Genomic DNA, 57,671 nt, shown 5'->3' on the forward strand with positions numbered 1-57,671 from the left:
AAGCTCGTCGTCCCCATTTCATTTACGCGCAACTTTGGAAAAGAACCAGCAATTTTTGCAGGCCTTGAGCGTTCCTCTGGTGAAGCAGTTATTCCGATCGATGTTGACCTACAGGATCCAATCGAAATAATTCCATTGATGGTCGATAAGTGGCTTGCGGGCGCAGATATTGTGCTGGCTAAGCGTGCAGACCGCTCCACGGATGGAAAACTGAAGCGTAAAACCGCTGAGTGGTTCTATAAATTACACAATAAAATAAGCGATCCGAAGATCGAAGAAAACGTTGGTGACTTTAGACTTATGTCCCGCGATGTAGTTGATAACATCAAACTTATGCCGGAACGTAATCTCTTTATGAAAGGTGTGCTTAGCTGGGTCGGTGGCAGTATTGATGTTGTTGAGTACACACGAGCAGGACGCATTGCTGGTAAATCAAAATTTAATGGCTGGAAATTGTGGAATCTTGCCCTGGAGGGTATTACCAGTTTTTCAACGTTTCCATTGCGGATATGGACCTACATTGGTTTTTTTGTAGCCGCCGTATCCTTCTTGTTCGGTGCATGGATGATTATAGACAAGATTTTTTGGGGAAATCCGGTTGCGGGATACCCATCTATTATTGTTTCAATCCTTTTCCTGGGTGGGATTCAGTTAATTGGTATCGGTGTGCTCGGTGAGTACATAGGTAGAATCTACATCGAAACCAAACAACGGCCACGCTATATAGTTAAAAAACAAGACAGGATTTAAAATGTTCTCCAGATACGATAAAAAAGCATTGTTTATTTACTCAGGATTAGCCCTGTTGTTTATCTATCCCTTAATCCAGGCAGGCATATATTATAGAGATGACTTAGATAGATCTATAACTGGATATTACGGCTGGCGTGGTTTAGGTCGACCTTTTGCAGATATTTTAACAAGGTTTTTTTCTGCCAGTGGGCACTATAACCTTGACCTGTTTCCTTATACAATGCTCGCATCATGTATTTTCTTAGGTGCATCTTCGCTTGCGCTCAGTAAGCACCTGTTTAAATCAGACATTTCGAACGCAAACATGGTGGCAGCACTTTTAATATTCAATCCATTCATTTTGCAGAATATTGCGTACAGATATGATAGTCTCGGAATGTCGATTGCCTTTTTCCTTGCGGTGATTGCATATACCTATAAAAATAAAAACCAGAGGATAGAGATTGCAACAAAATTAGTAACTGGCGTATTATCTTTAACCTTATATCAACCATGTGCCAATATTTTTATTGGCTTGCTTGCAATTGATGTAATCATCATCGCAACAAAAAAAGATATAAAGATCAAGGAATCGATATTTTTCTTATGCAAGAAAACAATTTTATTCATATCATTTTTTCTTATCTATATGCTTTTCTTTTCGCCCAAAAATAACTCTCGAGCAGAATTAATACATCCAGACCAGAGTGGATTGGAGCATCTAGCCAAAACATTAATTGCCTTAAAAGAAATGGTTCTTTCTTATCTCTATCACCCGGTTTACATTTACTTCGCAATCCCAATACTTATCAGTTGCGTGTTTATGCTCATTGCTTACCGTACTAATATTAAGCAAATAGCAACATTTATTTTGTATGGCGCTATCTCCTTTTTAATATTCATTATTTCACTTATGGGACCAACATTATTACTTCAGGACGCACCAGTACTTCCCCGTACTTTAGTCTCGTTTTCAGTTATACTGGTTATAATTGCTATACCGATTATGCGTTTCGCTCCTCGTTTTAAATACGCTGCACTGATCCCAGTCATTGCTTCGCTTGCTTTTAGCGCTCAATTAAGCAACGCTATGAAGTCACAACAAGAATATGAAGATTTTGTTTTTAACATGATTGCGCAAGACATTGCCACTCATAAAGACATCGCTTCCATTGGTACTGTAGGCCAATTGAATAAAAATGAAAGAGCAAAATTATTAATAGATAATAAACCACTTATAGGCTATTTCGTTTTTCCCGCCACTGAGTTTTTAGCGTCATATCAATTGGTCAACAAAGGGTTCACGCAAACCCTTCATGGTTATGGGGATGAGCAAGAAAACAAAAATAGACTATCTGATATGATAAAAAAAGGTATTAAGCCGGTATCATCAAATGAATATTATACATTATTCATTTCGGACAATAACGCCATCGTGTTTTTAGGAAAATATAACAATTAATTATTACCAGCCCTCACACTTAATGTTGAGGGCTTTATTTTCGAAGAGTCAGCAGCAATCATATCCAGCGAAAAAGAAGTTACCCAGAGCTCGCCTGGGCTGAAGTGGTAAGTATGATGGTTACTCGGTTAGGCCCTTCAGTTACCAATTCCAGGCGACGTAACATTACCAACTCTCACAGTAACAGTTTTCGCATTTCCCTTATAAGCAAAAAGGGGTTACCTTTCGGTAACCCCTTTTCATGTTTGGCGGAAGCGTAGAGATTCGAACTCTAGAACCCTTTCGGGTCGCCGGTTTTCAAGACCGGTGCCTTCAACCGCTCGGCCACGCTTCCAATGAGGCGCACTATAAACATCCCGAACGGACCTGTAAAGTACCAATGTGTTCGTTTGCCTGAAAAACAGCCAAAATAGTGTTAATCGACTGAAATAAAAACAAATTGGCCATTTATTCAGCACAAATAGCGGCTACCACGCTTAATGTTTTTTGATGTACATATCTTTGGTGTAGTAATTTCCGCGGTTATCCGGCGCAAATCCTCCTACCCACGGCTTCACCAGATGAGTGCGAACATAGTGATAAATCGGAATAGCAGGTACATCCTCACCTAACAGATCTTCAGCCTGCTGGTAGTCTTTACCTCGCTCTTCCAGTGAACTTGCTTTCGCTGCATTATGCATCGCTTCATCAAAGGCGGGGCTACTGTACCCGGTGGTATTCTCACTGTCCCCGGTGCGGAAAATATTGAGGAAACTAGAGGCATCGTCATAGTCGGCTATCCACGCATAGCGCACAATGTCAAAATTACCGGTGTGCATAGTATCCAGCATGGTTTTCCATTCCTGATTTTGCAGCTTCACCTCAACGCCAAGATTTTTCTTCCACATTGACGATGCGGCAATCGCAATACGCTGGTGCGTTTCGAAGGTGTTGTAGAGCAGATTTAAGCTCAGCGGATGGTCAGGACCATACCCGGCCTCCGTGAGCAGTTTTTTAGCTTCAGCAATGCGTTTGTCGAGTGGCCACGACGCATACTCTGGCGCATGCAGTTGTACCCCACCTATTTCAGGCTGGCTGATAACCCACGCCGCACGTTGCCCCTGGCCCATCACCTTTTGCGCAATGATGTCTTTATCCAACGCCATATTCAGCGCCCGACGCACGCGCGGGTCATTAAAGGGCGCTCTGGTCGTATTGAACTGATAGTAATAGGTTGAAAGCTGAGGCGAGACATGGAGTTCATCGCCCATGGTCTTTTTCAACTGTGCAAACTGATTGACCGGTACGCTATACACAATGTCAATCTCACCCGCCTTATAGCGGTTCACGTCAGCAGACTCTGAACTAATAGGCAGGTAAGTGACTTTATTAATGACCGTGTGCCGATCGTCCCAGTAATGCGGGTTACGCTCGGCAACGATGCGCTCATTGACCACCCACTGCGATAATTTGTACGCTCCGCTGCTGACAATATGCTCTGGGCGGGTCCACTTATCGCCAAAACGGCCAATCAGCACTTTATCGAGCGGGACCAACGACGGGTGCGCCAGCATCGCCAAAAATGCCGCTGTCGGTTGCGTTAAGGTAATTTCCAGCGTGGTATCATCCAGGGCCTTGACCCCTAGCGTAGCGGGATCTTTGTTACCCTGAGCAATATCGACCGCGTTCGCCACGTGCATATTGCCCAGATACGAGGCATATGGTGAAGCCGTTTGCGGCGAGACCAGGCGCTGCCAGCTCCAGACGACATCCTGTGCGGTGATAGCCGATCCATCCGACCAGGTTATGCCCGGACGTAAATGAAAGGTCCAGACGGTGTTACCTTTATTCTCCCAGGAGGCGGCAAGACGGGGTTCAATAGACCCATCCGGCTTAACCGCTACCAGTCCGTCGAACATATCGCTGATTAAATTAAACTCCACGTTGCTTTCGACTTTATGCGGATCCAACGACGCCGGTTCGCTGCCGTTGTTTCTGACCAGTTCCTGTTTTTCTGCAAGTACTGTTCCTGCCGGAACATTTGCCGCCCTCGCCGCGCCGTTTACCGACATCAAACAGACAGCCAACAGCGTAAATGTAAATCTCTTCGTTTTATCTTGAGTCATTCCCTTTACCTTATTGCTCTGTTTATGATGACACCGCTGTCACTGTCAGAGAGAAACGGGAATTACGCAATATTTTTCAGTAACCTGGCCGATATCTAACAGGCATTTTTACACATACAGTGCTAACATCTGATTCGGGAGCTTTTGCTGAAATAATATGCTTAAGCCTGGCGGGTTAAACTGCGTAAAGATGGGTAAAACCGCTGTGTCATTCCCCTTGATTTCATTATCCTTCATCATTAATTACATCTGTCATAAGAGAGTGACTCATGGATCGTATTATTAGTTCTTCGCGCGATCGTACATCGCTACTCAGCACACATAAGGTGCTGCGCAACACCTATTTCCTGCTCAGCCTGACGCTGGCGTTTTCGGCGATCACCGCGACCGCCAGTACGGTGCTGATGCTGCCTTCTCCGGGACTGATCCTGACGCTGGTGGGTATGTATGGTCTGATGTTCCTGACCTACAAAACGGCGGATAAACCCGTTGGTATTCTGTCAGCTTTCGCTTTTACCGGCTTCCTGGGCTACATTCTGGGGCCAATTCTGAATACCTACCTGTCTGCAGGGATGGGTGACGTTATCGGCATGGCGCTGGGTGGTACGGCGCTGGTCTTCTTCAGTTGCTCTGCGTATGTGCTGACCACACGGAAAGATATGTCCTTCCTCGGCGGGATGCTGATGGCAGGTATCGTGGTTGTGCTGATCGGTATGGTTGCGAATATCTTCCTGCAACTGCCGGCACTGCATCTGGCGATCAGCGCGGTGTTTATTCTGATTTCTTCAGGCGCAATCCTGTTTGAAACCAGCAATATCATCCGTGGCGGTGAAACCAACTACATCCGCGCCACTGTTAGCCTGTACGTTTCGCTGTACAATATCTTCGTCAGCCTGCTGAGCATTCTGGGCTTCGCCAGCCGCGATTAAGCAGCATCACTGATACGAAAAAAGAGAATGCCATTGGCATTCTCTTTTTTTATACCTTATTCACTCCGGCAGATATAGGTAGGATAACGCCGGTCCTGAATCAGCCACACGGCGGGTGAAAGTTCAGAAATCGTCAGGTAGTAGCGAGCGGTCGGCCAGGCAAAGCTTCCCCACTGGGCATCGGGGGTGTTGTCATTGTGTCGACGCCAGGTTTTGGTGTAACTCAATACAATGACGTTGTCATCGTCCCGCCGCTCCCACGTAAAGTCTACATCCCTGTCAATAATCAAATTTTGCCCCCCAGCTCTTGCTGCACCTTTGTAGGTGGTCAAGCCTGTACCGTCCCGATGAAAATAGAACTGGGCAATGGTATTGACCTTCACTTCACTTGTTTTTCCCTCATTGCGCGTAAAGTTAAATTCAGTGCTGCAGGCCAGCACATCGCTTTTGCCGACCGCGCCGCAATAGTAAAACAGCGCCAGCGCGCCGCCAACCACAGCACCGCCCAATCCAAAAAGAAGCCTTATTTTCATTTTTCGGCCCCACTTTTATAGCGAATAGTCTTGCACAGGCTGGTTTTACTGACCGGGCAGGCACCGATGAACATTTCATCGGCGGTGGCGAGCGAAAAACGAGCGCTGAAATAATAAATATCGTACTCCTCGCGCTCACAAGCCACGTTATTGGCCTCCAGTCGCTCAGCTAATTTCGAGAGCACTAACGGTCGTCCATGATCGTTGATAATCCAGACACTACAACGTGCGATTTTTTCCTCGACCTGCTTTAATTTCGCCGGAACGGTTATCTCCTGCGGACGGCTAAGGTAAATGCCCGCCCCCAACGCTGCGACGATCAATGTCGCTATAATCAACCACCTTTTCAGATAAGTGCGCCGGGGCTGTATGTCTGGTTGCATGGAAGGGGATTGCGGCTCAGCGGCTTGAATGTTCTCACCAGGCTGAAAAATCACATCGGCATCAAAACGGAATCCATAGCGCGGGACAGTGACGATAAATTCGTGCCCCTCTCCCAGAGACTGGAAGCTTTTACGCAGTTCGCTTACCGCTTTATTAAGATTATTTCCGGATGGCGTAAAGCCAAACTCTTCCCATACGCGAGTGATCAATTCCTCCCGGCTCAGGTCGCGTCCTCGGTGTTTAATAAATTCCTGTAAAAGACGAACGGCTGGCGCCGAAAGTGTTAATACAGTCTCAGGTTGTCCAACAAGGCTTATTGCATGTGCTTCAGGATCAAATAACAACGAATTATTGCATATAAAAAACATCTTTTATTCTCGGCTGTAACCGCATGCTTTTTATTCCCTGGTACATCGACATGAAAACCACCTCCTGATCTGCTTGTTTTTTCATCAGAAGGAATTTTCTTCCCATCCTTGGCCGCGGTATTTTCGCTTAACTATACAACCTTAAAGCCAAAAAAGCAGGATAAAAAACTGTATATAACGAGTTAACTAATACAAATTTTCACAAACCGCTGTTCTGGTTAAAGTTTCCCTGCCCTGAAGCGATACGAAAGCAGACGGTGTCCTGGTGTTAACGCGCCGCCTTTAAACTCAGAGCAGGCAGACTGATTGTGAAACAGAAAAAAAGAGTGAGCATGACAACCGCCTTTTATGTCGCCGCGCTGTCATTGCCATTTTTCTCAGAAATGACAATGGCCAATATGAGCGTGTATCCCATGGAACTGAATGTAGACAGTTCCGGTGCGGCGCAAATTAAGGTGGCTTCAAAAACGGATGATATTCAGTTCATTCGGGTGAGGCAAAAGAAAATTCTTAATCCCGGCACGGCTCAGGAAAAAGAAATTGATGTGGCGTCATGGAAAGAAGATGGCGTGGTGGTTACGCCCGAAAAATTTGCCCTCGCGGCCGGCGCGATGCGCGTAGTTCGTCTGGTATCGCTTATGCCTCCGAAAAAAGAGACCACCTGGCGCGTCTATTTTGAAGGGGTAAAACAACCTGACAGCATTATTCCGGGCAAGGCTGAAAGCCCTGCCGCGATGGCAACATTGGGCGTCAACGTGATTTGGGGCGCACTGGTCCATATTGCTCCAGAAGAAAACGTAATTTCACTGTCGTTCGACCCTCGCCGCGGGACGTTAAAAAACAATGGCACGCTGCGTGTACCGCTCAGAGAGATTGGTATTTGTGATGCAAATTCATCGTGTAAATGGATAAAAGAAGACGCGACGATTTATCCGGACACTGAACGGAAATTAAAAACACTCACAATGAGCCATGGCCAGAAATATAAATTCCGCTACTTCAACTGGGTAAATAAAACCGCTGAAGAAGCTGACTTACCCGTCGTGCAATAACACGACATCACAGTAAAAACCCACGTAGTTCGTTGAAAGAGCCAAGGTGCTCATTTGTAAATATGGAGATATCAATGCGTAAGTATATTAAACCTCTGATGATCGTTGCCGCGATGACCTCGTCCTTTAGCGCGCTGGCAATTCAAAAAGATATTACCGTTAACGCCAGCGTTGACTCACAGTTGGATATGACCCAGGCCGATAACACGCCGCTGCCGGCCAGCATCGACATGCAGTACCTGCCTGGTCGTGGTCTGGAAAGCTACCGTCTTAACACCAAGGTGTGGTCTAACTCCGCCACCAGCAACGTCAAAGTGCGCCTCGTTAGTGCGGCAAAACTCACCAACACGGATGGTGACCAGATTGTACCGATGACGGTCATTCTGGGTGATAAAACACTGTCTACCACCGATGCTGAATTTACCGGAACTGAACTGTTCCCTGGCAGCATTGAAAACGGTTCCGCAGTACTGCCGCTGACCATTTCGCAAACCACTAAAGGCATTCTGAAAACCGGTCAGTACAGCGGCGTTGTCAGCCTGATGCTGACGCAGGCGACAACCACGGAAGGCGGTGCGTAACACCACAGTACCTAAGGAATAACGTCAGAGGGTGCCCACCCTCTGACGTCAGGATGATGTCGAGGCTCGGTCATGGCGTTTCACAGAAATACTCTCCTCTTAGTTGCTTTGTTACCCGCATCCATCCAACTCGCCTGCGCAGAGATGGCCGTCCCGGCAGGTTTTGAAGATCTGGCGAAAACACAGCGCCTGTGGACAGAAGTCAATCTCTATGGCGAGTCGCTTGGCCTTTTTGAAACGGATATCACGCTTGAAACAGTAAGTTTTGTCGCGCCTGAAACCGTGGTCACGGCCATCAAACGGCAGTTTAATGACGATCCTGCCCTCGTTGCCACCGTGTCTGCAGCCCTGGCCGTTCCACTGGCCCGTAACGGCAATCTGGCATGCAGCAGCAATGGCTCCGCAACGGGATGCGATTACCTTGATACCCAGCGCGCGGCCATTATCTATGATGAAAATAACGCCCGTATTAATCTTTTTTTCGACAAGAAATTTCTGCCTAAACAAACCACTGAAAGCCAGTGGTATCAGCCCACGCAGGACACCGAGAATGCGTTAATCCATCAGCAGAATATCAATTTTGTTGCCGACAGGGATTACCAGTCAGCCACCGTTCAGGGCAATGGCGCGCTGGCACTCACCCAGGACGGCTACTTTAACCTCGACTGGACCTGGATGGGGCAACGTTCGAAGCACCAGCAGCAACAGGAGATAACCGTCAACAATGCCTGGTTTCGTCAGGATATCTGGCGCCAATACTATGTTCAGTTGGGCGAGATGGACACTCGCGATCTGTTCAGCAATGCCGGCGGGAATATCAATCTCAGCCAACTGCCGCTGGGTAAAATTCGCGGCTTGCGCACAGGCTCAACAAGGGCATGGATCAATCCGGTTCAGCAGTCAAAGGGTACGCCTATCACCGTATTGCTTTCTCATGATGCGCGTATCGACGCCCGCCGGGGTAATCAACTGCTGGCCAGTTTTTATCTGAATGCCGGGGCGCAAACCCTGGACACCCGTTCGTTCCCGGACGGGAGCTATACCGTGACGTTGTCCGTCTATGAAAATAACCGGCTGACGCGCACCGAGCAGGTACCGTTTACCCGAACCGGCATTACACCTTTCGATCGCGTCGAGTGGTTCCTGCAGGCAGGCGAAACTGACAATAACGATCAAAACGACGAACGCAGCGCGGTCGCGCAAGCGGGCATCCGCCTGCCTGTCACTCCGACGCTGGCGCTGACCAGCGGCGCAACAATAAAAAAAAACCAGCGTTTTCTGGAAAATGCGCTCGACTGGAGCCGTGGTTTCAACACCGGCCCGATCGATGGCGTGCTAAGTACCCGCTTTAGCTACCTATACGGCAGCGAAGGTCAACGCGGAAATATTCAGCAAATCAGCTATAACGACGGTTTTTCACTGAGCTTCTATCGCAACGCGTTATCAGCAGAAAACTGCAATACCCGAAGCGCAGGGTTTGACGCCGTGAATGGCTGTTACCGAAGCCTGTCGGTCATGTTCTCCGTCCCTGTCGGCACCTGGTACGCGAGTCTGGGGTATTCAGATAACCGCAACGAAGGACGTTACGTTGCTCGTCGGGAACTCCCGGACAGTGACGATCGCCACGATGCGGGCTTGCCATGGGAGTCGGTTTATATGACCCGCTCGCGCACGCGGGCCTGGCAGGGCGGCTTAAGTACAGCTTTCAACGCTCGCGGCCTGAACATCAACAGCAGCATTAACCTTTTCATGCGAAACGATGACTCCCGCGCAGGTAGGGATAAAGGCGGCTACCTGAGCGTAAGCCTGTCAATGGCGCATAACCGTCAGGGCGATGCGACGAGTTATACCTCGCTGGGCGCGACGTGGCAGCACCAGCAGCATGAAAAAAACCAGCTGAGCTACAACGTGGCGCACAACTGGTATGCCGATGCACGTGGTGAAAATGAGTATGGACTGAGCGCGTCAGGCATTAACAGCGATTCGCTCAATACCTCTGCCTATACGCGCCAGGGCGGACGCTATGGCAACGGTAGTCTGACCGTCAGCGACGCCTGGGATCGTCAGGATGGGCGTCATACGTTGAGCAGCAGCGGCAATTACAGTTCAACGCTCGCGCTATCTCGCTCTGGCCTGTGGCTGGGCCGTTGGAGCGACGGACGCCCTGCTTCAGCCATCGCGGTTAACGTTGCCACGCCGGAAGATTCCCAGGATCCGCGCGTCGCTGTGTCGCTGGATAACGGCGGCAGCGCAGATATCCCAGGCAATAGCCGCGCCCTCTTCGCCGTGCCTGGCTATCAGCAGACGACGTTGACGATTAACGAATCGCTGGATGTCTCCCGAGGTGCCAGCAGTGAAATCACACAAGGTTCCGGCAGCAGAACATTGTTTATGGTGCCAGGCAAACTGCTCCGTCGGCACGTGCAAACCACCGCAAGCTACACATGGCTCGGCCAGTTAACCGACGAACAACATTCGCCGTTTATTGGCGGCGTGCCCCTGAACGTAAACGGCTGGAGCGACCTTGGCAACGGCGGGTTTAGCGCCCAAAGCAACGCTCTGCTGCATAACCTCTACCTGGTGCGTCAGCAGCAGTTTTATCAGTGCGCGCTAAACGTGAAGAGTATGCGCGACGTCGTGCGTTATGTCGGGTCGATCCCTTGCCGGGAATTAACCTTCTCTGCCCTGCCGGATACGGTCCAGCAACAGGCGCAGCTAATGCTCGCCGGACGTAGCGTGCCGACCGGCCCGACTGCCATGAACGCAGACAACCTCACTAAAGGGAAGTGATGTGAACAAAAGCCTTATTATTTTACTTTTCCTGCTCCTGTGGGCTGGCCAGACGCTGGCCGGCGCCCCGGCCGGAAGAAACTCCAGCGTCGGTATAAGCTACGATCGCATGGCACCACCCGCGCGTTTCGATATCTGGCTTCATGAATCAGGCGGCTATGATGCCGCCGATCCGCAAAAGTGGGGACGCAATACCTTGACCTGCTTATCCCGTACCGATACCACCTATGGCGCCTGTATGACCGCCCCGGTGTGGTTCTCGGCGAACCCGGCCGCGCCTTATGCCATCAATTTACGTTTTACACATGCCCTTACCCGCAAAACAGTAGATATCCAGGTGTATGGCGATCACTACCTGTTTATCAGTAACAAAGTCTTTACCTTTGCCAGTTTTGTCGCGGGGGGGACAACTACTATTGCAGCCTGGAACAGAGAACCCTACTTCGATTTCTATATTGTGAAAAGCGAACTGGATAAGCTCACCCTACCGGGCATCTGGACCGCCACCCTGAAGCAGAACCTGCGTCAATGGGAGAGCGCCGACTGTAGCGGGAACTTCAATGACGTGAATGTCGGATGTCCTGGCTATCTCACCATCGCCAACTGGCAGGCAAATATTCGCATTGAGGTGGTCGATCCGGGTAATCAGCAGATTTATCTGCCCGCATTTCCACACTCAACGCCTATCGTTAACCTCAACCTGACCAACTTCCCGGGGCGGCCCGGCGGCAGCGAGATCCAGGGGGAAAACACGCTGGATATGTGCTTGTACGACGGAAAAAACAGTACCAGCACTCGCACTTATCTGCGGTTTGAGGACAACGAGCTCAACGCTTCAGGCCGTGCCGAAGGCGCGTTTTCAATCCGGCGACGTGGCGGAAGTCAGACCGATGCGCGGGATCGTCTCGACTATCAGGTCTTTGTCACCAATCCCATCACTGGCGCAACCGAAACTGTCGCTAACGGTAAAACCGTGGTCTGGCAAGGCACCAACGATCCACAGTATCTGCGTCAGGTCGTGCTGCCCGGCGGGCGCGAGGGCGTACTGTGCGTACCCGCCCCTATTATCCTGAAAACGCCTGCCTTTGCCGCCAGCAGCAAAAATGCCGGGGATTACACCGGTACGCTACGCATTATTTACACGCCCAGTACGTTATAAAGAGGCCGCCGTGAATTACGTCATTCTTGATAATAATCGTTTTTATGCCGAAGGGTTGCGCTATGCCCTTCTGCGTCGTAACGCGCCGACTCAGGTGAAGTGCGGCACGGTAAAGTGGCGTCGTTCGCTGCTGGCCTGCGACACCCTCGTTGTACGTTGCCGCTTTTCCGTCACGAGAACGCATCTGGCGCTGGTCGACATTCTGCTGCAACTGGAGGCCAGGTGCTGGGAGGGAACCGTTTATCTGGTGTGCAATGAAAAAGGCTGGGCACTGGCAACGCATTTGCGAAAGCGTTTTACCACGCTGACCTTGTATATCATTGATGACCGAATTGCCGTCGTGGATGCGGCGTATATGTTCGCAAAAGAGCCCCGTCGGGTACGCAGCCTGAACTGTTGTCTGACAGGCATGGAGTTCAATGTTCTCGACAGGCTGGTTAACGGACAATCGGTAAAACATGTTGCACATATGACGCAGATTAGCGAAAAGCAGGTATCGACGTATAAATGTAACGCGCTGAAGAAGCTTAATGCCAACAATCTGCTACAGCTTCTTCTGTAGGGCAAGGTTTCTCACGCCGCCCCTTATTTGCTAGACTAGGGGCGGTTTTTACTTTATCGACAGAGCACTATGTTCATTTTTGCAGGCCAGGAAATTGAGACCGATAGCGAAGGCTATCTGAAAGATACCACGCTGTGGAGCGAGCCGCTGGCGGAGAAAATCGCCGAAAACGAAGGTATCGACCTCTCCCCTGAACACTGGGAAGTGGTGCGTTTCGTACGCGAGTTTTATCTGGAGTTTAATACTTCCCCCGCTATCCGCATGCTGGTAAAAGCGATGGCCAACAAGTTTGGCGAAGAGAAAGGCAACAGCCGTTATCTTTACCGTCTGTTCCCAAAAGGTCCGGCCAAGCAGGCGACTAAAATTGCCGGCCTGCCGAAACCGGTCAAATGTATTTAATAGCGGATACTAAATCCCTTTAGCTCGTCGCCAGGGCGGTGTGGTTCACTGAGAACCCGTTCTACCCTGGCGCTGCTCGGCCCTCCGGCTTTTAACCACTTCATTAGCTGTTCAACCCGTTCGCTTTCGCCGCAGGCGACAACCTCTACGCTGCCATCATCCATATTTTTAGCGTATCCGGTCAATCCCAGTCGTTGCGCTTCATGTTGCGTGGTGTAGCGAAATCCTACCCCCTGAACCCGACCATAGACCCAGGCGATTATGCAGACTTTCGACATTGCGGTTCTCCTAATCAACATAAATGAAGGAACAGTTACAAGGCCTTAGCGCACCTGTTTCGGCAGGCATCCGTAATGCTGGCGGAATCTTGCGGTAAATCGTGAGCCTGACAGATAGCCACAGCGTAACGCAATTTCGCCAATCGGCAGCGTGGTCGATTGTAGTTGAGAGAGCGCGCAGGACATGCGCACCTCTTCGACTATCTGCCGGTAACTCTGCGATTCCATCTGTAATCGTCGGCGTAATGTTGAAGTACCGATGGACAAGTGACCGGCAATCTCCTGAGCTGTCCATAGCTTAGCAGGGGATAACATAATAAGTTGTCGCACCTGTTCAGTCAGATTAAACCGTCGCTCGATAAGCAGCGGCCCCGCCACACCATCATGCAGTAGCGCCAGCAATAATCCCATCGCCTGATGCTCCTGCAATTTTGCAGGTAAGTCCTGGCGTACAGCGTCCAGCAGGCTTTCCCACATAAATGCCAGTCCGTTACTCATGGGCGTGCATAGCGACGTCAATTTTGCCGGAGGGAAATCCTTGACCCAGTTATTTTTAAACGTGCTAATGATGCTCGCCGACAGCAACAGCAAATCCGAACGAAATGCTCCCTGCTCCGGCTGATTAATAATCTCCAGAGGCGTATTCGCCGGGATGATAATCAGCTCACCCGGCCCTGCAACCAGACGATTGTCATCCTGAATAATGACCTTACTTCCCTGCGTAATATGGCAAATAGCAGCAGAAAACAGTTTAACCTGGTGCAGGCGGTGCAGATGGCCGGAACGCACCTCGGCGGTGGTAAGGTTGTTATGGCGAAAATGGACATCCTGCACCAGTTTATCCTCTTTATTTTCTTGCGTAAGTGGCGGTTAATTCCGCTTTGGCAATCACGTGGCTGTTCAGCATAAAACCGACCAGCGCACCGCTGGCGTTACTGTCAATTGGCAACGCGTCGGTATTTAACGCCCACACGGTAAACTGATAGCGATGAGGTTTATCGCCCGGTGGTGGACAGGCGCCGCCAAATCCAGCATAACCGAAATCATTGCGTCCCTGAACTGCTCCAGCGGGTAACTTATCCATGCTGGCTCCGCCAGGAAGCGTATGGACCTGAGCCGGAATATTTACGATGGTCCAGTGCCACCAGCCGCTTCCCGTTGGCGCATCAGGATCAAACAGCGTAATGGCAAAACTTTTGGCATCAGTTGGCGGATTTTGCCAGCTCAGCTGCGGGGAAATATTGTCGCCACTGCAGCCAAACCCCTTAAACACTTGTTTTTGCGTTAATTGCAGGTTAGCGGGTATATCGGCGCTGCTGAGGCGAAATGTCGAGGCGGCAGAGGCATCAAAACTCAACGCGACAATAGCGGCGGTAGCCAGAGAGTAGACAGCTTTCATTACATTTCCTTTTTCTGATTAAGAAATAGCAATGTAAACGGTGGGTATAAAAGAAACTGTGCCTCTGTGATAGCGTTTTGTGCCGAAACGCCCAGCGCCATACGCTGATGATTGACCTCATCATCTGTGCTACTCTACGCGCCATTTTATTTTAATGGTTTCAGGTTGGTACTTTACTCCAGCCCGCGTCACTGTTTGTGAGAGGTTGCTCCGCATGACTGAATCTACAATTCCACATTATCCTCGTTTAGTGTTAGCCAAAGGGCGCGATAAATCATTACTGCGCCGCCATCCGTGGGTATTTTCCGGTGCTGTCGCACGTATGGAAGGTAAAGCCAACCTCGGTGAAACCATCGATATTGTTGACCATCAGGGTAAATGGTTAGCACGCGGCGCGTACTCACCTGCGTCGCAGATCCGTGCCCGCGTCTGGACATTCGACAAGTCTGAATCCATCGATATTGATTTCTTCACCCGTCGTCTGCAACAGGCGCAAACATGGCGCGACTGGCTGGCGAAAAAAGACGGGTTGAACAGCTATCGTCTGATTGCAGGAGAGTCCGATGGTCTGCCGGGCATCACCATTGACCGCTTCGGCAACTTTCTGGTATTGCAACTGCTCAGCGCCGGTGCTGAATATCAACGCGCCGCGCTGATTAGCGCTCTGCAAGTTGTGTTCCCGGACTGCGCTATTTATGACCGTAGCGACGTGGCCGTGCGTAAAAAAGAAGGTATGGAGCTGACCCAAGGGCCAGTAACGGGCGAACTGCCGCCAGCCCTGCTGCCTATCGAAGAGCACGGGATGAAGCTGCTGGTTGATATTCAGCACGGTCACAAAACCGGTTATTACCTTGATCAACGCGACAGCCGTCTGGCCACGCGCCGTTATGTAGAAAATCAACGGGTTCTGAACTGTTTCTCTTATACCGGCGGCTTTGCGGTCTCGGCATTAATGGGCGGATGCCGTCAGGTGGTCAGCGTCGATACCTCTCAGGAAGCGCTTGATATTGCCCGCCAGAACGTGGAACTGAACAAGCTGGATCTGAGCAAAGCCGAATTTGTGCGTGATGACGTATTCAAACTGCTGCGCGCTTATCGCGATCGCGGTGAGAAATTTGATGTCATTGTGATGGATCCGCCGAAGTTCGTCGAAAACAAAAGCCAGTTAATGGGCGCCTGCCGCGGCTATAAGGACATCAATATGCTGGCTATTCAGTTGCTCAACCCCGGCGGCGTATTGCTGACATTCTCCTGCTCCGGTCTGATGACCACCGATTTATTTCAGAAAATCATCGCTGATGCCGCAATAGATGCTGGTCGTGATGTACAATTTATAGAGCAGTTCCGTCAGGCCGCCGATCACCCGGTGATCGCTACCTACCCGGAAGGGCTGTATCTGAAAGGGTTTGCCTGTCGCATCATGTAACTTGAAAAGTGGAATATTACCCTTACATAGAGGGTATCTATTTCCCGGGAGGTGACTATGATTGCCAGCAAATTCGGTATCGGCCAGCAGGTCCGCCATTCCCTGTTAGGTTACCTCGGAGTGGTCGTGGATATCGACCCGGAATATTCGCTTGATGAACCGTCAGCCGATGAGCTGGCGGTTAACGACGAACTTCGCGCCGCTCCCTGGTATCACGTGGTGATGGAAGACGATAATGGTCTGCCGGTGCATACGTATCTGGCCGAAGCACAGCTGAGTGGCGAGCTACAGGAAGAACATCCGGAGCAACCGTCGATGGATGAACTGGCGCGAACAATCCGTAAACAGCTTCAGGCTCCGCGTCTGCGTAATTGATGCGAACACAAGCCCGATGGCAATTCGCGTATCGGGTTTATGCTGCTCATCCGCCCAGCAACACGGGCCGGATGAGCAACGTGCCTAAGGCAACAACACAACCTTACTTCGCCAGTCCCAGCCGCGGGATCTCAATCGCCGGACAGCGATCCATGACCACCGCCAGCCCCGCGTCACGTGCCAGTACGGCTGCCTGCTCGTTAATTACGCCAAGCTGCATCCATAAGGTCTTCGCACCGATGGCGATAGCCTCCTGAGCAACGCCCCACGCCGCTTCAGAATTACGAAAGACATCAACCATATCCACTTTCTCCGGCACATCCGCCAGCGTCGCGTACCCCTGCTGCCCCAACAGCGTTTTCCCGGCAACTTTTGGCGAAACGGGGATAACGTGATAGCCCTGATCGAGTAAATACTTCATTACCCGATAGCTTGGACGATCGGGTTTATCGCTTGCACCAACCAGTGCAATCGTACGGGTAGATGTCAAAATGCCAGCAATATCGGTCTCTTTCATCGTCTTCCTCCAGGCTGTTTAACAAAGTGTACGACAAACCTGGCCTTGCAACCATTCATCCCATACTGGCGCATGAGAGCTAAACTCAAAAATATGTCTATATGTTAGTAAACGTGACCAGTGAAAAAATTAGATACATCTGATGCAGATATTTTCTGGACAGGAGAAACCTATGAAAGCCGGCATTATGACAGCCTTGATTGCTCTGTGTTTGCCGGTAACTGTTTTTGCCACCTCTTTGCGTCTGTCGAGTGAAATTGATCTTCTGGTGCTGGATGGAAAAAAAGTCTCCAGCTCATTACTGCGTGGCGCCGACAGTATTGAGCTAGAAAATGGTCGGCACCAGCTTGTATTTCGCGTAGAAAAAACCCTTCGCCTGTCCAGCCACGAAGAACGTCTGTATATTTCCCCTCCGCTGGTTATCAGCTTTGATACCCAGCTCGTCAGCCAGGTTAATTTTCACCTTCCGCGTCTGAACAATGAGCGGGACGCATCACATTTCGATGATGCACCGCGTGTGGAACTGCTGGATGGGGACGCCATGCCCATCCCCGTTAAGCTGGATATTCTGTCAATCACCTCCACGGCGAAAATCGTGGATTATGAAATGGAAACTGAACGCTATAACAAAGCGGCTAAACATGCGTCATTGCCACAATTCGCCACCATGATGGCCGACGACAGCTCGCTGCTTTCTGGGGTGTCTGAACTGGATCGGGTGCCGCCTCAGTCGCAAACGCTGACCGAGCAACGATTAAAATTTTGGTTTGAGCAGGCCGACGCCCAAACGCGAAGTAACTTTCTGCAATGGGCCCAGAAACAGCCTTCTTCATGACATTTATGTTCACAGACGCATTTTTTTTGTCTTTCTCTTGCAGCGTCAAGTGCTTCCAGTACTCTGTAACAAGGTTAACTTGGGAGCTGTACTATGGAATTAACGACTCGCACATTGCCAGCGCGTAAGCATATTGCGCTGGTGGCACACGATCACTGTAAAAATATGTTGATGAGCTGGGTGGAACGCCACCAGCCGTTACTGGAAAAACACGTTCTGTATGCCACGGGAACAACAGGGAACTTAATTCAACGCGCGACAGGAATGGACGTCAACGCAATGCTGAGCGGTCCAATGGGGGGTGATCAGCAGGTGGGCGCGCTGATTTCAGAAGGGAAAATAGATGTGCTGATCTTCTTCTGGGATCCGCTCAACGCCGTTCCCCACGATCCTGATGTCAAAGCCCTGCTGCGCCTTGCCACAGTCTGGAACATTCCGGTCGCCACCAACGTGTCGACGGCAGATTTTATTATCCAGTCGCCAAACTTCAACGATGAGACGGACATACTGATCCCGGATTACGCCCGTTATCTGGCAGAACGCCTCAAATAATGCCCAGGCAGGCGGCAACTACCGCCTGCGTTTCAGGGTTTCCTCGTCACCGGGACATCCAGTCGCTTAAGCTCATCAACAAAACACGATGGTGTTTCTTTATTGAACAGCAACCACACCCGGTGACGTGCGCGCGTTAGTGCCACATACAGTAACCTTCGCTCTTCGGCATCCGGAAAATCTTCAACCGCCGGGAGCAGCGCCTCTTCCATAATCGACTCGCGGGCTGGCGCAGGAAAGCCATCATTACCCTCATGAAGACCGACGACAATAACGTAGTCCGCTTGCTGTCCTTTACTGGCATGGATAGTCATAAAATCCAGCTGTAGCTTAGGCCAGCGGGTAGCCGCTTTCTCCAGACTGGCCGGTTTCAGATGATGGTATCGCGCCAGGACCAGAATTCTCTCTTCTGTTTTCACAAAACCCGACAGTTTATCCAGCAACAGATCCAACTGGTTTTCATCAAGCAAGGTAACGGCTTTTTTATCCCCTGTCATCAGGCTGTTGAGCGGTTTCGTAAGCTGATGGGGATTCTGTTGAATAAACTGATTTGCGACTTCACCAATACGGCTATTGAAACGGTAAGTCGTATCCAGATTACAGCGATCGCCCTCGCCAAAGTTTTGCTGGAATGCCGTGGTCAGCGAAAGTTGCGCCCCGCTAAACCGGTAAATGGCCTGCCAGTCATCGCCTACGGCAAACAGCGTAGTCTGCGAGTTTTGCTTGCGTAGCGAGGCCAACAAGGCGGCACGCTGAGGAGAAATATCCTGAAATTCATCGACCAGAATATGCTTCCAGGGACTGATAAACCGCCCTTTTTCCAGAATAACAATGACCTGATGGATTAACCCGGAAAAATCGACGGCATTCTCGTCCTTCAGGGCGCTCTTCCAGGCTTTGAGCAGGGGCGCCATGAGCTTTATGCGTTTACTGAACAGGTCGCGGATCTCCTCCGGAGCATTGGCAATCATCTCCGCCTGCGCTCCGCCATGCATACGCATCAGGCTAACCCAGCGATCGAGCCGAGAGGCCAAACGCCGCTGTAACTTTTCGTCGTCCCAGAAGTTACCTTCGGGTACAGACCACTGCATCTCTTCTTCTAACCATTGTCGCCAACCTTTAGCCTGGGCTTTTTTCTCGCTGCACTGCTGACGCCAGGTAGTAATGAAGAGTTTGCTGCGCGCAACGGCGTCATTTTCCAGCTTGCTAACCGTCGGAACTTTTTTGCTGCCCTGCGAAATGATATGCAGCGCCAGTGAATGAAACGTCCGCGCGGTGACCTCATCCGTATGCAGACGTTCACGGATGCGGTCATCCATCTCCTGAGCCGCTTTACGACCGAACGCCAGCAACAGAATTTGTTCTGCCGCCGCCTCGCCTCGCGCCAACAGCCAGCCCGCACGGGCAACCAGAACCGATGTTTTGCCGCTTCCCGCCCCGGCAAGTACCAATAAGGCTTGCTCACCATTCACCACCGCGCGCGCCTGGGCAGGGTTCAGCGGCGAAGATTCAATGTGCTGGAAAAACTCGGCATGCTCTGCCAGCATCGCATCGGTATAGGCCTGATTGTGCTGTAAACGACAGGCCTCAATATCCTGCAACCATGCCTGGCATTGGCGTAACGCTTCACGACAATTTTCAAATTCTTCCAGCCGCTTCAGCGGTAGCGGCAACGCCGCAAAGGCACGGAGGATCTGCTGTTGCAATCCTGAGGTTTGGCTACGTGTCAGCCATTTATTTTCACTTGTCCGGGCTGCAATCGCATCCAATTGTTGCTGTAACACTCCAGCAGCCACCTCACTCATTTCCTGGCTCCACTGCTGCCAGAGCGTATTTAAATGGTGATGGAAGCGTTGGGTTTCCGCCCATTCTGTGCCGTGAAGCCGTACCACCTTATCATCCGGAAGCACGAACTCCAGCTCTCCCCACACCAGGCCGCGTTTGCAATGAATAGCCAATAACTGGTTGAAGGGAATAAGATACTCGTGACGATCGCCGGAAACTTTAATCCCGGCATTGAGAATAACAGCCCGATCGTAAGGGTGTTGCGCCAGACGTTTTCCAAGAGAAGTTGCTTTCAGTTCCATAAGACTCAAGCGGATCCACACGAAGAGGTTTGCATATCAGTGTAACCGCCAGAGAAAACGTGCTCCAGCCCAAAAAAACGTTACAATTGCCGAATTCACAGAAAACCAGAGTTAATCGAGGGTTTATGCGTACTGTTCTGAATATTTTAAATTTTGTGCTAGGTGGGTTCGCCACCACCTTAGCCTGGTTATTGGCTACGCTGGTCAGTATTGTGCTTATTTTTACTTTACCCTTGACCCGGTCATGCTGGGAAATAACCCGACTCTCGCTATTTCCCTATGGCAACGAAGCGATTCATGTCGATGAACTTAATCCGGCAGGGAAAAATGTGCTTCTTAATACCGGTGGCACATTGCTCAATATTTTCTGGCTGATTTTCTTCGGTTGGTGGCTGTGCCTGATGCACATTGTCTCCGGCATTGCCCAGTGCATTTCGATTATTGGTATTCCGGTGGGCATTGCGAACTTTAAAATTGCCGCTATTGCGCTCTGGCCGGTGGGGCGTCGGGTGGTTTCAGTCGAAGTTGCCCGCGCTGCGCGTGAAGCCAATGCGCGCCGTCGCTTTGAATAATCAGGACTGATGGCCTTTATGTTAAGTCCGCTGCTTAAACGCTATACCTGGAACAGCACCTGGCTGTACTACGTAAGAATTTTTATCGCGCTTTGTGGCACAACAGCGCTACCCTGGTGGCTGGGCGATGTTAAGCTGACCATCCCGCTCACGCTGGGTATGGTCGCTGCCGCGCTGACCGATCTGGACGATCGCCTCGCTGGCCGACTGCGCAATTTGATCATTACGTTGATCTGCTTTTTTATTGCCTCAGCCTCCGTAGAACTGCTCTTCCCATGGCCATGGCTGTTTGCCATTGGGTTAACGCTTTCCACCAGCGGCTTCATTCTGCTGGGGGGCTTGGGCCAGCGCTATGCAACCATCGCCTTTGGTGCGTTGTTGATTGCCATTTATACCATGCTGGGAACGTCGCTTTACGATCAGTGGTATCAGCAGCCGACCCTGTTGCTCGCTGGCGCTATCTGGTACAACCTTCTGACGCTGACCGGGCATCTTCTGTTCCCCATCCGCCCACTGCAGGACAATCTGGCGCGTAGCTACGAACAGTTAGCGCACTACCTGGAACTGAAATCACGCCTTTTTGATCCCGACATTGAAGATGAAAGCCAGGCGCCGTTGTATGATTTGGCCCTCGCTAATGGGCAATTGATGGCGACGCTAAACCAGACAAAGGTATCGTTACTGACTCGCCTGCGCGGTGACCGCGGTCAGCGCGGAACGCGTCGCACGCTACATTACTATTTTGTAGCGCAGGATATTCACGAACGCGCCAGCTCCTCCCATATTCAGTATCAAACGCTACGCGACCATTTCCGTCACAGCGACGTGATGTTTCGCTTCCAGCGCTTGATGTCGATGCAGGGGCAAGCCTGCACCCAGTTGTCCCGCTGTATTTTATTACGCACGCCTTACCAGCACGATCCGCACTTTGAGCGCGTCTTCACGCATATAGATGCCGCCCTGGAGCGTATGCGTGCGAGCGGTGCGCCTACAGACCTGCTCAACACGCTGGGATTTTTACTCTCAAACCTGCGAGCTATCGACGCCCAACTGGCCACCATCGAGTCAGAACAGGCTCAGGTACTCTCGCGTAATGAGTCTGAAAATCAGCTTGCCGATGACAGTCCGCATGGGTTCAGCGATATCTGGTTACGTCTGAGCCGTAATTTTACGCCTGAGTCAGCCCTGTTTCGCCATGCAGTACGCATGTCGCTGGTGCTTTGTGTCGGCTATGCCATTATCCAGATTACCGGGATGAACCACGGATACTGGATCCTGCTGACCAGTCTGTTTGTCTGTCAGCCAAACTACAACGCCACCCGACATCGCCTGGCGCTAAGGATTATCGGTACATTGGTAGGAATCGCCATTGGTTTACCTATCCTGTGGTTCGTTCCCTCTCTGGAAGGTCAGTTAATACTTTTGGTGATCACTGGCGTACTGTTTTTTGCCTTTCGCAACGTCCAGTATGCACACGCCACGATGTTTATCACGCTGCTGGTACTGCTGTGCTTTAATCTGCTCGGTGAAGGTTTCGAAGTTGCGCTGCCGCGCGTTATCGATACGCTGATAGGGTGTGCCATTGCATGGGCTGCCGTGAGTTTCATCTGGCCTGACTGGCGTTTTCGTAACCTGCCGCGTGTCATTGAGCGGGCCACTGACGCAAACTGTCGTTACCTTGATGCTATTCTCGAACAATATCATCAGGGTCGTGATAACCGTATGGCATACCGTATCGCCCGTCGTGACGCACACAATCGTGATGCAGAGTTTGCCTCCGTGGTGTCGAACATGTCGAGTGAACCGGATGTCACGGCCCAAACGCGAGAAACAGCATTTCGCTTGCTGTGCCTCAATCATACGTTTACCAGTTACATTTCTGCCCTTGGCGCACACCGCGAACAGTTAACCAACCCGGAAGTTCTGGCATTACTGGATGATGCCGTCTGCTACGTTGATGACGCGCTTCACTATCAACCCGCAGACGAACAGCGCGTCTACCAGGCGCTGGAGGGGCTAAAGCATCGAATTCAGCATCTTGAGCCACGTCCGGATAGTAAAGAACCGCTTGTTATACAGCAGGTTGGGTTATTGATCGCCCTGCTACCGGAAATCCGGCGATTACAACAGCAAATTGCCGTGCTGCCTTCTAATACCCCGGCTTCGGCGTCAGTGAACTGACCCACTCCACCAGCTCCTGGCGACGGACCGCCGGGAGCGCTGCTTCATGCACGCCACCGACCGCGCCTTCAAGGGCATAAAGTATTTTTACCGTCAGGGCTGGATTATTTTGCCGCAGTTTCAGCCAGCACATTTGGGCGCCCAACGTTCGCAATGTTCCCTCATCTTTAATTCCTGCTTCATTTAGCAGGGTCTCCAGATGAAACGTCATATTTGGTAGTTCCCGCAGACGATGTTGAGCAAAGCGACTCTGTTTTTCCTTAACAGCAGCATCCAATGAGTACCGCGATAACGACACCAATTGCTGCTGGTTTTGCCACAGCGCATCATTTACCTGATAGTAGTTGAGTACCACCGGACGCCCGCGCTTTATAAATGTCAGCCAGACAGGCGAATTTTTTGCACAGTACTGTACGCTCTGTTCGCAGGCCCGAAGATATAACTCACCGCTGGCGACCATAGCAAAGACCGTATCCCCAACCGTCAAACTGTAGCTGCCAAATAATGAGCGATAGTGAATTGTTCCCAGAGACGCCAGATATTCTTGTGATTTATAGATCTTTGCATAAGAAAGTTCTTTCATAAAAATCCTTTTAAATCATAACGTAAGCCAATGATTTTCAATAACAGATCCGTTAATGACGAAAATAGGCAACTTATTCGCACGGGGCAAGATGAATTTTATTTTTCCCCTAACTACGACTAAAAATTGCGAACCTGTTTCCGAAAATAAGGTTGATCTTTGTTGATAGCAGGGTTACTGTATATCCATACAGTAACCCACAGGGCTGGATTGATTATGTACACTTCAGGCTATGCAAATCGTTCTTCGTCGTTCTCTTCCACATCAAGCAACATTGCGCGCGTTTCATCAGAGAACGCAACCGCTGGGCTTATCAGTGAAGTGGTCTATCGCGAGGACCAGCCCATGATGACGCAACTACTGCTGCTTCCCCTGCTGCAGCAGTTAGGGCAGCAATCACGCTGGCAGCTGTGGCTGACGCCTCAGCAAAAATTAAGTCGGGAGTGGGTACAGTCAGCCGGGCTTCCATTGACAAAAGTGATGCAGATTCGCCAACTCTCCCCCTGCAATACGCTGGAATCGATGATCCGTGCGCTGCGCACAGGTAATTACAGCGTCGTTATCGGCTGGCTGGGAGAAGAGTTAACAGAAGACGAACACGCTGAACTGGTTAAAGCGGCTGAAGAAGGAAATGCTATGGGATTTATCATGCGTCCTGTTCGCGCACAGTCACTTGCGGGGAGACAGCATTCCGGGCTAAAAATTCACTCGAATTTGTATCATTGAGTAAAATTAGGATTTATCCTGGAATTTTTTTTCATGCTTCAATTTGCCTTTGAGCTTTAACGCGTTTTTCGTGCGAACGCCTGTCTCAAGCGGTTTTCAGGAAATCTCCAGTGCATTTAGACATCAATAAATGTTAAATATTATGTATACAAGCCTTTTTTTTTCATATGCCTGACGGACTTCACACTTGTAAGTTTTCAACTACGTTGTAGACTTTACATCGCCAGGGGTGCTCGGCGTAAGCCGCAGATATCGGTAGAGTAACTATTGAACTGGTCCCCGGGTGAAGGATTTAACCGTGTTATCTCTCTTCGGAGATATTCATGGCGAATTTTGGATGATAACGAGGCGCAAAAAATGAAAAAGACAGCTATCGCAATTGCAGTGGCACTGGCTGGTTTCGCTACCGTGGCGCAGGCCGCTCCGAAAGATAACACCTGGTACGCTGGTGCTAAACTGGGCTGGTCTCAGTACCATGATATTGGCAACAACCAGATCAACAACGCCGGCCCTACCCACGAAAGCCAACTGGGTGCTGGTGCGTTCGGTGGTTATCAGGTTAACCCGTACGTTGGTTTCGAAATGGGTTATGACTGGTTAGGCCGTATGCCGTACAAAGGCTACACTGACCAGACTCACAACAACGGCGCTTTCAAAGCTCAGGGCGTTCAGCTGACCGCTAAACTGGGTTACCCAATCACTGACGATCTGGACGTTTATACCCGTCTGGGTGGTATGGTTTGGCGTGCAGACGCTAAAAACAACACCGGCTTCAAAGACCACGACACTGGTGTATCCCCAGTATTCGCTGGTGGCGTAGAGTATGCAATTACTCCTGAAATCGCTACCCGTCTGGAATACCAGTGGACCAACAACATCGGTGACGCGAACACCGTTGGCGGTCGTCCGGATAACGGTCTGTTAAGCGTTGGTGTTTCTTACCGTTTCGGCCAGCAGGAAGAAGCAGCTCCAGTAGTTGTTGCTCCGGCTCCGGCTCCAGAAGTACAGACCAAGCACTTCACTCTGAAGTCTGACGTGCTGTTCAACTTCAACAAAGCAACTCTGAAACCAGAAGGCCAGCAGGCTCTGGACCAGATGTACAGCCAGCTGAGCAACCTGGATCCGAAAGACGGTTCCGTAGTGGTTCTGGGCTTCACTGACCGCATCGGTTCTGACGCTTACAACCAGGGTCTGTCCGAGAAACGTGCTCAGTCCGTTGTTGATTACCTGATCTCTAAAGGTATTCCTTCTGACAAAATCTCTGCACGTGGCATGGGCGAATCTAACCCGGTTACTGGCAACACCTGTGACAACGTGAAAGCTCGCGCTGCACTGATCGACTGCCTGGCTCCGGATCGTCGTGTTGAGATCGAAGTTAAAGGTATCAAAGACGTTGTAACTCAGCCTCAGGCTTAAGTTATCGTCTTATAAAAAAACCCCGCATCGCGGGGTTTTTTTTCATCTGTGTTTTAATCAAAGCACACTACTACGTCACCCATTAAACCACCCTGCCACTACTCTTTTCCCAGCAGTGCCTGTAAATCCTGTTTTAAGGTTGACATTTTATTCGCGTACTTCTCTTTATGCTCCGCATCTTCAATCAGTTGCACAATGGTTTCAGAAAGCGTTTTACCGCGCCGCTGGGCAAGGCCTGCTAAGCGTTGCCACACCATGAATTCCAGATCGATAGATTTCTTTCGTGTATGCTGATGCTCAGCATTAAAATGCCGCTTGCGCCTCGCCCGTATGGTCTGTTTCATACGATTGAGTAGCGCAGGGTTCATGTGTTCTTCAATCCAGGTATTGACCCGAACCGGTTCATTTTCGAGGGTTAGCAATAAATCAACGGCTTCTTTGGCAGCGCTGGCCTCTACGTAACGGGTTATTAATTCCCCCTCACGATGCTTCTTCACCAGGTACTTCCACTTCCAGCCGCTTTCAAGATTTTCAAGTTGTTGATATTTCATTGCGATCTCAATGTTACCGTGTAACTCTTATCAGAATATCAGCTTTTTGAGCAACTGAAGAAAAGAATATCCAGCCTGTGAACTGCCGCGCGTCATCACTTCCGTTTCGCGGTGCTTTCCAGGTGTGTAGTGATGAGGGTTACGGTATAATCTCGTTTTTAACAACAGACTAAAAAACATCAACTTTGACCATTACGAAACTTGCATGGCGTGATCTGGTTCCTGATACCGACAGTTATCAGGAAGTATTTGCACAGCCGCACGTCACTGACGACACCGATACCTTACTTAGTGATACTCAGCCACGTTTACAATTCGCGCTAGAGCAGCTTCTGCAGCACTGGACGACGTCCTCGTTCATGCTGGTAAAAGCACCGGAAGAGCTTGAATACCTTAACCTTATTGCAACTGCTGCACATACACTGCACACGGACGCAGGACTCCTGACTGGGGGTCATTATGATATCTCTGGTCACACTATCCGCTATCGTACAGCAGAAAAAGCAGAAGACAATTTTGCGACGCTAACTCAGGTGGTCAACGCTGACTGGGTTGAAGCCGAGCAACTATTTGGCTGCCTGCGTCAGTTCAATGGCGATATTTCCCTGCAACCAGGTCTGGTGCATCAGGCGAATGGTGGGGTGTTGGTTATCTCATTACGCACTCTGCTGGCCCAACCGCTGTTGTGGATGCGCCTGAAAGCCATTGTCAGCCACGAGCGCTTTGACTGGGTAGCTTTTGATGAGTCTCGCCCATTGCCTGTTTCCGTTCCGCCGATGCCGCTTAAACTAAAAGTGATTTTAGTCGGGGAGCGTGAATCACTGGCAGATTTTCAGGACATGGAGCCAGAACTGGCTGAGCAGGCCATCTACAGCGAATTTGAAGACAACCTGCAGATAGTCGATGCCGAAACCATGACACAGTGGTGCCAGTGGGTAACGCATACCGCCACGCGCAACAATTTGCCCTACCCCGCGCCTGATGCCTGGCAGGTTCTAATCCGCGAAGCTGTGCGCTATACCGGCGAACAGGATACGTTGCCGCTTAACCCCTTGTGGATCATCCGACAGTTCAAAGAAGTGGCCTCGCTATGCGAGAGCGAAACCTGCACAGCGGAACAGTTCAGCCTGATGCTGGCGCAGCGCGAATGGCGGGAAGGATTCCTGGCCGAACGTATGCAGGATGAGATCCTGCAAGAGCAAATCCTTATCGAAACGGAAGGCGAGCGAATTGGTCAGATCAACGCCCTGTCGGTCATTGAGTTTCCGGGTCATCCTCGCGCGTTTGGAGAACCATCACGTATCAGCTGCGTGGTGCATATTGGCGATGGCGAATTCACAGATATTGAGCGCAAAGCCGAGCTGGGAGGAAATATTCATGCCAAGGGGATGATGATTATGCAGGCGTTCCTGATGTCTGAACTCCAGCTTGAGCAGCAAATTCCCTTCTCGGCCTCGCTGACCTTTGAACAATCATACAGCGAAGTTGATGGTGACAGCGCGTCCATGGCGGAATTGTGCGCATTGATTAGCGCCCTCGCTGACGTCCCTGTGAATCAAAGCATCGCCATTACGGGTTCTGTCGATCAATTTGGTCGGGCGCAACCTGTCGGCGGTCTTAACGAGAAAATTGAAGGTTTCTTCGCCATCTGCCAGCAGCGTGAGCTGACAGGTACTCAGGGCGTTATCATTCCATCAGCTAATGTCAGACACCTGAGCCTGCAACCGGCACTGCTACAGGCCATAGAAGAAGAAAAATTCACTATCTGGGCGGTGGACGACGTAACCGATGCATTGCCGCTATTACTAAATCTGGTGTGGGATGGCGAAGGCCAGACAACGCTGATGCAAACCATCCAGGAACGTATTGCGACAGCAACGCAACAGGAAGGCCGTCACCGTTTTCCATGGCCGCTACGTTGGCTGAACTGGATTATTCCGAACTGATCGGACTTGTTCAGCGTACACGTGTTAGCTATCCTGCGTGCTTCAATAAAATAAGGCTTACAGAGAACATGGTAGATAAACGCGAATCCTATACAAAAGAAGACCTTCTTGCCTCTGGTCGCGGTGAGCTGTTTGGCGCAAAAGGCCCGCAACTGCCTGCACCAAGCATGCTGATGATGGACCGTGTCATTAAGATGACCGAAACCGGTGGCAACTTTGACAAAGGTTATGTTGAAGCTGAACTGGATATTAACCCGGACCTGTGGTTCTTCGGATGCCACTTCATCGGCGATCCGGTAATGCCAGGCTGCCTGGGTCTGGATGCCATGTGGCAACTGGTTGGATTCTATCTCGGCTGGCTGGGCGGCGAAGGTAAAGGCCGCGCGCTGGGCGTAGGCGAAGTGAAATTCACCGGTCAGGTTCTGCCGACTGCGAAGAAAGTCACTTACCGCATTCACTTCAAACGCATCGTTAATCGTCGCCTGATCATGGGCCTGGCTGATGGCGAAGTGCTGGTTGATGGTCGTCTGATCTACACCGCAAACGATCTGAAAGTGGGTCTTTTCCAGGACACTTCCGCGTTCTAATCGCAGAGATCAGGCGTTGCGTCGTTGTCGGATGACAGCGTAAGCGCCTTATCCGGTCTGCAAAAAGGCGAAACCTCCGCTCTGCGGAGGTTTCTTTTATCTAAAGAGACAGAATCAGGCCATTAAAACCCTATCCCCCATGGCTTCTCGCCAGCCTCCCAGCCAGTATGATCTCTGATTCAGCGCCTGATAGGGACACATTTCTTTTGAGCGTCCGGCAATGCCGGCCTGATATCCACGTTGATGTGCCCGTTCCAGGCGATCTCGTTTTTGTCTCTTCATGCCTCGTTTCCCTCATCTTTAGTTCTGGTGGAAAAGAAAACAGTGATTACTAAGTGTGCAATCACACTAAACGAATACCCCTAAACATCAGGCTCGTCAATGCGCAAAATTCACGCCAGTGTCATATTTGTGAGCTACCCGCGAAATCATTTGTACAAAAAAAATCAGACAGAACAGTTATCTCCGCGGCTAAAAAATAAAAAAAACCGCCCCGGGCGGTGAACCAGGGGCGGCATAATTTACAATTATTTAAGCTTAAGGGATGCGTTTCAGCTCTTGAGCTATGGCCGTCGCTTCCTGACTCCAGGCGTTGGCGAGAACCTTCACCATCTCATCGTAGCCGTCCCTGGTCTGCACTGCCTCGATGTGGAACGGACGCTTGATCAACTGCCCCTGGTGATTCAGTAACCATTCTCCGCTCACGATAACCTTCCCATCGTACCTACCGTGGAAGCCGGTCACAGTGACGTTCAGCGTGTCCTGTGTGCTTCCCAGCGGCTGCGAAGCGACAACCCAGCCAGGTAATTGCATACTGAGGTTCGTCACCAGCGTATTGCGCAATTGCTGATCTAAAGGACTGGCCCAGAGATTATTATTCGCTATCACATATTGCACATCGCTGGTCTGGTAAACCACTCCATTACCCGCCAGATAGTCCGGCACCGCAATCTGCTCAACCCACAGCAGCCGGTTACCCTGGTTGGCGGAGCTTTGGACGCCCCCTTGCGCGATAGGAAGCTGGTAATAGCTTTTATTTTCTCCGCTGGAGCTGCATGACGTCAGCCAGACCGCCATCATCACCACTAGCCACTTTTTCATTGTTTCGCCCTCTTCGGCTCTGGATCTTTTTTGTCCTTCGCTTCAAATACCAGCGCATTGCTCTTATCGTTCAACGTTTTCAGTACCGGTTGCAGTTCGCGCAGTACCTGATCAAGACGCTGCATATCCGCCACCATCTTGTTGTAGGCTGCCGAACCCGGCTGGAAGCCCTGCATGCTACGATTAAGTTCACGCAACGTATTTTGCATATCCGCCGGAAGATCCTGCATTGACTGGCTGGATGTGATCTTATTCATATTATCCAGCGTGGTTTGCAGATGCTTCATCGTACGCTGGCTTTCTGACAACGTATTGGTCGCCTGCTCAATCATCGGGTTCAACGGCAGATTATTAATCTTATCCAGCGCTTCCATCAGGCGCTGCTGGATCTGCGCTAAACCGCCACTCACCGTCGGGATAATCTGATAACCATTAAATTCTCGTACACCGCTAATCGGTGGTTCTTTCGGGTAGAAGTCGAGATCGACATACAGCGCGCCGGTCACCAGATTCCCGGTTTTCAGCGATGCGCGTAATCCGCGTTTGAGCAATTGCTCCAGATGAGCGCCAACATCAGTGTCCTCGCCCAGCTGTGCTTTCAGGCGCTCAGGCTCGATGCGTACCAACACCGGAATGCGGTAATCATTGTTAAATACCTGACGCATGTTCGGTGAGAAGAAAGGTACTTTACTCACCGTCCCCAGACGAATGCCGCGGAATTCCAGTGGCGCGCCTGGCTGCAGGCCACGAATCGAATCCTTAAAGAACATCAGGTAGTCAATATGATCGGTATACAGGGAATCCTGAATACTTTTTTGATCGTCATAAAGATTAAACGCGGACTGTTGCCCAACCGGCTCACCTTGTTCTAAACCTTCTGGCACATCAAAACTTACGCCACCGCCAAACAGCGTGGAGAGCGATCCCATTTCCACACGCATACCTGCGGAGGTAAGATCCACGGCGATCCCACTGTCTTTCCAGAAACGCACATTGCTGGTCACCAGACGATCGTTAGGCGCATTAATGAAAAGCTGGTAGCTGATAGTACGCTTTTGCGCATCGAAGGTGCTGGTCTCAACCGATCCCACACGATATCCACGGAACAATACCGGATCGCCCGGGCTTAACTGCCCGGCTTTTTTACTGTCCAGTATCACGCGGATCCCTTTCGCATCTGGCGGTGCCAGCGGCGGTGAGTCCAGTAGTTGGTAATTTTCCAGCTTATTCCCTTTATTGCCGGGCTGCAGTTCAATATATGCCCCGGACAATAGCGTGCCCAGACCGCTGATACCTTCACGACCAACCTGCGGCTTCACCACCCAAAAAACAGAGTCTTTATGCAGCAGCTTTTCCATTCCGGAGTTAAGACGAGCTTTAATCTCCACATGGGTCAAATCATCCGTCAGAGTCGCGCTCTCGACGATGCCGACATCCACGCTGCGGCTTTTAATCGTCGTTTTGCCGCCTTCAATCCCTTCGGCATTGGTGGTAATCAGCGTGACTTCCGGCCCCTGATGGCTGTAATGATAAAACAGGACCCACGCGCCAATAAGCGCAGTAACGATCGGGAATATCCACACGGGCGACCAGTTTTTCACCTTCTGCACTTTGGCTTCCCCACTTTTAGATTCCATGCTGTCAGGACTCCTCATGATCTGGTTCTGGTTCACGGTCCCACGACAGACGCGGATCAAATGTCATCGCAGAAAACATTGTCATAATGACGACTAAAGCAAACATCAAAGCACCCATTGCAGGATAAATGTTCATTAACCCTCCCATGCGCACCAGCGCAGAGAGTACCGCAATCACAAAAACGTCGATCATTGACCAGCGACCGACAAATTCCACCACTTCATAAATCAAGTGCATACGTTCACTGTCACGTTTGCCGTGCCCCTTGGCATCCCAACATAGCCAGGCAATGGCAATCATTTTCAACGTCGGCACCATAATACTGGCGATAAAGATAACCGCCGCCACCGGATAAGAGCCCTCGCTCCAAATCAAAACCACGCCTTCAAGAATCGTTGACGGCAACTTGGATCCGAGCAAATCGGTAATCATGATCGGCAGGATGTTGGCAGGAAGATAAAGCATGATTGACGTGAACAATAACGCCATCGTCCATTGCAGACTGTTTTTGCGACGCACGTAGCCTTTCGTCTCGCAGCGCGGGCACACCCGTTCGTCAGCGGGAAGAATAGCGGTGCAGCAGGAACAAGAACGCAACCCCTGCCGGATGCCGGGCACGCCAGGCTTTAATTCCTGGTTAATGACAGGCATTGGCGCAATATCATCCCACAGCCAACGGCGGTCAACGCACTGAAACGCCCGTAGCTGTAGTACACAAAAGAAGCACCATGGGATGAAACTGCTGCCCACGCCGATATCACCATAAGCCATCAGCTTAACGAAACTGACCAGCACTCCGGCGAGGAAGATTTCCGCCATCCCCCAGCTTTTCAACTGGAACAGGACGCGCGCAAGCCTGGCCTTTAGCCAGCCAGGCATTTCGGCACGGTTCACCAGCAGCAGAATAGTCAGTAAACAAAACGCGGGAACCAACTGGACGAATAATAAAAAAAACGTGCCGAGGCTGGCGTAATCTTCAGAGAAGAGCACGCTGGGGATTTCCAGCAACGTCACTTCGCTGCTTACCCCTGCGACGTTCATATTCACAAAAGGGAAGAGGTTTGATAAAAGCAGCATGAACAGCGCTGCTAAAACATAGGCAGTAGGACGCTGCCTCGGCGCGTCCCACTCAACCGTTAACGTAGTGCCACATCGTGGACATGCCGCTTTCTGACCATGCTCAAGGCGCGGTAACGCCACCAGCATGTCACACTGCGAACACAAAATATGCTTCGCGGCATGGTGATGTTCGCACATATGTGCTCCTTTAAATTATGCGCCATTCTTCAAAGATTCAAGATACTCCCAGCGCTCAAAGGCTTGCTCAAGTTCTTGTTCCGCTTCGTTCAGATTAGCTAAAACTTGTTGCGTTTGCTCGTGCGGCTGACTGAAAAAAGCGGCGTCAGCAACCTGAGCTTGTAATGTTTCCAGCTTAGCTTCCAGTTCTTCAAGCAATGCGGGGAGCTGCTCCAGTTCGCGCTGCAGTTTATAGCTTAGTTTGCTCGTGCCACGTTTGACAATTTCTGCTTTAGGAGCAACAGCTTCCTCTGTTTTTTTCACAACGGGCTGTTTAAACGCCACATGCTGCGATTGCTGGCTGCGCGCGTCATGGTAACCGCCGACATAACGACCAATTTTACCACCGCCTTCGAAGATCCAACATTCCGTAACGGTATTATCCACAAACTGACGGTCGTGGCTCACCAGCAGTACGGTGCCCTGATAGCTGTCAATCAGCTCTTCAAGCAGTTCCAGCGTTTCGACGTCAAGATCGTTCGTTGGTTCATCGAGAATTAAAAGATTACTGGGTTTCAGGAACAAACGCGCCAGCAACAGACGATTTCGTTCCCCACCGGAGAGCGCGCGTACTGGCGTCATCGCCCGTTTCGGGTGGAACAGGAAGTCCTGCAGGTAGCCCAGCACATGGCGGGGTTTACCGTTGACCATCACCTCTTGTTTACCTTCGGCCAGATTGTCCATCACGGTTTTATCCGGATCCAGTTCAGCCCGGTGCTGATCGAAATAAGCCACTTCCAGCTTGGTCCCAACATGAATACGTCCACTGTCAGCCTGCAGTTGGCCTAGCATCAGTTTGAGCAGCGTCGTCTTGCCGCAACCGTTAGGGCCAATTAACGCAATTTTGTCGCTGCGCTGCACCTGTGCAGAGAAATCTTTTACCAGTTGCTTACCATCAACCTGATAATCCACATTCTCCATTTCGAAGACAATCTTGCCCGAACGGCTCGCCTCTTCAACCTGCATCTTCGCCGTGCCCATCACTTCGCGACGTTCCCCGCGCTCGCGACGCATCGCTTTCAGGGCGCGCACACGGCCTTCGTTACGGGTACGACGCGCTTTGATACCCTGGCGGATCCAAACCTCTTCCTGCGCCAGCTTGCGATCAAACTCCGCGTTTTGTAACTCTTCAACCCGCAGCGCTTCTTCTTTCTCCAGCAGATACTGATCGTAGTTCCCCGGATAGGTCACCAGTTTGCCGCGGTCAAGATCAACAATACGCGTCGCCATGTTGCGAATAAATGAACGGTCGTGGGAAATGAAAATGATTGTCCCGTTGAAGGATTTCAGGAACCCTTCCAGCCAGTCGATTGTTTCAATGTCCAGATGGTTCGTCGGTTCATCGAGCAGCAATACGCGCGGATTACTCACCAACGCGCGGCCCAGCGCCGCTTTACGCAGCCAACCACCAGACAGCGACGAAAGCGCGGCGTTAGGATCCAGCCCCAGTTGCGCCAACACTTCATTAATGCGACTTTCGAGCTGCCACAGATTGTGGTGATCGAGCATTTCCTGAACCCGCGCCATCTCATTCAGATTTCTGTCGCTGGGATCGGTCATGACAAGGCGCGAAATATCATGATACCGCTTCAGGTATTCAGCCTGTTCCTCAATACCTTCGGCAACGAAGTCATACACGCTGCCCTCGACGTTACGCGGCGGATCCTGTTGCAGACGCGCGACGACCAGATCCTGCTCATAAATAATACGCCCGTCGTCAAGACCCTGTTCACGGTTCAGGATCTTCATCAGCGTCGATTTGCCCGCGCCGTTACGGCCTACCAGACAGACGCGTTCGTTATCCTCGATATGCAGTTCCGCATTATCAAGAAGGGGCGCATCGCTGAACGACAGCCATGCACCATGCATACTGATCAATGACATTTACTTATCCTTTCAGGCTGCGGTAATCAGCCAGCAATTGTGGATCTGACGGTTACGGGCAAAGTCCTGGGAAAGCGTTTTTTGGGTAATTTCTTGTGCTTTCAATCCCAGCTCAGCCAGACCCTCGAGATCCATACGGAATCCACGTTTGTTGTTGGAGAACATGATCGTCCCGTCTTTACGTAACAGACGTTTCAGATCTTTCATCAGCGCCAGATGATCGCGCTGCACATCAAACGAATCTTCCATGCGTTTAGAGTTAGAGAACGTTGGCGGATCGATGAAAATCAGATCGAACTGTTCATTGGCATCGCGCAGCCAGCCCAGACAATCAGCCTGAATTAAACGGTGAGCGCGACCACTCAGGCCATTCAGACGCAGGTTGCGTTCCGCCCATTCCAGGTAGGTACGCGACATATCAACCGTCGTGGTGCTCCGCGCGCCGCCCAGTCCGGCATGAACGCTGGCGCTACCGGTGTAGGAGAACAGATTGAGGAAATCCTTACCTTTACTCATCTGACCCAGCATGCGACGCGCAATGCGGTGATCGAGGAACAAACCGGTATCAAGATAGTCAGTCAGGTTCACCCACAGACGTGCGTTGTACTCGCTTACCTCAATGAATTCACCCTTCTCATTCATCTTCTGATACTGGTTCTTGCCTTTTTGACGTTCACGGGTTTTCAGCACCAGTTTATTCGGGGCAATCTCAAGTACCGAGAGCGTAGCGGCAATGATGTCGAACAGGCGTTGACGCGCTTTCTGCGCATCGACCGTTTTCGGCGGCGCGTATTCCTGCACCACGACCCAGTCACCGTAGCGATCTACCGCCACGTTGTATTCCGGCAGGTCGGCATCGTACAGGCGATAGCATTCAATACCTTCCTGACGCGCCCATTTTTCCAGCTTCTTAAGATTCTTACGCAGGCGGTTGGCATAATCTTCCGCGACCGTGACAGGCTTACTGTCGGCGGTGGTTTCTGCAACGTGATAGTTCTTCTGCACGCAATCCAGCGGACCATTTTTCGCTTTAAATTGCTTATCAGCACGTAATTGCAGGCTGCTGAGCAAATCCGGCGAGGCGCTAAACAGGGACAGATTCCAGCCGCCAAACTGGTTTTTCATTGTGCGCCCCAGCAGGCTGTGCAGGGCAATCAGCGCCGGTTCGCTATCCAGACGTTCGCCGTACGGCGGGTTGCTGATAACCGTCCCGTACGGTCCTTTCGGTAACGGGTTGCTCAGTTTGGCGACATCTTTAACTTCAAACGTCATCAGATCGGCAATGCCGGCGCGACGGGCGTTACTGCGTGCTTTTTCAATTACGCGAGCATCGCTGTCAGATCCATAAAAGTGCGAGGTGTAGTCTGCGAGACCCTTACGCGCGCGCACCTGCGCTTCGGCTTTAACCTCTTGCCACACAGCGTCATCGTGCTGCGCCCAACCACTAAAGCCCCAATAACCACGGTGCAGACCAGGCGCACGATCGGTTGCCCACATCGCGGCTTCAATCAGCAGTGTACCGGAGCCACACATCGGATCGAGTAACGGCGTGCCCGGTTGCCAACCTGAACGCATCACAATGGCGGCAGCCAGCGTTTCTTTAATCGGCGCCTGACCTGCGCGATCGCGATACCCACGCTGATGCAGGCCATCACCGCTCAGATCGAGCGCAATACTGGCGGTATCTTTATTCAGCCACACGTTAATACGCAGATCCGGAGATTCACGATCCACATTCGGACGCGGCAGATTTTTACGGGTAAAGGCGTCGACAATCGCATCCTTTACCTTCAGCGCCCCGTACTGACTATTACGAATGGTTTCGTTCAGGCCGCTAAAATGCACCGCAAATGTAGCGCCCGGATTAAATATCTCTGTCCAGTCGATTGCCTGAACACCGAGGTACAGATCAAGATCGCTGTAGACCTTGCACTCTCCCATCGGCAGGATAATGCGCGAGGCCAGGCGGCTCCACATCAGGCTCTGGTAAACAAGCCGCGTGTCGCCCTTAAAATGGACCCCACCCTGAACGACCTGACACTCCAGCGCGCCAAGGTTTTCCAGTTCAGTTTTTAACAGCTCTTCCAGCCCGCGGGCCGTACTGGCAAACAGAGAATTCATAATGTCACTTTTACTCCGAGAAAATTGCTGCGCATTATAGCTAATATGGGCGGTATGTCATAAAGTTGAAGGCTTATTTTCGCTCGAGGGGCTGTACAGTGGTCACGTTAACCCGACTTTTTATTCATCCGGTTAAATCAATGCGCGGTATTGGGCTTACCCACGCTCTGGCAGACGTTAGTGGTCTCGCCTTTGATCGCATATTTATGATTACCGAACCCGACGGGACGTTCATTACCGCCCGACAGTTCCCACAGATGGTGCGTTTTACCCCTTCCCCTTTCCACGATGGATTGCATCTTACGGCGCCAGACGGTAGCAGCGCGCTTGTGCGATTTGCCGACTTCGCCCTGCAGGATGCGCCGACGGAAGTGTGGGGCAACCATTTTACCGCGCGTATTGCGCCAGCGGCTATCAACCAGTGGCTGAGCGGTTTTTTCTCCCGTGACGTGCAGCTTCGCTGGGTTGGTCCGCAGCTGACGCGCCGAGTGAAGCGCCGCGATGATGTTCCGTTATCCTTTGCCGATGGTTATCCCTACCTTTTAACTAACGAAGCGTCATTGCGCGATTTGCAGCAGCGCTGCCCGGCAAGCGTAAAAATGGAGCAGTTTCGCCCCAATCTGGTGGTTTCAGGCGCTGCCGCCTGGGAAGAAGATACCTGGAAAGTGATCCGCATTGGCGAGGTTATTTTTGACGTGGCTAAACCTTGTAGCCGCTGCATTTTCACCACCGTCAGCCCTGAAAAAGGTCAGAAGCATCCGTCCGGCGAACCGCTGACCACGCTGCAAAGCTTTCGCACTGCGACGGATAACGGCGATGTCGATTTTGGTCAGAATCTCATTGCGCGTAACAGTGGCGTGATTCGCGTCGGCGACGAGGTTGAAATTCTGTCCACCGGTCCGGCCAGAGTATATGGCGCGGCAGAAACCGATGATACTGCCCCGGTGCAACAACCCGATGCCACGGTGCTTATCGAGTGGCAGGGACAGACCTTTCGCGGAAATAATCAGCAGGTATTGCTTGAACAGCTGGAAAACCAGGGTATCCGGGTTCCCTACTCATGTCGGGCGGGAATTTGCGGATGCTGTCGAATTCGGTTGGTAGAAGGCGAAGTGAGCCCGCTGAAAAAATCAGCGATGGGAGATGACGGGACAATTCTGTGCTGCAGTTGTGTGCCCAAAACGGCAATCAGGCTGGAAAGTTAAACCGCCTGCTCAAGGCTGAAACTGTCAACCATTGTCTGCGGTTTCAGTCTGTCATTCATGATTTTAATTGCGTCGCCAAGCTGCATGGTGCGTCCGGCAATCACCACGCCCGGTTGCGCCAGCAGACAAAGCGCGGCGTTTTCACCCGGCTCAACCACTAACAGGTTTACCTGTTCATCGGTATCGCTTAAATCGACACAGGCAGCGTCCCCTGGCACTGGCGTCCAGTTAATGCCGTGGGCGACAAAGTGCCAACTTTTTGGCATCTGCGGCTTAAGATAACGAATAGCCACCAGCGCATTGAGCACCAGTTCCGCTTTTTGTTCTTTCGCTAAATCCAGGTAGCGGCATTTTTCTTCAAAGGAAAAATAAAGCGCGGCGTCATCAACGCAAAATCCGGAAGGAGTAAAGGCATCAGGCGTGAGCATTTTACGAGCAAAACGCGAACGGAATAACATACCATTGGCTAAATCGAGCATCATACGATCGTGCTCTTCATCATAATACCAGCGCCAGTTATCGTCGGGTTTAATTCGCATCAGTTTCTCTCCTTTCCTTAATCATCGCCGTTACGACAGTATCCTTTTGCCGCTTCGTTTATTGCCCTAATAATAAAAGCTCAGAATGTTTAAATAAGCAACAGTAAAGGAATATAAAACAACCAGGGCTAGAAATAAAGCCCTGGATTGTGATTAAGGTAGCATTCAGATATTGGTGACGATTTCTTTAATCAACGGCGGGCCTTTAAAAATAAAGCCCGAATAAATCTGTACGAGGGTTGCGCCGGCGGCTATTTTCTCGCGCGCGGCAATCACCGAGTCAATACCGCCAACGCCAATAATTGGCAACTGACCATTTAATTCCTGAGACAACTGGCGAATAATTTCTGTACTTTTTAATTGTAACGGACGACCGCTCAGTCCCCCCATTTGATCGCAATTTTTCATTCCCTGTACGAGAGAACGATCGAGAGTGGTGTTAGTTGCAATTACACCATCAATATTATGCCGAACTAAACTGTCGGCAACCTGGATCAGTTCTTCGACGGAAAGATCCGGCGCGATCTTTACGGCCACCGGAACATATTTATGGTGGATCGCTTGCAGATCGTTTTGCTTATTTTTAATTGCCGTCAGCAGATCATCCAGCGCTTCACCGTATTGCAGCGTGCGTAATCCCGGCGTATTCGGTGAAGAGATATTAATCGCGATATAACCGGCATAAGCATAGACTTTTTCCATACAAATCAGATAGTCATCTTTGCCGTTTTCTACCGGAGTATCTTTATTCTTACCAATATTAATGCCGAGAATGCCGTCAAAATGTGATTTCTTAACGTTCTCTACCAGGTTATCAACACCCAGGTTATTGAATCCCATGCGGTTGATCAAACCTTCCGCATCCACCAGACGGAACAGACGTGGTTTATCGTTCCCGGGCTGAGGACGTGGCGTCACGGTACCAATTTCAATTGAACCGAATCCCATCGCACCGAGCGCATCAATGCACTCCCCGTCTTTATCCAGTCCGGCAGCAAGCCCGAGCGGATTTTTAAACGTCAGCCCCATACAGGTAACCGGTTTTGCGGGTACTTTCTGGCGGACAAGCGCTTCGAGCGGCGTGCCGGTAATGCGACGTAACTGCTGGAATGTCAATTCATGAGCGCGCTCAGGATCGAGCTGGAAAAGGGCTTTACGAACGAAGGGGTAGTACATGAACTCTCCTGGATTCCCGGTGTGCAAACCGGGGGCGTATTATGTGCGATCGCGAGCAAAAAGGGAATTGACCTGCGGCAATAAATAGCAATCGTTTTCCTGCTTCTGCCGTTTTATTCATTTTTCAACTTTTCTATCCCGTATAAATCATTTCGATAAACAAAATCTCTCTGCCAGACTGCACGAATTGTTATCAATGTTAAATAAAAGCGAACAATTAGTTATAAGGGGAGATTGAAATTATGCGCGTCATTACTCTGGCGGGAAGTCCACGCTTCCCCTCTCGCTCCAGCGCCTTACTGGAATACGCCCGGGAAAAACTGAACGGCCAGGATGTCGAAGTCTGTCACTGGAATCTGCACAACTTTGCCCCAGAAGACCTGATCTATGCGCGCTTCGACAGCCCGGCGCTGAAAACCTTTGTCGAACAACTGCACGACGCCGACGGATTGATTGTGGCAACGCCGGTCTACAAAGCAGCTTACTCCGGAGCGTTGAAAACGTTGCTCGATCTGCTTCCCGAACGCGCACTGGAAGGAAAAGTGGTTTTGCCGCTGGCAACAGGCGGTACCGTTGCGCATTTACTGGCCGTTGATTACGCGCTTAAGCCGGTGCTGAGCGCGTTAAAAGCCCAGGAAATCCTGCACGGTGTTTTTGCTGATGATTCACAGGTCATTGATTATCAGCATAAACCGCAGTTTACGCCCAACCTGCAACTGCGTCTGGACAATGCGCTCGACACCTTTTGGCTGGCGTTGCATCGTCGTGATGTCCAACTTCCTCAATTGAATGCTCTGCGAGGTGCCGCCCATGCTTAATCTGCTCAAGCGTCACACGCCGTGGTTGGCGTTGACCGGATTGCTGTCACTTTCAACGCTCGTCCATGCCGCAGAGTCTGCACCAGACGCGCTGCGCATAGGTTACCAGAAAGGAAGCGTCAGTATGGTGCTGGCAAAAAGCCATCAGTTACTGGAGAAACGCTACCCACAGACCAAAATCTCGTGGATTGAGTTTCCGGCAGGGCCGCAAATGCTGGAAGCACTCAATATTGGCAGTATCGATCTCGGCAGTACCGGTGACATTCCACCGATTTTCGCCCAAGCCGCCGGAGCCGATCTGGTTTACGTTGGCGTCGAGCCGCCCAAACCAAAAGCCGAAGTGATTCTGGTGCCCAAAAACAGCCCGATCCAGAGCGTTGCGCAGCTCAAAGGGCATAAAGTCGCCTTCCAGAAAGGTTCCAGCGCCCACAATTTACTGCTGCGAGCCTTACAACAGGCCGGGCTGAAATTTACCGATATTCAACCAACATATCTGACACCCGCAGATGCCAGAGCAGCCTTCCAGCAAGGTAACGTTGATGCGTGGGCTATCTGGGATCCTTACTATTCCGCCGCGTTGCTGCAAGGTGATGTGCGCGTGTTGAAAGACGGCTCAGATCTCAAACAGACCGGCTCCTTTTATCTCGCCGCGCGTCCTTATGCCGAGAAAAATGGCGCGTTTGTTCTTGGCGTGCTGGATACCTTTAGCCAGGCTGATGCGTTAACCCTCAGCCAGCGCCAGCAAAGTATTACCCTGCTGGCCAAAACCATGGGGCTGCCAGAGCCGGTGATTGCGTCTTATCTTGATCACCGGCCGCCAACGACCATCTCACCCGTCAGCGCCTCGGTTGCCGCCCTGCAACAACAAACCGCCGATCTGTTTTATGACAATCGTCTGGTGCCGAAAAAAATCGATATTCGCCAGCGTATCTGGCAACCCACTCAGCAGACAGGAGCAAAATTATGAGTCTGAACATGTTCTGGTTTTTACCCACCCACGGGGATGGCCACTATCTGGGGACGGAAGAAGGCTCGCGTCCGGTCGATCACAGTTATCTGCAGCAAATCGCGCAGGCTGCCGATCGCCTGGGATTTACCGGCGTTTTGATCCCAACCGGTCGCTCCTGTGAAGATGCCTGGCTGGTAGCCGCCTCCATGATCCCTGTTACTCAGCGGCTCAAGTTTTTGGTCGCGCTGCGTCCAAGCGTAACCTCGCCAACGGTTGCCGCACGCCAGGCTGCAACGCTCGACAGACTCTCTAACGGTCGGGCGCTGTTTAACCTGGTGACCGGCAGCGATCCGCAGGAACTGGCTGGCGACGGCGTGTTTCTTGATCACACCGAGCGCTATGAAGCTTCTGCTGAATTCACCCAGATCTGGCGTCGGCTGTTACAGGGAGAAACGGTGGATTTCAACGGCAAACATATGCACGTCCGCGGCGCGAAGCTGTTTTTTCCTCCCGTACAGCAACCCTGGCCGCCACTTTATTTCGGCGGTTCTTCCGATGTCGCGCAAGACCTGGCTGCCGAGCAGGTTGATCTCTATCTGACCTGGGGCGAACCGCCTGAACAGGTGAAAGAGAAGATTGAGCAAGTGCGAGCCAAAGCAGCAGCGCTTGGACGCAAGATCCGCTTTGGTATTCGTTTGCATGTGATCGTGCGGGAGACGACGGATGAGGCGTGGCAGGCAGCGGAGCGTCTGATTTCGCATCTTGATGACGACACGATTGCCAAAGCCCAGGCCGCCTTCTCAAGAACGGATTCGGTTGGCCAACAGCGGATGGCCGCGCTGCACAACGGTAAACGCGACAAACTGGAAATAAGCCCGAACCTGTGGGCAGGCGTTGGGCTGGTGCGTGGCGGCGCCGGAACCGCGCTGGTCGGCGACGGCCCGACCGTCGCAGCGCGCATAAACGAGTACGCCGCGCTGGGTATCGACAGCTTTGTGCTGTCGGGGTATCCGCATCTGGAAGAGGCGTACAAAGTTGGCGAGCTACTGTTCCCGCATCTGGATGTTTCGATACCTGAAATTCCACAGCCACAGCGTCTGCACCAACAAGGCGAAGCGGTGGCTAACGAATTTATTCCCCGTAAGGTCGCGCAAAGCTAAGGAGCACGCTGATGACAACACCGAAAAACAGGTGGCTATTGCGCCTCGCACCCTGGTTTTTGCCGGTAGGTCTGGTGGCGCTCTGGCAGATAGCCTCGTCAATGGGCTGGCTATCCACCCGCATCCTGCCCTCCCCGGAAGGCGTTGTCGAAGCCTTCTGGACACTTTCCGCCAGCGGCGAGCTTTGGCAGCATCTGGCGATCAGTTCCTGGCGGGCGCTGATCGGATTCTCGATCGGTGGATCGTTGGGTTTGACGCTGGGACTCATCAGCGGTCTTTCACGCTGGGGGGAACGCCTGCTGGATACGTCGATACAGATGCTGCGCAACGTTCCCCATCTGGCGCTGATCCCGCTGGTGATTTTGTGGTTCGGCATTGATGAATCGGCGAAGATCTTTCTCGTCGCCTTGGGCACACTGTTCCCGATTTACATCAACACCTGGCACGGGATCCGCAATATCGATCGCGGCCTGGTGGAGATGGCGCGCAGCTATGGGTTGTCCGGCTTTTCACTGTTTATCCATGTGATCCTGCCCGGTGCCCTGCCCTCGATTATGGTTGGCGTACGTTTTGCTCTCGGACTGATGTGGCTGACGTTGATCGTTGCGGAAACCATTTCCGCCAATGCCGGCATTGGTTATCTGGCGATGAATGCCCGAGAATTTCTGCAAACCGACGTGGTGGTAGTGGCCATCATTCTCTACGCCCTGCTCGGCAAACTTGCCGATGTCAGCGCCCAACTGCTGGAGCGAGTCTGGCTGCGCTGGAACCCGGCTTACCATGTGAAGGAGGCTACTGTATGAATACCGCTCGCTTGAATCAGGGTACGCCGCTTTTGCTGAGCGCCGTGACCAAACAATACGCCGCCAATACAGTGCTGAATCAATTAGATCTGCATATTCCGGCAGGGCAATTTGTTGCCGTAGTGGGCCGCAGTGGCGGTGGCAAAAGCACCTTGCTGCGCCTGCTGGCTGGGCTGGAATCGCCCACTTCAGGCGCATTACTTGCCGGAACTACCCCGCTGGCAGAGATTCAGGATGATACGCGCATGATGTTTCAGGATGCGCGCCTGCTGCCATGGAAAACGGTTATCGATAACGTTGGTCTGGGGCTGAAAGGTCAATGGCGCGATGCGGCCCGTAATGCGCTGGCCGCTGTTGGCCTCGAAAACCGGGCACAGGAGTGGCCTGCCGCCCTGTCTGGCGGCCAAAAACAGCGCGTGGCCCTGGCGCGGGCATTAATTCACCGCCCTGGCCTGCTGTTACTGGATGAACCGCTCGGCGCGCTGGATGCGTTAACCCGTCTTGAGATGCAGGATCTGATCGTCTCGCTATGGCAGGACCACGGCTTTACGGTGCTGCTGGTGACGCACGATGTCAGTGAGGCCGTCGCGATGGCAGACCGCGTGCTGTTGATCGAAGAGGGTAAAATCGGGCTGGATCTGACGGTGGATATTCAGCGCCCCCGCCGTTTGGGATCGGTGCGGTTAGCCGAGCTGGAAGCGGAAGTGTTGAACCGGGTGATGAAACGCGGCGAAAATGAAGTTCAGCTACGCAAGCAGGGTTAAAAACGCCGGATGGCGCTACTGCTTATCCGGCCTACGCGTGAATGGTAGGCCGGATCCATCCGGCAATATTATCAGGCTAACGCTTTGTCAATCTTCTCGAACAGATCGCCGGAGAGATTCTCGAGGCCTTTCAACTGTTCCAGCGCCGCACGCATCTTCGCCTGACGTTTGGCATCATAGCGTTTCAAACGAATCAACGGCTCAATCAGACGTGACGCCACCTGCGGATTGCGGCTGTTCAGCTCAGTCAGCATATCGACCAGGAACTGATAGCCGCTGCCATCTTCCGCATGGAAAGCCGCCGGGTTGCTGCCCGCAAAAGCACCAATCAGGGAACGAATACGGTTCGGGTTACTCATACTGAAGGAACGATGCTCCAGCAGACCGCGTACCGTTTCCAGCACGTTTCTCGCCGGGCTGGTGGATTGCAGGATAAACCATTTATCCATTACCAGACCGTCATGATGCCATTTATCGTCATACTCCTGCATCAATGCGTCACGGCATGGCAGTTGCGCCGCCACCGCAGCGGACAGCGCCGCCAGGGCGTCAGTCATATTGTTCGCTTCGCGGTACTGCTTGCTAACCAACGTGTCAGCCAGATGGGTTTCGCCAAAGGCCAGGAAGCGCAGGCAGGCATTGCGCAGCGTACGCTTACCAATATCAGCATGCTCAACGCGGTACTCGTCAAGATGATTAGCGTTATAGATAGCGAGGAATTCATCCGCCAGCTCAGCCGCCAGCGTGCGGGTCAATGCTTCGCGAACTTCCGTTATCGCGACCGGATCGATGATATCGAACAGTTCGGCGATTTCATTTACCGAAGGCAACGTCAGGATCTCTGCCGCCAGCGCCGGATCGATTTTCTCATCGAGCAAAATCGCGCGGAAAGCATCGGCCACATGTACCGGCAGCGACAACGGCTGACCCTGCTGATGACGGGCAACGTTGAGCTTAATATAGGTCGCCAGCAGACTTTGCGCCGCATCCCAACGAGAGAAATCGTTACGCGCATGACGCATCAGGAAGGTCAGTTGCTGATCGCTCCATTTGTATTCCAGTTTTACCGGTGCGGAGAATTCGCACAGCAGTGCCGGAACCGGCTGGAAGTAGACGTTATCAAAGACAAACGTCTGTTCTGCCTGGGTCACGTTGAGCACAGCATTCACCGGATGCCCGCCTTTTTGTAGCGGGATCACTTTCCCTTCGTTGTCATACAACTCGAGGGCGAAAGGAATATGCAGCGGTTGTTTCTCGGCCTGATCCGGCGTGGCTGGCGTACGCTGGCTGATAGTCAGCGTGTATTGTTCCGTTGACGGATTGTAGTCATCACGCACGGTCAGAATCGGCGTACCGGACTGACTGTACCAGCGGCGGAAATGAGAGAGATCGACATTGGACGCATCTTCCATCGCCTGCACGAAATCATCACAGGTAGCAGCGCTGCCGTCATGACGCTCAAAGTACAGCTGCATCCCTTTCTGGAAGTTAGTCTCCCCCAGCAGAGTGTGGATCATACGAATGACTTCAGCGCCCTTTTCATACACGGTCAGGGTATAGAAGTTGTTCATTTCGATGACCATATCCGGGCGGATAGGGTGCGCCATCGGGCTGGCGTCTTCGGCAAACTGCAGGCCGCGCATGGTACGTACATTGCTGATACGGTTTACCGCGCGTGAGCCGAGATCGGAACTGAACTCCTGATCGCGGAACACGGTTAAACCTTCTTTCAGGCTCAACTGGAACCAGTCGCGACAGGTCACACGGTTGCCGGTCCAGTTATGGAAATATTCGTGACCAATAACGCGTTCAATATCGAGATAGTCTTTGTCGGTGGCCGTATCGGTGCGGGCCAGCACATATTTGGAGTTAAAGATGTTCAGACCTTTATTCTCCATCGCGCCCATATTGAAGAAGTCGACGGCGACAATCATATAGATGTCGAGGTCATACTCGAGGCCGAAACGCTCCTCATCCCATTTCATGGAGTTTTTCAGCGAGGTCATTGCCCACGGCGCACGGTCCAGATTGCCGCGATCGACATACAGTTCCAGCGCCACTTCACGTCCTGAGCGGGTGGTAAAGGTGTCACGCAGGACGTCGAAATCACCGGCTACCAGCGCAAACAGATAGCACGGTTTCGGGAACGGATCCTGCCACTGCACCCAGTGACGACCGTTTTCCAGTTCACCCTGCGCCACGCGGTTGCCGTTAGAGAGCAGGAACGGATATTGGGTTTTATCGGCGATAATTTTGGTGGTAAAACGCGCCAGAACATCGGGTCTGTCGAGATACCAGGTAATATGGCGGAACCCTTCTGCCTCACACTGGGTGCACAGCGCATCGCCAGACTTATACAGTCCTTCCAGCGCGGTATTGGCCGCCGGGCTAATTTCATTCACGATACGCAGCGTAAAACGTTCCGGCAGTTGACTGATGACCAGAGCGCCCTCTTCTTCTTTATACTCTGTCCACAGCTCGTCGTTCACGTGGATTGACACCAGGGTCAGATCTTCGCCATCCAGGCGCAGCGGCGCACTGGACGCACCATGACGGACAGCCTGGCTCACGGCGGTGACCACGGTTTTTTCAGCATCCAGGTCAAAGGTCAAGTCAATATCAGTAATCTGGTAATCCGGCGCACGATAGTCGTGACGGTATTTGGCTTGTGGCTGTTGTGTCATAAAAAAACCTTTAGCATCTTTGGTAGAGTCTCGGCTTCAGTCTATTCCTGTTGCGTAAATCGCGCTACGCAGAATGTTCATCTTTTCAGGCACAAACACCCTTTTTGCTACATTTTCATAACACGCGGCACGAATTGCCCTCGACCAGAAAGACAGCTTATGGTGTGATCGGGGTTCAATAAATCGCTAAACAGGGTATACTCCAGCGGTTTTCTTAGTTGTTTATTGTACTAAACGCTCCCGTGAGAGGATGCTACTGCGCACCTATGACACAATTCGCTTCTCCTGTTCTGCACTCGCTGCTGGATACAGACGCTTATAAGTTGCATATGCAGCAAGCCGTTTTTCACCACTACTATGATGTACAAGTAGCGGCTGAATTTCGTTGCCGTGGCGATGACCTGCTCGGTATTTATGCCGATGCTATTCGTGAGCAGGTGAATGCCATGCAGCACCTGCGACTGCAGGAGGACGAGTACCAGTGGCTCTCCGGCCTGCCTTTCTTTAAAGCTGATTACCTCGCCTGGTTACGTGATTTCCGCTATAACCCGGAACAGGTGTGCGTCACCAACGATAACGGCAAGCTGAACATCCGCTTAACCGGTCCATGGCGTGAAGTGATCATGTGGGAAGTCCCGCTGCTGGCGGTTATCAGCGAACTGGTGCACCGTTACCGTTCGCCCGAATCAGGCGTCCCACAGGCACTCCATGAGCTGGAAAGCAAACTAGTCGAATTCTCTGCTTTAACGAAAGATGTCGATATGTCCCGCTTCCATCTGATGGATTTCGGTACGCGCCGCCGTTTTTCACGCGAAGTACAGCAGGCCATTGTTAAACGCCTGCAGCAAGAATCCTGGTTTGTCGGCACCAGCAACTACGATCTCGCCCGTCGTCTGTCATTAACCCCGATGGGTACGCAAGCGCATGAGTGGTTCCAGGCTCATCAGCAAATCAGCCCGGAGCTTGCCACCAGCCAGCGCGTTGCGCTGGCCGCATGGTTAAATGAGTATCCTGACCAACTCGGGATTGCGCTGACGGACTGCATCACCATGGATGCGTTTTTACGCGACTTTGGCGTTGAATTTGCGACCCGTTACCAAGGCTTACGTCACGACTCTGGCGATCCGGTTGAATGGGGTGAAAAAGCCATTGCCCACTATGAAAAACTGGGGATTGATCCGCTGAGCAAAACGCTGGTGTTCTCCGATAACCTCGATCTGAAAAAAGCGATTGAGCTCTACCGCCACTTCTCTTCTCGCGTACAGTTGAGTTTTGGCATTGGTACACGGCTAACGTGTGATATTCCGCAGGTTAAGCCGCTCAATATTGTTATCAAGCTGGTGGAATGTAACGGCAAACCGGTAGCGAAGTTATCTGATAGCCCCGGTAAAACCATCTGCCACGATAAAGCGTTTGTTCGTGCGTTGCGCAAAGCTTTCGATTTGCCGCATATTAAAAAAGCCAGTTAATCTTCACAGGGAGCCACATCGGCTCCCTTTTCGCGTTTATTTCCGAAATCTTTCACTCCAGCAACGAATTCTGCTTGTCTGATTGCAGATGCCAGGTAACATAGGTATCCCCCCCATTACGGGTGGACATGTGTTTATATATCCGACTATTAACAGAGAGAATATTATGAGCGTTGTGCCTGTAGCCGACGTACTCCAGGGCCGCGTAGCCGTTGACAGCGAAGTCACCGTGCGCGGATGGGTACGTACCCGCCGAGATTCAAAAGCTGGCATCTCCTTCCTCGCCGTTTATGACGGTTCCTGCTTTGATCCTGTACAGGCCGTCATCAATAATTCTCTGCCCAATTACAATCAGGACGTATTGCGCCTGACAACCGGCTGTTCAGTTATCGTAACGGGTAAAGTCGTTGCGTCGCCTGGACAGGGACAGAGCTTTGAAATTCAGGCCACTGAGGTTGAAGTCGCGGGCTGGGTTGAAGATCCTGACACCTACCCGATGGCGGCCAAGCGTCACAGCATTGAGTATTTGCGTGAAGTGGCGCACATGCGTCCGCGTACCAACATGATTGGTGCGGTAGCGCGTGTACGTCATACGCTGGCGCAAGCACTGCATCGTTTTTTCCACGAGCAGGGTTTCTTTTGGGTATCCACGCCGCTGATCACCGCTTCCGATACGGAAGGCGCTGGTGAGATGTTCCGTGTTTCTACGCTGGATCTGGAAAACCTGCCGCGTAACGATCAGGGAAAAGTCGACTTCGATAAGGACTTCTTCGGTAAAGAAGCCTTCCTGACCGTTTCTGGTCAGTTGAACGGCGAAACCTACGCCTGCGCCCTGTCCAAAATTTATACCTTTGGCCCGACGTTCCGTGCAGAAAACTCTAACACCAGCCGTCACCTGGCAGAGTTCTGGATGCTGGAGCCAGAAGTGGCTTTCGCCAATCTGGACGACGTGGCAGGCCTCGCTGAAGCCATGCTGAAGTATGCTTTCAAGGCCGTACTGGCAGAGCGTGCGGATGATATGAAATTCTTCGCTGAACGCGTAGACAAAGACGCGATTTCACGCCTGGAACGTTTCATTGACGCCGACTTCGCGCAGGTGGACTACACCGACGCGGTAAGCATTCTCGAAAAATGCGGCAAACAGTTTGAAAACCCGGTTTACTGGGGTGTGGATCTCTCTTCCGAGCACGAACGTTATCTTGCTGAAGAGCACTTTAAAGCGCCGGTCGTGGTTAAAAACTACCCGAAAGATATCAAAGCGTTTTATATGCGCCTTAACGAAGACGGTAAAACCGTTGCGGCAATGGACGTACTGGCTCCGGGAATCGGTGAAATCATCGGTGGTTCTCAGCGTGAAGAGCGTCTGGACGTGCTGGATGCCCGTATGCTGGAGATGGGTCTGAATAAAGAAGATTACTGGTGGTATCGCGACCTGCGCCGCTACGGTACCGTTCCGCATTCCGGCTTCGGCTTAGGCTTCGAGCGTCTGATTGCCTACGTTACTGGCGTGCAGAACGTCCGTGATGTCATTCCGTTCCCGCGTACTCCGCGTAACGCCAGCTTCTAAAGCTGAATTTTTAATCCAAAGGCCAGCATTCATTGCTGGCCTTTTTTGTAACCGCTCCACGTTACAGGGATCCCCATAACACGTTAAATACAACCCTTCGCCTCCCCTCTTCCTGTTACGTAATATTTCACAGCAACACATTCGAACAAAAAATAACCAGCAGTTTTATTGTGGATTAGCATTTTCTGATTAAATAGTACATTTTTTAACCTTTCACATGGCTGTCCAGATGTCCATAAATCACCTTCAGTTAAATCAGTTCTTTTAGTCATAGCGAAGAAAAAGCGGTCTTAGCAAAATTAAATATAAGAAAATCATATAAATAGAAATAACAGGGGTGATTTTTAGCGCAGAGACATCTGAAGTTTGAAGTTGTTCACAAAGTTGCATAAAAATAACATTTTGTTACACATTTTTTCTTTTTGAAACCAAATCTTTATATTTGTAGCACTTTGAGAGTAGCGAAACGATAGTTTGAATGGAAAGATGCCTGTCAGACACATAAAGACACCAAACTCTCATCAATAGTTCCGTAAATTTTAATTGACGGAATTTATTGGCGGCAGTGGCAGGTGTCATATAAAAACCGATGAGGGTAATAAATAATGATGAAGCGCAATATTCTGGCAGTGGTTATCCCTGCTCTGCTGGTAGCCGGGGCAGCTAACGCTGCAGAAGTTTATAACAAAGATGGCAACAAAGTAGACATTTACGGTAAAGCCGTGGGTCTGCACTATTTTTCCAAGAACAACGGTGATAACGCCTACGCGCCTAACGGCGATCAGACCTATGCCCGTCTTGGTTTCAAAGGGGAAACTCAGATTAACGACCAACTGACCGGTTACGGCCAGTGGGAATACCAGTTCAGCGGCAATAACCCAGAAGGCGGTGACGATGCCCAGAAAGGCAACAAAACCCGTCTGGCGTTCGCCGGTCTGAAATTCGGCGACGCGGGCTCCTTCGACTACGGTCGTAACTACGGCGTCGTATACGATGCGCTGGGTTACACCGATATGCTGCCAGAATTCGGTGGTGATACCGCTGCTTCTGACCAGTTCTTCTCCCAGCGTAACGGCGGTCTCGCAACCTACCGTAACTCCAACTTCTTCGGTCTGGTTGAAGGCCTGAACTTCGCCGTTCAGTACCTGGGTAAAAATGAGCGTGATGACGTTCGTCGCTCTAACGGCGATGGCGTTGGCGGTTCTATCAGCTACGAATTCGACGGCTTCGGTATCGTAGGTGCATATGGCGCAGCTGACCGTACCGATGCTCAACAAAACCCGGCTCTGCGCGGCCATGGCGACAAAGCTGAGCAGTGGGCGACCGGCGTTAAGTACGATGCGAACAACATCTACCTGGCAGCTAACTATAGCGAAACCCACAACGCAACCCGTATCGCTAACGGTTATGCCAACAAAACTGAAGACGTGCTGTTGGTTGCCCAGTATCAGTTCGACTTCGGCCTGCGTCCGTCCCTCGCCTATACCAAATCTAAAGGTAAGGACATTGAAGGCATCGGTGACGTAGATCTGGTGAACTACTTCGAAGTGGGTGCGACTTACTACTTCAACAAAAACATGTCCACCTATGTTGATTACATCATCAACCAGATCGATTCTGACAACAAACTGGGCGTAGGCTCTGACGACACCGTCGCAGTAGGTATCGTTTACCAGTTCTAATAGCAGACCTCTTTGTTAAATGCCTAAAAAACAGGACTTCGGTCCTGTTTTTTTATCTCTGCTAGCGGATTCTTGCGTCTTAAAAAAACACCTCAGCTTTTCGTCAGTAACGGTTGGCATTTTGTAAATCTACCGTTAACCTGATAGCGGACTTCCCTTCTGTAATCACTATGGAACCTCGTCATGTTTGAGAACATTACCGCCGCTCCTGCCGACCCTATTTTGGGTCTGGCTGATTTGTTTCGTGCCGATGACCGCCCAGGAAAAATAAACCTCGGGATCGGTGTATATAAAGATGAGACAGGCAAAACGCCGGTACTGACCAGCGTTAAAAAAGCCGAGCAATATATACTGGAAAATGAAACCACCAAAAACTACCTTGGCATTGACGGTATTCCAGAGTTTGGTCGCTGCACTCAGGAATTACTGTTTGGTAAAGAGAGTTCGCTTATCAACGACAAACGCGCACGTACAGCACAGACCCCTGGTGGTACTGGCGCACTGCGTGTAGCAGCTGATTTCCTGGCAAAAAACACCTCGGCTAAACGCGTTTGGGTGAGCAATCCAAGCTGGCCGAACCATAAGAGCGTCTTTAACTCTGCCGGTCTGGAAGTTCGTGAATACAATTATTACGATGCGGCAAACCACTCTTTAGACTTTGATGCGATGCTGGCAAGCCTCAGCGAAGCGCAGGCCGGCGACGTGGTGTTATTCCACGGCTGCTGCCATAACCCAACCGGTATCGATCCAACACTGGAGCAGTGGCAAACGCTGGCTCAGCTTTCCGTCGATAAAGGTTGGTTGCCGCTGTTTGACTTCGCCTACCAGGGTTTTGCCCGTGGTCTGGAAGAAGATGCGGAAGGTCTGCGCGCATTCGCGGCGCTGCACAAAGAGCTGATCGTCGCCAGCTCCTACTCCAAGAACTTTGGTCTGTACAATGAGCGCGTAGGCGCCTGTACGCTGGTTGCAGCCGATGCTGAAACCGTTGACCGCGCGTTTAGCCAGATGAAATCAGCCATTCGTGCTAACTATTCCAACCCGCCGGCACACGGCGCATCCGTAGTCGCTACGATTCTGAGCAACGACGCGCTGCGCGCCATCTGGGAACAAGAGCTGACTGATATGCGCCAACGCATTCAGCGCATGCGTTTACTGTTCGTGAATACGCTGCAGGAGAAAGGTGCAAGCCGCGACTTCAGCTTTATCATCAAACAGAACGGCATGTTCTCATTCAGCGGCCTGACTAAAGAGCAGGTTCTGCGTCTGCGTGAAGAGTTTGGTGTCTATGCCGTCGCTTCCGGACGTGTAAACGTAGCCGGAATGACGCCAGATAACATGGCGCCGCTGTGCGAAGCGATTGTCGCAGTACTGTAATCAATAGCGCACAAAAAAAGGCCGCAATCGCGGCCTTTTTATTTATCTGCGCTTTTACCAGACAGGCATTTCATCCTGCAGGAACGGGTTATGCAACCGTTCGTGACCCAGCGTAGAAAGTGGACCGTGGCCCGGAATAAACGTCACGTCATCGCCCAACGGCAACAGTTTACGTTTAATCGAATCAATCAATTGGCTGTGATCGCCGCGCGGGAAGTCGCTGCGTCCTACGCCGCCTTTGAAAATCACGTCACCCGAAATCAGTAATTTTGACTGCTCATCAAAGAAGACCACATGCCCCGGCGTGTGGCCCGGACAATGCAGTACGTGTAACGTCACATTGCCCACGCTTATCCGGTCGCCTTCATTCAACCAGCGATCGGGCGTCAGCGGCTCACAATCTCCCAGGCCAAACATCCTGCTCTGAGCAGGCAGCCCCTGTAGCCAGAACTCATCTTCTTTTTCCGGGCCAATAACCGGGACACCATAATGCTGTGCCAGTTCAGCCGCCGCCCCAACGTGGTCAAGATGACCATGAGTGAGCAGGATCTGCATAAGCGTCAGACCGCTGGCATCCACTTCCTGTTTGATTTTCCCGGCATCGCCGCCGGGATCGACCAGCGCGGCCAGACGAGTCTGCTCACACCAGATTAACGAGCAGTTCTGGGCAAATGCAGTGACCGGAATAATACGATAGTTCATACAGCTCCTGTTTCATTAAGCTTACGGATCACCAGTGCCGTGCAGGTCCGGTGTCAATATGCACAAAGTTACTGCTGGGGTAGTATCCTACACCACCTGCGCGCATAGATAACGCAGCTTTGCGAATATTACTTAATGCGATGCCTTCAATATGGAAATCCATAGCCTGGCCTTTCGTGTGGTAGCTTTTCTTAGCGACACCACGGCTGCGCGCACGGAGTTCATTATTGGTATCGATTGAGCGATAGCCAGAGATCAGCTGTACGGGTTTACGCGTGCCCAGCAGGCCCTGCAGACGGAAGAGTTGGTCAAACAATCCCGGGTCAATGGATTTCACTTTATTGGCCCGAAAATCACGGAAAAAGTGGTTAAGTTTTGCTAATTCGTCCTGAATATAGCCCCTGCCATCAAAAAACTCTGCTTTTATTGACTCACCGGTATGCAGGTTATTCAGAGTCAAGATACGCGGACGTGGGGTAGAGAGTGTGGCAAACGCGGGCGTAGGCAGGATGGCAGCGCCGAGGGCAATGCCACCAAGCGCCAGCAGTTTGCGGCGATTAGCGTCAAATTTGTCCATGGTATTAAGATCTACAAGGTCAATGTTATCGTATGTATGCTCTAGCGCACGCGGGAAACCTTATCTGGCTAAGTAGTCTACGTCAAGGCTCCCAACCCCAGGAAATACGGGGCTTACAGCCATTTTGCCCCGTTTCCGACATAACTTACGACAATCATTTTTCTCGAACTGCTTCATTTATCTGATTAATTGTTCGGCTTTTGACACAATTTGTGCGCTGGATCGCGCTGTCAGATCGTAATTGTAAATATCTGTACGATACTGCGTCCGACCATCCGCTCCCACAAACGCGGTCAGGTAGTAGAGATTGACCGGAATATTCTGGCGAATATTCACGTACCGTGTATCCCCTTGCTTCAGGGCGTCCGAGATGCGCGAATCATTCCATCCCGCATCCTGTAACAGCATATTCGCCAGCTCAGATGCCTTATTCACACGCACGCAGCCTGAACTAAGCGCCCGCGTATCTTTCTGGAACAGATTGTGATTCGGCGTATCGTGCAAATAAATAGCATCTGAACTCGGCATATTAAATTTATAACGTCCGAGTGAGTTACGCGCGCCCGGCGCCTGCTGGAAGCGGAACGGCAGATTGGATGCGGTGATGGTCGCCCAGTCAACCTGCCACGGATCTATCGTCTCTTTGCTATTCCAGCCGCGCATTACGGTATAGCCGTGACGCTCAAGGTATCCCGGATCATTCCACAACTTAGGCAGAATATCTTTTCGTGCCAGCGTCGGCGGGACGTTCCACGGCGGGTTCACGACCACATTATTCAGCGCACTGCTCATCATCGGCGTTTTACGATCGGGACGCCCGACGATGACACGGGAGGCCAGCACCTGATTACCGTTCTGGTAATAGACCAGCGAGTAGGCAGGAATATTGACCATGATACCGGTAGATAAGTCACTCGGCAGCAGGCGCAAACGCTGAATATTCAACGCCAGCACCCCCGCACGCTGCGCGGGCGTTACGTTCAGCCAGTCACGCGTTGCGGGTCCAATTGCGCCATCAGCCCCCAGCCCCTGCCAGGTCTGAAACCGCTTCACCGCCTCGACCAGTTCACTGCCGTAAGCGCTACGCCCTTCTTTAGCAGCCGTACTGACGACTGATTCGAGCATCCCGGTACGGCGTAAAATTTCACGCAACGCGGGCATGTCGTTACTCCACTCGCCAGGACGCAGCGTCGCGGTACTGGTTAACTGCGGCCAGGGACGCGTATCGCTCACCAGTTTTAGCAACGATTCATGCATGGCTGCATACTGCGGATGCTGAGGTGCCAGGCTGGCAATAAACGAAGTCAGCTGGCCATTATCCAGCGCCACCTGCCATTGGTTGATCACGGAAATCGGCGGAGTTGCCAGCGCATAGGGCTTGTTACTGTAGAGCCAGCGATTACCTTTGACAGGAATATTCGCGATAAAGTGCAGATATCCCATCAGGGCATCAGAAAGCACGATGTCTCGCGCCTGACCGGTTACCGCCGGGTCAGTCAGCAATGCGACCCAAGTGGTAAATTGCGGCTGGAAACCAGCAATCGCCACCTCGGCTAACTGTTGCTGAAATGCTTTTACCGCATCACGATTTTCCCACATCGGTTTCATATCGCGCGCAGCGTACAGCCGCTCCAACTGACTCATGTATACCGGCGTGAAGCCCGCTGGAAGTTGAGATTGTAAGTCGGCGCGCGCCTTATCGACAGACATGCCCTCTGGCAGCGGTTGAATACCCGCCATAATAGCAGTAGCGGAAGATTGAACCTGCGGTTGCGATAACGCCGTAGGCTGTTCACTGACGGACGCTGAGCTATCGCCAGGAATCATTTCAGGCTCGTCGGCCTGCGCATTGAACAGTGGAGCGAATGTTACGGCCAGGCACAAACTGATTGCCGAGAGCCGACGACCACACATTTTATTAAGCAACATCCCTTGCCCCCTGTTTTCTTTATCATACTTTGGATAGCCAGGCCGTATGCATTCCCCCTAAGTTAGTTGGGGTCGGACCTGTAAAACGCCAATACACGCTGAAGTATGACGAGCAAGCCTGCGATGCGTTAGGCTTACCTTTAGTATATAAACATCAAATAGTTTTTGCCTAACCTAATGTAAAGAAGTCTAAAGAAATCACACCAGGCATTACGTGCTTTTCAGAAAAGCAGAAGGCGGCTATTTAGCCGCCTTCTTCGTTAGCTTGCCTGTGAGGAAGCGTCTTCAGTTCCCGGCAGTGGTTCAGGTAACTGCGGGGCAAACCCGCGTAGCCCCACCACGTGAACGTGCTCGGTGTTCTGGAAGACTTTACGCACCAGTTTGTAGGTGGTGCCTTTCTCCGGGCTGATGTTTTCCGGTGCCGCGATAATCAGTTGCATCTGCAAACGCTCGCACAGTTCAAACAGGGTCGCGATGGAGCGGGCATCAAGTCGTGCGGCTTCATCAAGGAACAACAGTCGGCATGGCGAGATATCTTTCCCACGCAGTCTGCGACCTTCGTCTTCCCAGCTTTGCACAACCATCACCAGAATAGACATCCCGGTCCCGATCGCTTCACCGGTGGACAGTGCGCCAGATTCAGCACGCAGCCAACCGTCAGATCCACGGTTAACCTCGACTTCCATTTCCAGATAGTTACGGTAGTCCAGCAGCTCTTCACCAATGGTTTGCGGCGTGCGTTGCCCCATATCAATCTGCGGATTCAGTCGCTGATACAGCTTCGCCAGTGCTTCAGAGAAGGTCAGACGGTTGCTGTTAAACAGATCCTGGTGCTGTTCATGCTGCTCGGAAAGTACGTCCAGCAAGGTGGCATGCGTTTCACGCACATTGACATTCAGACGTACACTGTTGACCTGGCCAAACGACACGTTTTGCAGCCCCTGGTTCAGCATACGAATACGGTTTTGTTCGCGCTGAATCGTCTTACGAATGATGTTTGCCACGCTGCGGGAGCTGATCGCCAGCTTCTGTTCACGCGAGGTTAATTCTTCCGTCAGACGGCTCAGTTCGATCTCCATCTGTTCAATCGCTTCCACCGGATCGTCGGTACGAATAATATCCTGACGAATACGTTCACGCAGATGC

52 protein-coding genes and 1 tRNA gene (1 of these 53 running past the window's edge) are annotated in these 57,671 nt (G+C 51.5%); 29 read left to right on the forward strand and 24 right to left on the reverse strand.

Features of this window, described 5'->3' with window-relative positions:
- Positions 1 to 750 (forward strand): glycosyltransferase family 2 protein (locus tag KQJ18_RS03275; protein ID WP_216421408.1); only part of this gene is annotated, 750 nt, incomplete at its 5' end.
- A gap of 1 nt (position 751) precedes the next feature.
- A complete protein-coding gene (locus KQJ18_RS03280) occupies positions 752 to 2,194 on the forward strand; it encodes a glucosyltransferase domain-containing protein (protein WP_193157016.1) in 1,443 nt (480 codons plus the stop codon).
- A gap of 246 nt (positions 2,195 to 2,440) precedes the next feature.
- Here KQJ18_RS03280 and KQJ18_RS03285 read toward each other — a convergent pair.
- Positions 2,441 to 2,528 (reverse strand) — tRNA-Ser (locus tag KQJ18_RS03285).
- 142 nt (positions 2,529 to 2,670) lie between these two features.
- The gene (locus KQJ18_RS03290; RefSeq protein ID WP_087857535.1) at positions 2,671 to 4,299 is read right to left on the reverse strand and encodes an ABC transporter substrate-binding protein; all 1,629 of its coding nucleotides are present in this window, start codon (positions 4,297 to 4,299) and stop codon (positions 2,671 to 2,673) included.
- Between the two features lie 269 nt (positions 4,300 to 4,568).
- Between KQJ18_RS03290 and yccA the strand changes: the two genes are divergently transcribed.
- Positions 4,569 to 5,228 (forward strand): FtsH protease modulator YccA, encoded by a 660-nt coding sequence (gene yccA / locus KQJ18_RS03295; protein ID WP_003035917.1) that lies wholly within the window; start codon positions 4,569 to 4,571, stop codon positions 5,226 to 5,228.
- Positions 5,229 to 5,284: 56 nt separating this feature from the next.
- Here the strand turns inward: yccA and KQJ18_RS03300 are convergent, their stop codons facing one another.
- Both KQJ18_RS03300 and KQJ18_RS03305 read right to left on the reverse strand, forming a co-directional pair.
- Entirely contained in the window at positions 5,285 to 5,761 is a 477-nt protein-coding gene (locus KQJ18_RS03300; RefSeq protein WP_038639481.1) for a hypothetical protein, read from the reverse strand.
- Positions 5,758 to 6,489, reverse strand: coding sequence for a winged helix-turn-helix domain-containing protein (locus tag KQJ18_RS03305; protein WP_233638666.1), 732 nt, complete (start codon positions 6,487 to 6,489; stop codon positions 5,758 to 5,760). Before KQJ18_RS03305 ends, KQJ18_RS03300 begins: the two co-directional genes overlap by 4 nt.
- A gap of 332 nt (positions 6,490 to 6,821) precedes the next feature.
- Here KQJ18_RS03305 and KQJ18_RS03310 point away from each other — a divergent pair, with 332 nt between their 5' ends.
- The 6 genes from KQJ18_RS03310 (at position 6,822) to tusE (ending at position 13,056) form a co-directional block, all read left to right on the forward strand.
- Positions 6,822 to 7,565, forward strand: coding sequence for a fimbrial protein (locus tag KQJ18_RS03310; RefSeq protein WP_069323275.1), 744 nt, complete (start codon positions 6,822 to 6,824; stop codon positions 7,563 to 7,565).
- 74 nt (positions 7,566 to 7,639) lie between these two features.
- Positions 7,640 to 8,146: a CS1 type fimbrial major subunit gene (locus tag KQJ18_RS03315; RefSeq protein ID WP_069323274.1), complete on the forward strand. Its 507-nt coding sequence runs from the start codon at positions 7,640 to 7,642 to the stop codon at positions 8,144 to 8,146.
- 72 nt (positions 8,147 to 8,218) lie between these two features.
- Positions 8,219 to 10,936 carry a TcfC E-set like domain-containing protein gene (locus KQJ18_RS03320; RefSeq protein WP_216421409.1) on the forward strand — a complete coding sequence of 906 codons (2,718 nt, stop codon included), beginning with the start codon at positions 8,219 to 8,221 and terminating at the stop codon, positions 10,934 to 10,936.
- A 1-nt stretch (position 10,937) separates the two neighbouring features.
- Complete coding sequence (locus KQJ18_RS03325; protein ID WP_216421410.1) at positions 10,938 to 12,095, forward strand: CfaE/CblD family pilus tip adhesin; 1,158 nt, start codon at positions 10,938 to 10,940, stop codon at positions 12,093 to 12,095.
- Positions 12,096 to 12,105: 10 nt separating this feature from the next.
- Positions 12,106 to 12,657: a LuxR C-terminal-related transcriptional regulator gene (locus tag KQJ18_RS03330; protein ID WP_038639461.1), complete on the forward strand. Its 552-nt coding sequence runs from the start codon at positions 12,106 to 12,108 to the stop codon at positions 12,655 to 12,657.
- A 69-nt stretch (positions 12,658 to 12,726) separates the two neighbouring features.
- Complete coding sequence (gene tusE / locus KQJ18_RS03335) at positions 12,727 to 13,056, forward strand: sulfurtransferase TusE (protein ID WP_038639458.1); 330 nt, start codon at positions 12,727 to 12,729, stop codon at positions 13,054 to 13,056.
- Here the strand turns inward: tusE and yccX are convergent.
- Genes yccX through KQJ18_RS03350 form a run of 3 tightly spaced genes read right to left on the reverse strand, consistent with a single transcriptional unit; the run spans position 13,053 to position 14,733 of the window.
- Positions 13,053 to 13,334 carry an acylphosphatase gene (gene yccX / locus KQJ18_RS03340; protein ID WP_085048613.1) on the reverse strand — a complete coding sequence of 94 codons (282 nt, stop codon included), beginning with the start codon at positions 13,332 to 13,334 and terminating at the stop codon, positions 13,053 to 13,055. The genes tusE and yccX overlap by 4 nt on opposite strands.
- Before the next feature lie 45 nt (positions 13,335 to 13,379).
- Complete coding sequence (locus KQJ18_RS03345; RefSeq protein WP_038639456.1) at positions 13,380 to 14,168, reverse strand: AraC family transcriptional regulator; 789 nt, start codon at positions 14,166 to 14,168, stop codon at positions 13,380 to 13,382.
- Between the two features lie 13 nt (positions 14,169 to 14,181).
- On the reverse strand, positions 14,182 to 14,733 hold the full coding sequence (locus KQJ18_RS03350; RefSeq protein WP_150344873.1) for a YbhB/YbcL family Raf kinase inhibitor-like protein: 552 nt from the start codon (positions 14,731 to 14,733) through the stop codon (positions 14,182 to 14,184).
- A 214-nt stretch (positions 14,734 to 14,947) separates the two neighbouring features.
- On the opposite strand from KQJ18_RS03350, the gene rlmI reads away from it, so the two are divergent.
- A complete protein-coding gene (rlmI, locus tag KQJ18_RS03355; RefSeq protein ID WP_087857541.1) occupies positions 14,948 to 16,159 on the forward strand; it encodes a 23S rRNA (cytosine(1962)-C(5))-methyltransferase RlmI in 1,212 nt (403 codons plus the stop codon).
- A 57-nt stretch (positions 16,160 to 16,216) separates the two neighbouring features.
- Positions 16,217 to 16,534 (forward strand): heat shock protein HspQ, encoded by a 318-nt coding sequence (gene hspQ, locus KQJ18_RS03360; RefSeq protein WP_038639447.1) that lies wholly within the window; start codon positions 16,217 to 16,219, stop codon positions 16,532 to 16,534.
- Positions 16,535 to 16,637: 103 nt separating this feature from the next.
- On the opposite strand, the gene KQJ18_RS03365 is transcribed toward hspQ, so the two are convergent.
- Positions 16,638 to 17,051: a CoA-binding protein gene (locus KQJ18_RS03365; protein WP_006685217.1), complete on the reverse strand. Its 414-nt coding sequence runs from the start codon at positions 17,049 to 17,051 to the stop codon at positions 16,638 to 16,640.
- A gap of 172 nt (positions 17,052 to 17,223) precedes the next feature.
- On the opposite strand from KQJ18_RS03365, the gene KQJ18_RS03370 reads away from it, so the two are divergent.
- Both KQJ18_RS03370 and mgsA read left to right on the forward strand, forming a co-directional pair.
- Positions 17,224 to 17,886, forward strand: coding sequence for a DUF2057 family protein (locus tag KQJ18_RS03370; protein ID WP_038639445.1), 663 nt, complete (start codon positions 17,224 to 17,226; stop codon positions 17,884 to 17,886).
- 93 nt (positions 17,887 to 17,979) lie between these two features.
- Complete coding sequence (gene mgsA / locus KQJ18_RS03375; protein ID WP_038639442.1) at positions 17,980 to 18,438, forward strand: methylglyoxal synthase; 459 nt, start codon at positions 17,980 to 17,982, stop codon at positions 18,436 to 18,438.
- A 32-nt stretch (positions 18,439 to 18,470) separates the two neighbouring features.
- Here mgsA and helD read toward each other — a convergent pair whose 3' ends face one another.
- Positions 18,471 to 20,525 carry a DNA helicase IV gene (gene helD, locus KQJ18_RS03380; protein ID WP_216421411.1) on the reverse strand — a complete coding sequence of 685 codons (2,055 nt, stop codon included), beginning with the start codon at positions 20,523 to 20,525 and terminating at the stop codon, positions 18,471 to 18,473.
- Positions 20,526 to 20,650: 125 nt separating this feature from the next.
- Between helD and KQJ18_RS03385 the strand changes: the two genes are divergently transcribed.
- On the forward strand, positions 20,651 to 21,097 hold the full coding sequence (locus tag KQJ18_RS03385) for a YccF domain-containing protein (RefSeq protein WP_038639436.1): 447 nt from the start codon (positions 20,651 to 20,653) through the stop codon (positions 21,095 to 21,097).
- Positions 21,098 to 21,115: 18 nt separating this feature from the next.
- Positions 21,116 to 23,278: a YccS family putative transporter gene (gene yccS / locus KQJ18_RS03390; RefSeq protein ID WP_216421412.1), complete on the forward strand. Its 2,163-nt coding sequence runs from the start codon at positions 21,116 to 21,118 to the stop codon at positions 23,276 to 23,278.
- On the opposite strand, the gene KQJ18_RS03395 is transcribed toward yccS, so the two are convergent.
- Complete coding sequence (locus KQJ18_RS03395; protein ID WP_042314181.1) at positions 23,247 to 23,861, reverse strand: TfoX/Sxy family DNA transformation protein; 615 nt, start codon at positions 23,859 to 23,861, stop codon at positions 23,247 to 23,249. The two genes, yccS and KQJ18_RS03395, sit on opposite strands and share 32 nt — an antisense overlap.
- A 216-nt stretch (positions 23,862 to 24,077) precedes the next feature.
- On the opposite strand from KQJ18_RS03395, the gene sulA reads away from it, so the two are divergent.
- Together sulA and ompA are read left to right on the forward strand one after the other, a co-directional pair.
- Positions 24,078 to 24,587, forward strand: a complete 510-nt coding sequence (sulA, locus tag KQJ18_RS03400) for an SOS-induced cell division inhibitor SulA (RefSeq protein WP_038639432.1) — start codon at positions 24,078 to 24,080, stop codon at positions 24,585 to 24,587.
- A gap of 357 nt (positions 24,588 to 24,944) precedes the next feature.
- Complete coding sequence (ompA, locus tag KQJ18_RS03405; protein ID WP_038639429.1) at positions 24,945 to 26,003, forward strand: porin OmpA; 1,059 nt, start codon at positions 24,945 to 24,947, stop codon at positions 26,001 to 26,003.
- A 98-nt stretch (positions 26,004 to 26,101) separates the two neighbouring features.
- Here the strand turns inward: ompA and matP are convergent, their stop codons facing one another.
- The gene (matP, locus tag KQJ18_RS03410; RefSeq protein WP_042314187.1) at positions 26,102 to 26,554 is read right to left on the reverse strand and encodes a macrodomain Ter protein MatP; all 453 of its coding nucleotides are present in this window, start codon (positions 26,552 to 26,554) and stop codon (positions 26,102 to 26,104) included.
- 185 nt (positions 26,555 to 26,739) lie between these two features.
- Here matP and KQJ18_RS03415 point away from each other — a divergent pair, with 185 nt between their 5' ends.
- Both KQJ18_RS03415 and fabA read left to right on the forward strand, forming a co-directional pair.
- Entirely contained in the window at positions 26,740 to 28,500 is a 1,761-nt protein-coding gene (locus KQJ18_RS03415) for a Lon protease family protein (RefSeq protein ID WP_216421413.1), read from the forward strand.
- A 68-nt stretch (positions 28,501 to 28,568) separates the two neighbouring features.
- On the forward strand, positions 28,569 to 29,087 hold the full coding sequence (gene fabA, locus KQJ18_RS03420) for a bifunctional 3-hydroxydecanoyl-ACP dehydratase/trans-2-decenoyl-ACP isomerase (protein WP_003035875.1): 519 nt from the start codon (positions 28,569 to 28,571) through the stop codon (positions 29,085 to 29,087).
- Between the two features lie 114 nt (positions 29,088 to 29,201).
- On the opposite strand, the gene rmf is transcribed toward fabA, so the two are convergent.
- The 6 genes from rmf to rlmKL form a co-directional block, all read right to left on the reverse strand.
- Positions 29,202 to 29,369 (reverse strand): ribosome modulation factor, encoded by a 168-nt coding sequence (gene rmf / locus KQJ18_RS03425; RefSeq protein ID WP_071888121.1) that lies wholly within the window; start codon positions 29,367 to 29,369, stop codon positions 29,202 to 29,204.
- Positions 29,370 to 29,624: 255 nt separating this feature from the next.
- Positions 29,625 to 30,188: a membrane integrity-associated transporter subunit PqiC gene (gene pqiC, locus KQJ18_RS03430; protein ID WP_087857546.1), complete on the reverse strand. Its 564-nt coding sequence runs from the start codon at positions 30,186 to 30,188 to the stop codon at positions 29,625 to 29,627.
- The gene (gene pqiB / locus KQJ18_RS03435; RefSeq protein WP_038639416.1) at positions 30,185 to 31,825 is read right to left on the reverse strand and encodes an intermembrane transport protein PqiB; all 1,641 of its coding nucleotides are present in this window, start codon (positions 31,823 to 31,825) and stop codon (positions 30,185 to 30,187) included. The genes pqiC and pqiB overlap by 4 nt, the downstream gene beginning before the upstream one ends.
- A 4-nt stretch (positions 31,826 to 31,829) precedes the next feature.
- Positions 31,830 to 33,083, reverse strand: coding sequence for a membrane integrity-associated transporter subunit PqiA (gene pqiA, locus KQJ18_RS03440; RefSeq protein WP_038639412.1), 1,254 nt, complete (start codon positions 33,081 to 33,083; stop codon positions 31,830 to 31,832).
- Between the two features lie 15 nt (positions 33,084 to 33,098).
- Positions 33,099 to 35,006: an ABC transporter ATP-binding protein gene (locus KQJ18_RS03445; protein ID WP_121528844.1), complete on the reverse strand. Its 1,908-nt coding sequence runs from the start codon at positions 35,004 to 35,006 to the stop codon at positions 33,099 to 33,101.
- A gap of 12 nt (positions 35,007 to 35,018) precedes the next feature.
- A complete protein-coding gene (gene rlmKL / locus KQJ18_RS03450; RefSeq protein WP_087857548.1) occupies positions 35,019 to 37,127 on the reverse strand; it encodes a bifunctional 23S rRNA (guanine(2069)-N(7))-methyltransferase RlmK/23S rRNA (guanine(2445)-N(2))-methyltransferase RlmL in 2,109 nt (702 codons plus the stop codon).
- A 98-nt stretch (positions 37,128 to 37,225) separates the two neighbouring features.
- Here rlmKL and KQJ18_RS03455 point away from each other — a divergent pair, with 98 nt between their 5' ends.
- Entirely contained in the window at positions 37,226 to 38,332 is a 1,107-nt protein-coding gene (locus KQJ18_RS03455; protein ID WP_216421415.1) for a YcbX family protein, read from the forward strand.
- Here KQJ18_RS03455 and zapC read toward each other — a convergent pair.
- Together zapC and pyrD are read right to left on the reverse strand one after the other, a co-directional pair.
- Positions 38,329 to 38,871 (reverse strand): cell division protein ZapC, encoded by a 543-nt coding sequence (gene zapC, locus KQJ18_RS03460; RefSeq protein ID WP_038639397.1) that lies wholly within the window; start codon positions 38,869 to 38,871, stop codon positions 38,329 to 38,331. The two genes, KQJ18_RS03455 and zapC, sit on opposite strands and share 4 nt — an antisense overlap.
- Positions 38,872 to 39,036: 165 nt before the next feature.
- Positions 39,037 to 40,047: a quinone-dependent dihydroorotate dehydrogenase gene (pyrD, locus tag KQJ18_RS03465; RefSeq protein WP_038639394.1), complete on the reverse strand. Its 1,011-nt coding sequence runs from the start codon at positions 40,045 to 40,047 to the stop codon at positions 39,037 to 39,039.
- A gap of 242 nt (positions 40,048 to 40,289) precedes the next feature.
- Here pyrD and ssuE point away from each other — a divergent pair, with 242 nt between their 5' ends.
- Genes ssuE through ssuB form a run of 5 tightly spaced genes read left to right on the forward strand, consistent with a single transcriptional unit; the run spans position 40,290 to position 44,541 of the window.
- On the forward strand, positions 40,290 to 40,865 hold the full coding sequence (gene ssuE / locus KQJ18_RS03470; protein WP_061381850.1) for an NADPH-dependent FMN reductase: 576 nt from the start codon (positions 40,290 to 40,292) through the stop codon (positions 40,863 to 40,865).
- Positions 40,858 to 41,832, forward strand: a complete 975-nt coding sequence (locus KQJ18_RS03475; protein ID WP_087857549.1) for a sulfonate ABC transporter substrate-binding protein — start codon at positions 40,858 to 40,860, stop codon at positions 41,830 to 41,832. Before ssuE ends, KQJ18_RS03475 begins: the two co-directional genes overlap by 8 nt.
- Positions 41,829 to 42,974, forward strand: a complete 1,146-nt coding sequence (gene ssuD / locus KQJ18_RS03480; RefSeq protein ID WP_038639379.1) for an FMNH2-dependent alkanesulfonate monooxygenase — start codon at positions 41,829 to 41,831, stop codon at positions 42,972 to 42,974. Before KQJ18_RS03475 ends, ssuD begins: the two co-directional genes overlap by 4 nt.
- A gap of 11 nt (positions 42,975 to 42,985) precedes the next feature.
- Positions 42,986 to 43,777 carry an aliphatic sulfonate ABC transporter permease SsuC gene (gene ssuC, locus KQJ18_RS03485; protein WP_038639375.1) on the forward strand — a complete coding sequence of 264 codons (792 nt, stop codon included), beginning with the start codon at positions 42,986 to 42,988 and terminating at the stop codon, positions 43,775 to 43,777.
- The gene (gene ssuB, locus KQJ18_RS03490) at positions 43,774 to 44,541 is read left to right on the forward strand and encodes an aliphatic sulfonates ABC transporter ATP-binding protein (RefSeq protein ID WP_085048604.1); all 768 of its coding nucleotides are present in this window, start codon (positions 43,774 to 43,776) and stop codon (positions 44,539 to 44,541) included. The genes ssuC and ssuB overlap by 4 nt, the downstream gene beginning before the upstream one ends.
- 71 nt (positions 44,542 to 44,612) lie before the next feature.
- Here the strand turns inward: ssuB and pepN are convergent, their stop codons facing one another.
- The gene (gene pepN, locus KQJ18_RS03495) at positions 44,613 to 47,225 is read right to left on the reverse strand and encodes an aminopeptidase N (protein ID WP_204525868.1); all 2,613 of its coding nucleotides are present in this window, start codon (positions 47,223 to 47,225) and stop codon (positions 44,613 to 44,615) included.
- Positions 47,226 to 47,491: 266 nt separating this feature from the next.
- Here pepN and pncB point away from each other — a divergent pair, with 266 nt between their 5' ends.
- The 4 genes from pncB (at position 47,492) to aspC (ending at position 53,317) form a co-directional block, all read left to right on the forward strand.
- Positions 47,492 to 48,694, forward strand: coding sequence for a nicotinate phosphoribosyltransferase (pncB, locus tag KQJ18_RS03500; RefSeq protein WP_069323257.1), 1,203 nt, complete (start codon positions 47,492 to 47,494; stop codon positions 48,692 to 48,694).
- 166 nt (positions 48,695 to 48,860) lie between these two features.
- Positions 48,861 to 50,261, forward strand: a complete 1,401-nt coding sequence (asnS, locus tag KQJ18_RS03505; RefSeq protein WP_038639361.1) for an asparagine--tRNA ligase — start codon at positions 48,861 to 48,863, stop codon at positions 50,259 to 50,261.
- A gap of 605 nt (positions 50,262 to 50,866) precedes the next feature.
- Entirely contained in the window at positions 50,867 to 51,943 is a 1,077-nt protein-coding gene (gene ompF / locus KQJ18_RS03510) for a porin OmpF (protein WP_121528839.1), read from the forward strand.
- A gap of 183 nt (positions 51,944 to 52,126) precedes the next feature.
- Positions 52,127 to 53,317, forward strand: a complete 1,191-nt coding sequence (aspC, locus tag KQJ18_RS03515; protein ID WP_042309427.1) for an aspartate transaminase — start codon at positions 52,127 to 52,129, stop codon at positions 53,315 to 53,317.
- A gap of 54 nt (positions 53,318 to 53,371) precedes the next feature.
- Here the strand turns inward: aspC and KQJ18_RS03520 are convergent, their stop codons facing one another.
- The 4 genes from KQJ18_RS03520 to KQJ18_RS03535 all read right to left on the reverse strand — a co-directional run.
- A complete protein-coding gene (locus tag KQJ18_RS03520) occupies positions 53,372 to 54,019 on the reverse strand; it encodes an MBL fold metallo-hydrolase (protein WP_038639351.1) in 648 nt (215 codons plus the stop codon).
- A 28-nt stretch (positions 54,020 to 54,047) separates the two neighbouring features.
- The gene (locus tag KQJ18_RS03525) at positions 54,048 to 54,596 is read right to left on the reverse strand and encodes a YcbK family protein (RefSeq protein ID WP_003831948.1); all 549 of its coding nucleotides are present in this window, start codon (positions 54,594 to 54,596) and stop codon (positions 54,048 to 54,050) included.
- A gap of 177 nt (positions 54,597 to 54,773) precedes the next feature.
- On the reverse strand, positions 54,774 to 56,525 hold the full coding sequence (gene ldtD, locus KQJ18_RS03530; protein ID WP_216421417.1) for a L,D-transpeptidase: 1,752 nt from the start codon (positions 56,523 to 56,525) through the stop codon (positions 54,774 to 54,776).
- A 260-nt stretch (positions 56,526 to 56,785) separates the two neighbouring features.
- Positions 56,786 to 57,671, reverse strand: part of the annotated coding region (locus KQJ18_RS03535) for an SbcC/MukB-like Walker B domain-containing protein (protein ID WP_275945174.1) (this coding region is incomplete at its 5' end). The annotated region continues 75 nt past the right edge of the window; 886 of its 961 annotated nt are in view.

Source organism: Citrobacter sp. S55_ASV_140, from assembly GCF_018919505.1.
GTDB classification, from domain to species: Bacteria; Pseudomonadota; Gammaproteobacteria; order Enterobacterales; family Enterobacteriaceae; genus Citrobacter; species Citrobacter werkmanii.

Excerpts from the sequence above, each read along its gene's own strand:
- rlmI (WP_087857541.1), top strand. The coding sequence starts at position 14,948 with ATGACTGAATCTACAATTCCACATTATCCTCGTTTAGTGTTAGCCAAA.
- KQJ18_RS03385 (WP_038639436.1), top strand. The coding sequence starts at position 20,651 with ATGCGTACTGTTCTGAATATTTTAAATTTTGTGCTAGGTGGGTTCGCC.
- KQJ18_RS03395 (WP_042314181.1), bottom strand. The coding sequence starts at position 23,861 with ATGAAAGAACTTTCTTATGCAAAGATCTATAAATCACAAGAATATCTG.
- KQJ18_RS03445 (WP_121528844.1), bottom strand. The coding sequence starts at position 35,006 with ATGTCATTGATCAGTATGCATGGTGCATGGCTGTCGTTCAGCGATGCG.
- KQJ18_RS03290 (WP_087857535.1), bottom strand. The coding sequence starts at position 4,299 with ATGACTCAAGATAAAACGAAGAGATTTACATTTACGCTGTTGGCTGTC.
- ssuD (WP_038639379.1), top strand. The coding sequence starts at position 41,829 with ATGAGTCTGAACATGTTCTGGTTTTTACCCACCCACGGGGATGGCCAC.
- yccS (WP_216421412.1), top strand. The coding sequence starts at position 21,116 with ATGTTAAGTCCGCTGCTTAAACGCTATACCTGGAACAGCACCTGGCTG.
- KQJ18_RS03300 (WP_038639481.1), bottom strand. The coding sequence starts at position 5,761 with ATGAAAATAAGGCTTCTTTTTGGATTGGGCGGTGCTGTGGTTGGCGGC.
- KQJ18_RS03320 (WP_216421409.1), top strand. The coding sequence starts at position 8,219 with ATGGCGTTTCACAGAAATACTCTCCTCTTAGTTGCTTTGTTACCCGCA.
- helD (WP_216421411.1), bottom strand. The coding sequence starts at position 20,525 with ATGGAACTGAAAGCAACTTCTCTTGGAAAACGTCTGGCGCAACACCCT.
- ssuE (WP_061381850.1), top strand. The coding sequence starts at position 40,290 with ATGCGCGTCATTACTCTGGCGGGAAGTCCACGCTTCCCCTCTCGCTCC.
- aspC (WP_042309427.1), top strand. The coding sequence starts at position 52,127 with ATGTTTGAGAACATTACCGCCGCTCCTGCCGACCCTATTTTGGGTCTG.
- pncB (WP_069323257.1), top strand. The coding sequence starts at position 47,492 with ATGACACAATTCGCTTCTCCTGTTCTGCACTCGCTGCTGGATACAGAC.
- rmf (WP_071888121.1), bottom strand. The coding sequence starts at position 29,369 with ATGAAGAGACAAAAACGAGATCGCCTGGAACGGGCACATCAACGTGGA.
- KQJ18_RS03350 (WP_150344873.1), bottom strand. The coding sequence starts at position 14,733 with ATGAAAGCTGTCTACTCTCTGGCTACCGCCGCTATTGTCGCGTTGAGT.
- fabA (WP_003035875.1), top strand. The coding sequence starts at position 28,569 with ATGGTAGATAAACGCGAATCCTATACAAAAGAAGACCTTCTTGCCTCT.
- ompF (WP_121528839.1), top strand. The coding sequence starts at position 50,867 with ATGATGAAGCGCAATATTCTGGCAGTGGTTATCCCTGCTCTGCTGGTA.
- yccX (WP_085048613.1), bottom strand. The coding sequence starts at position 13,334 with ATGTCGAAAGTCTGCATAATCGCCTGGGTCTATGGTCGGGTTCAGGGG.
- tusE (WP_038639458.1), top strand. The coding sequence starts at position 12,727 with ATGTTCATTTTTGCAGGCCAGGAAATTGAGACCGATAGCGAAGGCTAT.
- KQJ18_RS03520 (WP_038639351.1), bottom strand. The coding sequence starts at position 54,019 with ATGAACTATCGTATTATTCCGGTCACTGCATTTGCCCAGAACTGCTCG.
- pyrD (WP_038639394.1), bottom strand. The coding sequence starts at position 40,047 with ATGTACTACCCCTTCGTTCGTAAAGCCCTTTTCCAGCTCGATCCTGAG.
- sulA (WP_038639432.1), top strand. The coding sequence starts at position 24,078 with ATGTACACTTCAGGCTATGCAAATCGTTCTTCGTCGTTCTCTTCCACA.
- ompA (WP_038639429.1), top strand. The coding sequence starts at position 24,945 with ATGAAAAAGACAGCTATCGCAATTGCAGTGGCACTGGCTGGTTTCGCT.
- pqiA (WP_038639412.1), bottom strand. The coding sequence starts at position 33,083 with ATGTGCGAACATCACCATGCCGCGAAGCATATTTTGTGTTCGCAGTGT.
- KQJ18_RS03370 (WP_038639445.1), top strand. The coding sequence starts at position 17,224 with ATGAAAGCCGGCATTATGACAGCCTTGATTGCTCTGTGTTTGCCGGTA.
- mgsA (WP_038639442.1), top strand. The coding sequence starts at position 17,980 with ATGGAATTAACGACTCGCACATTGCCAGCGCGTAAGCATATTGCGCTG.
- asnS (WP_038639361.1), top strand. The coding sequence starts at position 48,861 with ATGAGCGTTGTGCCTGTAGCCGACGTACTCCAGGGCCGCGTAGCCGTT.
- KQJ18_RS03315 (WP_069323274.1), top strand. The coding sequence starts at position 7,640 with ATGCGTAAGTATATTAAACCTCTGATGATCGTTGCCGCGATGACCTCG.
- KQJ18_RS03365 (WP_006685217.1), bottom strand. The coding sequence starts at position 17,051 with ATGAAAGAGACCGATATTGCTGGCATTTTGACATCTACCCGTACGATT.
- ssuC (WP_038639375.1), top strand. The coding sequence starts at position 42,986 with ATGACAACACCGAAAAACAGGTGGCTATTGCGCCTCGCACCCTGGTTT.
- yccA (WP_003035917.1), top strand. The coding sequence starts at position 4,569 with ATGGATCGTATTATTAGTTCTTCGCGCGATCGTACATCGCTACTCAGC.
- pqiC (WP_087857546.1), bottom strand. The coding sequence starts at position 30,188 with ATGAAAAAGTGGCTAGTGGTGATGATGGCGGTCTGGCTGACGTCATGC.
- zapC (WP_038639397.1), bottom strand. The coding sequence starts at position 38,871 with ATGCGAATTAAACCCGACGATAACTGGCGCTGGTATTATGATGAAGAG.
- KQJ18_RS03525 (WP_003831948.1), bottom strand. The coding sequence starts at position 54,596 with ATGGACAAATTTGACGCTAATCGCCGCAAACTGCTGGCGCTTGGTGGC.
- rlmKL (WP_087857548.1), bottom strand. The coding sequence starts at position 37,127 with ATGAATTCTCTGTTTGCCAGTACGGCCCGCGGGCTGGAAGAGCTGTTA.
- ldtD (WP_216421417.1), bottom strand. The coding sequence starts at position 56,525 with ATGTTGCTTAATAAAATGTGTGGTCGTCGGCTCTCGGCAATCAGTTTG.
- matP (WP_042314187.1), bottom strand. The coding sequence starts at position 26,554 with ATGAAATATCAACAACTTGAAAATCTTGAAAGCGGCTGGAAGTGGAAG.
- ssuB (WP_085048604.1), top strand. The coding sequence starts at position 43,774 with ATGAATACCGCTCGCTTGAATCAGGGTACGCCGCTTTTGCTGAGCGCC.
- pqiB (WP_038639416.1), bottom strand. The coding sequence starts at position 31,825 with ATGGAATCTAAAAGTGGGGAAGCCAAAGTGCAGAAGGTGAAAAACTGG.
- hspQ (WP_038639447.1), top strand. The coding sequence starts at position 16,217 with ATGATTGCCAGCAAATTCGGTATCGGCCAGCAGGTCCGCCATTCCCTG.
- KQJ18_RS03475 (WP_087857549.1), top strand. The coding sequence starts at position 40,858 with ATGCTTAATCTGCTCAAGCGTCACACGCCGTGGTTGGCGTTGACCGGA.
- KQJ18_RS03280 (WP_193157016.1), top strand. The coding sequence starts at position 752 with ATGTTCTCCAGATACGATAAAAAAGCATTGTTTATTTACTCAGGATTA.
- pepN (WP_204525868.1), bottom strand. The coding sequence starts at position 47,225 with ATGACACAACAGCCACAAGCCAAATACCGTCACGACTATCGTGCGCCG.